We start from the raw sequence: 57,671 nt of genomic DNA on the forward strand, positions 1-57,671 counted from the left end.
AGGTCTGCATGAAGATCGGACCGAGGGTGTGAGCGTTGGCGTCGATGAGCGGCCGCATGTCCGTCATCTGCATTCCGGTTTCCACGCCGTGCGGGTGGATGGTGTTGACCCGAATGTTGTACTGCCCCAATTCCGAGGCCATCGTCTTGGCCAGACCGGTGATGCCGTGTTTGCTCGCGACGTAGTGGCCGAGGAAGGGGAGCCCACGCAGGCCGGCGACGGAGCTGGTGAAGATGATCGAGCCACCGGTGCCTTGCTTGATCAGGTGCGGGATCGCTGCCTTGGCGGTGTGGAAGACTCCGGTCAGGTTGACGTCGAGCGTTTCCTGCCACTGCTCGGGCGTGATTTCCCAGGACATGTTGGCAGAACAGATTCCGGCGTTCGCGACGACGACGTCGAGGCGCCCCAGTTCGTCGATGCCGGCATCGAGCGCCGCGGACAGCGCAGAGAAGTCGCGGACGTCGGTCTTGGTAGCGACAATTCGACGGTCCAGAGCCTTGACCAGTTCGACTGTCTCGGCCAGGTCGTCTTCGGTGGCGCCGGCGTAAGACGTGGATTCGAATTGAACACACGCGTCGACGGCGATGATGTCTGCGCCCTCTTCTGCCAGCCGGACAGCTTCCGCGCGCCCCTGACCGCGGGCTGCTCCGGTGATGAAGGCAACTTTTCCGGTGTATCGATTGGCAGTCATGCTCAAACCTCCGAATAGTGGTGACGATCTGCTCTTCGGAAGTTAGCGCGACGAAGTTCTTTTCGGGGGTGAATGTCCAGTCAGCGGAAACCGCTCAGCACACCCTGGTCAACAGGGCACATGGTCCGGCGGCGAAGACATCGCGCGCATCTGCGGACGTGACGGGTTGTCCGCTCAGTGCGTCGAGCCATTCGCCTTCGGGAAGGTCGATTCGTGTGTCTCGCCAGCCGTGCGACGAGAGTCCGAGCGAATGTCGCGTCGCCAGAGCAACAACCATGGGCGGATCACCTGCCGGGCCGCGCGAGAAGCCGACCAGATGACCGGATCCGGAACCTGAAGCGAAGGTGGGCCGGTACTCACCGTGATCGAACCACGAGGGGTTCTCCCGCCGCAGTGTCAGTGCCGTGCGAACGAGGTGCAACTTTGCGGTTCCTGTTGCGTCGATCGGCGCGGCGCCGGATTCGAGCAGTGATCGCCTCGTTCCGTAGTCGACAACGCGCCGGTTGTCCGGGTCGACCAGCGAGTCCTCCCACAGCTCCGTGCCCTGGTAGACGTCGGGAACTCCGGGCCCGAGGAGTTGGAGCAGCTTTTGGCCCAGAGAGTCCGCCCAGCCGTGACGCGCGATCCGGCCGACGAATTCGCTGACCGAATCAGCGACAGGACCGTCGATCACCTCGTCGATCCAGCGGTGCACTGCCGACTCGAAGCCGACGTCCGGATCGTTCCAGGAAGTCCTGGCGCCGGACTCGCGGACGGCTTTCTCCGCATAGGCGTGTAAACGCTCGCGCAGCTCTGGAACCGAGGACGCGGGGCGACCGTCCGCCGGCCACACGCCGATGATGTTCTGCCACAAGAACAATCCGGTAAGCGGATCAGGGCTGGGGCAGACGTTTTCCCAGTCGCGAATCAGCCGGGACCACAGGGTCGGCACCTGAGACACAACACCGATCCGTGCCCGCACGTCCTCGCCGCGTTTGGTGTCGTGAGTGGACAGACTCGTCATCGCCCGCGGCCACCGCTTCGCTCGGTCCGCGTTGTGGAGATGGAATTCGGCGACGGAGACGGCAAGTGATGCCGGGTTGCCGCCGACTTCCTGACGTGAGACCAGTCGCGCCGTCCGATAGAAGAGTCGATCTTCGACGGACTTCGCCATGACGGCGCCGCACACCTGCTGGAAGCGAACCGCCGCTTCACCGCCGTTCACCAGGGATTGCGCCAGCACGTTGAACGCCGCTTCATGCCCAGGCGCCAGTTCGTGCATGTCGCCGACGATACGAGCGGCCAAACCGGCGAGCGGACTGTAGTCGGATCGATAGACCGGCATCCGAGCGATCGCGACGACAACTGCGTCGTTCAGTTCGGTCTCACTGCAACGACTTCCGGTTTCGCGTCGGATTGCGCGCACGAGTCTGCGAACCTCGGGTGCAAGGTCACCGCGCCCGGTGTCGCGTTTGAACTGACGTTCGGTGTGATGCAACCACGTACTGTCCCCGTCGTCGCCGGTCAGATCTGCGGAGAGTTCGGTCAATTCGAGTTCGGCGGCGGGATCGACGAAAATGCCGCCCAGTTGATTGAGTGCGTCGTATCCGGTGGTGCCGTCGATCGGGAGCAGCGGATCGAGTGGTTCCGTATGGCCGAGGATCTTTTCGATCACGAGCCACTGATCTGGTCCAATCAGTTCCCGCAGGCGCCCCAGATACTCCGCCGGATCGGCGAGTCCGTCCGGGTGATCGATGCGAACGCCGTCGATCAGTCCTTCATCGACCCACGACTTCAATTGCCGATGGCAGAGTTCGAAGACTTTGGGGTCCTCTTGGCGCAGTGCAGCGAGTTCGTTGACGGCAAAGAACCGTCGGTAGTTGATGATTCCGGCGTTCCACGGTACGAGTCGGTACGACTGCCTGGAGTGGACCTCCTGTGGAGATCCGAATTCGGTGCCGGAGGCGACAGGGAAGCGGTGCTCGTAGAACGCGAGAAGTGTTTCCTCACCATCCTTCTCGACAGTCAGTGCGTCGAGATCGTCCTGGCTGCCCAGCACCGGGAGCGAGAGTTTGCCGTTGGCCCCGTTGTTGTCTGCCCAGTCGATGTCGAAGAAGTCCGCGTACTCCGACGACTGCCCGTGCGTGAGAACGTCCCACCACCAAGCATTTTCGCGAGGTTTGGCGACACCGACATGGTTGGGGACCAGATCGACGATCAGGCCCATCCCACGTGATCGAACCGCGCGCGATAACTCCACCAAAGCCTCGCGGCCACCAAGTCCTTCGGACACGGTCGTCGGATCGGTGACGTCGTAGCCGTGCGTCGACCCGGACGTCGCAGTGAGGATGGGGGAGAGATAAAGATGTGAGACCCCCAATGCCTCGAAGTAGTCCACCTGTGCGGCCGCATCACGAAGAGTGAATGCATCCGGTCGCAACTGCAGTCGGTAGGTGCTGGTTATCGGGGCCATGTGCACGTCTCCCTCAGGCGGTTCTGCGAAGTACCGTCAATGCTCGCGCTTTTACATCCAATGTTGTTCCGGCCTTGATCACGGTATCGCTCTCACCAGTGGGGACCGAGGTGTCGAGTACGACGGTCCACTCCGACGCGTAGTCCGCGTTGGGGGTGGAGAATTCGAGATCTTCGTAGTGAGCGTTGAAACACAGGAGGAACGAATCTCCCGTGACACGCTCGCCGCGGTAGTTCGGTTCCGGGATCGCGTCGCCGTTGAGAAAGACGGCCAACGACTTACCGAAACCGCTGTCCCAGTCGGCCGGAGTCATCTCCTCGCCCGACGGCGTGAGCCAGGCGATGTCTCGGCCCTGATCGCCACTTCGAATGGGTCGGCCCTCGAAGAATCGACGACGCCGGAAGACCGGGTTCTTGGCGCGCAAGGCAATTGCGCGCTTGGTGAACTCGACGAGGTCCGCATTGATTTCTGCGAGAGCCCAATCCATCCATGACAGTTCCGAATCCTGGCAGTAAACGTTGTTGTTACCCTGCTGAGTTCGGCCCATCTCGTCGCCGTGGGCAAGCATCGGGGTGCCCTGGCTGAGCATCAGCGTAGCCAGGATGTTTCGGCTCTGACGTCCACGCAGTTCGAGGATTTCCGGGTCGTCTGTGGGGCCTTCGACGCCGCAGTTCCAGGATCGGTTGTGCGATTCGCCGTCGTTGTTGTTCTCGCCGTTGGCTTCGTTGTGCTTCTCGTTGTACGAGACGAGGTCGTGCAGGGTGAAACCGTCGTGGGCGATGACAAAATTGATGCTCGCGCCGGGGCGACGTCCGGTCGCCTCGTAGAGATCAGAGGATCCGGTGAGGCGGGAAGCGAACTCGCCCAGCGTTGCCGGCTCACCACGCCAGTAGTCGCGGACGGTATCGCGGTACTTGCCGTTCCATTCGGTCCACAGGCCTGGGAAGTTGCCGACCTGGTAACCGCCTTCGCCGACGTCCCACGGTTCGGCGATCAGTTTCACCTGACTGACGATCGGATCCTGTTGCACCAGATCGAAGAAGGCGGAAAGGCGGTCCACGTCGTGCAGTTCACGGGCGAGTGTGGAGGCCAGGTCGAAGCGGAAACCGTCGACATGCATTTCGGTGACCCAGTACCGCAGCGAGTCCATGATCAATTGCAGGGTGTGCGGATGACGGGCATTGAGGCTGTTGCCCGTTCCGGTGTAGTCCATGTAGTGCGCTTCGTCGCCGTCGACCAGTCGGTAGTAGGCGGCGTTGTCGATTCCGCGGAAGCTGATGGTCGGCCCCATGTGGTTGCCCTCGGCGGTGTGGTTGTAGACCACGTCGAGGATCACCTCGATACCCGCCTGGTGGAAACTGCGCACCATTGCCTTGAATTCCGCCACGGCCGCATCGGGTTTGGCGGCCGAGGAGTAGTCGGTATGTGGAGCAAGAAAGCCGAAGGTGTTGTAGCCCCAGTAGTTTCGCAGTCCCTGATCGAGCAGCACCTGGTCGTGCATGAACTGATGGACCGGCATCAGTTCGATCGCCGTGACACCCAGATTGGTGAGGTGCTCGATGATCACCGGATGCGCGAGTCCGGCGTAAGTGCCGCGCAATTCCTCCGGAACTCCGGGGTGCGTCGCGGTCATACCCTTGACGTGCGCTTCGTAGATGACCGTCTCGTGGTACGGACGCTTCGGCGAGCGGTCGGACGCCCAGTCGAAGAACGGATTGATGACGACGGTCGACATCGTGTGACCGAGCGAATCATGTTGGGGGAAAGGGATGGTAGCGGGTTCGTCGACGAGTGGTTCGGGATCGAAGGGTTCGGGCTCGAGGCTCTCGTCCGATTCCTGATCGCCCGTGGGTGACTCGTCTTCGAGGCCCACCTCGCCCGATTCGGCTTCCGAACTCGTTTCGTCGGTGGCTTCTTCCGGCTCCACGGCAGGAGTTTCGTCGTCTCCAGCAGGTTCGGGGTCCGCCGCCGACTCGACGTCGTACGAGAACAGTGAACGGTCTCCGTCGAAGTCTCCGTCGAACGCTTTTCCGTACGGGTCCAGCAGGAGTTTGCTCGGATCGCATCGCAGACCTGCAGCCGGATCGTACGGCCCGTGCACGCGGTAGCCGTATCGCTGGCCGGGGGACACGGACGGAAGGTACGCATGCCAGACGTAACCGTCGACCTCGTCCATCCGAATGCGGGTTTCGGTGCCGTCCTTGGCGATCAGGCACAGTTCGACGGCTTCGGCGACCTCGGAGAAGAGCGAGAAATTGGTCCCCGCGCCGTCGTAGGTGGCACCGAGTGGGTACGCACTGCCAGGCCATACCGGGATGGGAGTGGCTGAGGGCGCGCTCGGCGGTTGATCCATGAATCAGACCCTATCGGGTGCAGCCGATCGAATCTTGTCGACTGTCTACGCCGCTGATCACCGTTTCGCCTGGCTGCGGGCGGTTGCAAGCATTCCGGCTGTGATCTGTTCCACCTCCGCGTCCGAACACAGGTACGGAGGCATCGCGTACACGAGGTTGCGGAACGGTCGAAGCCAGACCCCGGCGTCGACGGCCGCATCGGTCGCGCTCTGCATCTCGACCGGCTGCTCGAGTTCGATCACCCCGATTCCGCCTTTGACTCGAACATCCACCACCCCGGGAATTGTGACGGCTTCGGCGAGGCCGCGAGTGAGGCCACGTTCGAGGGTTGCGACGTCACGCCGCCAGTCCATTGCGAGCAGAAGTTCGGTCGACGCGACCGCGACAGCGCACGCGAGTGGATTGCCCATGAAGGTGGGGCCGTGCATCAGTCCGCCGCCCTCGCCGGCAGTGATGGTCTCCGCGATCTCCGTGGTGCACAGCGTTGCCGCCAGACTCATGTACCCGCCGGTCAGTGCCTTGCCGACGCACATGACGTCGGGACTGACGCCGGCATGATCGGCGGCGAACAGTTCACCGGTGCGTCCGAATCCGGTCGCGATCTCGTCGAAGACCAGAAGGACTTGGTATTTGTCGCAGAGGTTACGGAGGTCGATCAGGTATGCGGGGTCGTGGAAACGCATTCCGCCGGCGCCTTGGACTACCGGTTCGACGATCACCGCGGCGAGGTCCTCGTGATGCTCGGCCAGCAGCGTTTCCAACTCCTGCACGTATTCGGGGAGATAGTCCGCCGGGGGAGTCTGCGCGAAGACCTGAGGGCGAAGGACGTCGGTCCAGAGAGAGTGCATGCCGCCGTCGGGGTCGCAGACGCTCATGGGGGTGAATGTGTCGCCGTGATATCCGCCGCGCCAGGTCATCAAACGATTTTTCGACGGTTTTCCGAGGCTCCGCCAGTACTGCAGGCACATCTTGACTGCTACTTCGACGGCCACCGAACCGGAGTCGGAGAGGAACACCTTGTCGAGGTGAGGTGGTGTGATGTCGACGAGTAGTCGCCCGAGGCGAGCGGCGGGTTCGTGCGTCAGTCCGCCGAACATGACATGACTCATCTTGCCCAGCTGCCGTGCGGCTGCGGCGTCGAGCACGGGATTGCGGTAGCCGTGAATGGCGGCCCACCACGAGCTCATTCCGTCGACCAATCGGCGGCCGTCGGAGAGCGTGAGGGTAGCCCCCTGGGCAGAGTCGACGATCAGCGGACGAGTCGACGCGGGAAATGATCCGTACGGATGCCAGAGGACATCGGCATCGATGGCGGAGACGTCATGGGGATCAAGTCCGGTTGTGAGCACGGATGCACCCTAACCATTGAGTTGAACGGTGTTCAAGTATGGTCGGAAAAGTGAACACCTCGCTGAATTGGCTCACTGCCGTCGAAGCGGACCGTAGGGCCGCTGGACTGCGCCGCGAACTCCGTCCTCGCACGGTCGACTCCCCGTTGATCGACCTGGCGTCGAACGATTACCTCGGACTCGTGCGGCACCCCGACGTGATCGAGGGTGCAACGGCGGCTCTGCGTCGTTGGGGCGCGGGCGCCACGGGTTCGCGTCTGGTCACCGGCACCACCACCGAACACGAACTGCTCGAAGTCGAACTGGCCGAGTTCGTCGGGGCGGACTCCGGACTGGTCTTCTCTTCCGGCTACACAGCCAATCTCGGCGCGGTGACGGCGCTCTCGGGTCCCGGATCGTTGATCGTCTCCGATGCGGGATCGCATGCCTCACTCGTGGATGCCTGCCGCCTGTCACGTGCCCGGGTTGCGGTAGCTCCGCATTCGGACGTGAGCTTTCTCGCCGACATGTTGCGCAGCAGAGTGGAAGAGCGAGCGCTGGTCGTCACGGATTCGGTCTTCAGCGCCGACGGAGACCTCGCGCCGCTGCGGGAGATGCATCAGGTGTGCCGCGAGTACGGGGCGATCCTGCTGGTCGACGAGGCGCATGGCATCGGTGTGCGCGGTGCCGGTGGACGTGGACTCGTCCACGAGTCGGGCCTGGCGGGTGAACCTGACGTCGTCGTGACGGCAACGCTGTCCAAGTCGCTCGCCAGCCAGGGCGGAGTTGTGCTCGGCGACAACAAGATTCGCGCGCATCTCATCGACGCGGCAAGAACGTTCATCTTCGACACCGGTCTCGCTCCCGCCGCTGTCGGCGCGGCCAGAGCTGCACTCGCCGTACTCCAGCGCGAGCCGACGCGAGCGCTCGACGTCCTGGCCCGGGCATCCGAACTCGCCGACGTCACCGGTGCACCGTCGCCTGAATCTGCTGTCGTCTCGGTCGTTCTCGGCGATCCGCAACGGGCGTTCGATGCCGCGTCGGCGTGCCGGGATCAGGGGTTGCATGTCGGTTGCTTCCGCCCGCCGTCGGTTCCGGAAGGAACGTCACGGCTGCGTCTGACCGCACGAGCGACGCTGTCCGCATCCGAGATGGAGCAGATCGCTCTCGTACTGCGCGAAGTATTGGCCGGAGCCCGAGCATGAGCATTTTCCTGGTGACCGGAACGTCGACCGACGTCGGAAAAACAGTGGTGACAGCCGCATTGGCATCGGTGGCCTTGCAGTCGGGCAAGTCGGTTGCAGTGCTCAAACCGGCCCAGACCGGCGTCGACGTGGACGGTGCGGGTGATCTGGCCGAGATCGAGCGTCTGACCGGGGGCGGCGTGACGCTGGTCGAGTTGGCGCGGTATCCCGAACCTTTGGCGCCGGATACTGCTGCACGTAGAAGTGGTCTGCCGTTGTTGGAGCTCGACGACGTAGTCCGAGTCGCTCGCGACCTGGACACCACCCACGACTTGACCCTGATCGAAGGTGCCGGCGGCTTGTTGGTTCGGTTGGGGGTGGACGGGTTCACCGCGCGCGATCTCGCCGCAGCTCTGGCAGCACCGGTAGTGCTGGTGGTTGCGTCCGGCCTGGGCACGCTAAATCACACCGCTCTGACCGTGGAAGCGCTGGGTGCATCCGGTGTGGAATGCGCCGGGTTGGTGATCGGTTCGTGGCCGCAGGAACCGGACCTCGCCGAGAGATGCAATCGCGAGGATCTTGTCTCGGTCAGTGGTGTTCCCCTTCTCGGGTTGATGCCTGCGGGAAGTGGCAGCGAGAGTGTCCAAGAGTTTGCTCAGACCGCTTGGGGCGCGCTCGGTAAGTCCCCTTTGGCCAACTGACGCCGTAACATCCGATTTGTCTGCATCGATAGCCAAGGCACAGTGGGGCGAATTGTGAGTAGGTCAGCCGAATGTAGGTGGTGAGCACGGTCGAAAAGTCGTTGTCGTCATCGGCCGTACGTCGCGCACTGCTTATCGGCGTAGTCGTCTTCGCCTCGTGCCTGGTCGGAATTCTGAGCCGCCTACCGGGCACGCTTGCTGTCTTCTGGCCGGCCAATGCGCTGCTTCTCGGGATTCTCTTTCGATCGCCGCGCTCGGCCACACCGCTCACCTGGATCTGCGCTGCAGCCGGCTACGTTGGAGCCGACCTCATCACGGGCGGGGCGTGGGAGTCCACGGTGTGGCTCAACGCGGCCAACATCGTCGGTGTTGCGAGTGGCTTTTACGCCTTCCGCTGGGTGGGCGGCGACGATCGTCGACTGACCAGTATTCAGTCCGTCGGCTATCTCGTGTCGATGACTGTCGTGGCCGCGTCGATGGCGGCGCTCGTGGGCGGAATCGCGAACCGCGTGCTGTTCGGCGGGCAGTGGTGGGACGGCTGGTTGCTCTGGTTCTCGAGTGAGTTCGTCAACTACATGACCATCGTCCCGTTGGTGCTGACTTTCCCTTCGCTTCGGCGGGTGGATCGAGACCCGAAAGCTGTTGCCACACTTCTGCGTCGATCAGTTGTTCCGACAGCGCTGCTGGCCATCTGCATCATCTTGGAGTGGGTGATCGGCGGCGCCGGAGCGATCGCGTTTGCCATGCCGGCGCTGGTGACTGCCGCTTTGCTCACCAATGTCTTTGTCACGTCGGTGCTCACCGCCGCATCAACTGCCTGGACGTTGGTACTGACGGCCGACGGGCATCTCGGATTGTCCAGCGAAGGCGTCTCGCCCGTCAGTGCGTCCGTCCAGATCGGATTGTCGTTGCTGGCGGTAGCGCCGATCGCGGTGGCGTGTGTGATCCTCGAGCGCCGCCGCGCTCTCAAGGCACTCACACAGGCCGTCACCCACGACGATCTCACCGGTGCGTTGCGCCGGGACGAGTTCTTGCGGCGAGGCGGCAGCGTGACGGGTGCGCCCGATCCGCGTCGCCACTCTGGTCGTCCGGTGAGCGTCCTGATGATGGATCTGGATCACTTCAAGATGGTGAACGACAACCTCGGTCATCGCGCCGGCGATACCGCGTTGGTGAGTTTTGCCGATCAGGTGCGGCGGAACCTCGATGACAAGCATCTCTTCGCCCGGTTGGGCGGTGAGGAGTTCGTCGTACTGATGGCCGGCGTCGATCTCGAGGGTGCGACCGAAACGGCCGAGATGATTCGACGCGCACAAGCGGAGAATTCGTCGGCGGTATTGGGTGAACTCGGGCCGACGGTCAGCATCGGCGTCGCATGTTCACCCCACGGCGACGCAGACCTGACGCAATTGGTCGATTGCGCCGACGAGGCGTTGTACCGAGCGAAGAAGCTGGACCGGAATCGAACCGTGGCGCTCACGGTCGGTAGATGAGAAAACACGTGCGGACCCGCATTCTTGCGGGTCCGCACGTGTTGGTTGAATCCAGCGATTCAGAACAGATTGATCAGGGCAGGAACGCTGAACAGCGCCACGTAGTAACCCATGAACAGAACCCCGCCGTGAATCTTGAACAGGCGCCCGAGAAGGCCACCGACCAGGCCGACCGTCACGGTGATCAGAAGCCCGAGGATGCCGCCCTCCCAGATACTGATGACCACAACCAGTCCCGTGAACACCGCGATCACAGCTTCGTGACTGATGTGCTTGACCACCGCTGACGCAGCGCGGTACGCGTAGTTCATGGCAAACGGGTATGCGATGACCGTTGCCGTGACCACTGCGAGCAGTCCGTAGAGCAGGAACTCCCACTGCGTCAGGTACGTGGAGAGATTGTTGATCACTCCGGTTTCCTGATTGGTCTCGAAGACCGGCGGAGCGTTGAACAGAGGGGCCGCGGGACCTGCTGCCAGCGGGCTGAGCGGAAGGCCGAAGGCCACGAGAGGGATGAGGGTTTCCGCGATGTAGGTGGATTCCGTCGTACCGTTCTTTGCCGAGACCATGGTGGTCAGTCGGTGATAGCCGTTCTTGATCCGCGCACCTACCAGCTCACCCATCAGAACTGTCATGGCGACGGGACTGAAAACGAACGTTGCGCTCGACACCGTGGAAGCGGCTGCGGTGTAACCGATCTGCTTGCGATCGAGGACCTTCAGAGGATTGGGGAAGTATCCCTTCCATCCTTTGATGTCCGGGGCCAGTGCCACGGTCTTGGGTTCGCTGCGTTCCATGTCCTTGCGGCTCGACGGCCCCAGGGTCAGCGCGAGGTCGGCGATCAGCGGCCCGACCGCAATGGCCAGGAAGTAGCTGATGTTCAGCGACACGTCGTAATTCGACGTCAACGCGCGGGCACCGAGGATCAAGATGACAAACGGAACGAGGGCGACCACCCCGGCCCAGCGGCCTGGTGAGGCGTAGGCGATGCCGATGGCGGCGACCAGGAACAGCCACGGTGCGATCGACTGAACGGTGTCGGCGAACGGCGCGAGGATGGTCGCGAACAGAACGGCAACCGGCACGGCGACGAACGCCGAGATCACTGCTCCCGAGATCGCCTTGCGGAGTGCGATGTGCGGGATGCCGAGTGAGCGCATCATCTGCGCTTCCGGCAAGAGCGGAATCGCCATCGTGTCGCCGGGAATGCCCAGCAGCATCGTCGGCACCGCATGCGTCATGTGTTTGGCGATCGCACCGGAGAGGAAGAACGTGAAGACTGCCGCCGGGGGAGCGCCGAGCAGAATCACGAGCAGAGTCAGCGGTGCGATGGTGGCGGTCTCGTCCGTGCCGGAGATCAACCCGATGAACGTGAACGCGACAGCACCGATGATGCCGAAGAGAACGGCGATGAGAATTTCGTTGGTCAGAACCGAACTCATGCGCGCCCACCGTCCTTCGGCGGGTTCGAGGGCGATGTCTTCGAGGCCTGTGCGTGCTCGGCCTCGGCAGCGGCGAAGTGGTCGTACAGACCGAGTTCGCGAAGTTCCTGTCGACTCTGCTCCGGAATGTCGGCGAGAGTGCCCAGACCCTGACGCTGCTCACTCATCGTCGTGATGACACCGTCGATCGACTCCGCGTCGGCGGCGGCCAAGGCGACTATCCGCTTCGGCTTGATGAAGATTCCGCAGACGACGCCGGCGAGCAGGCAGGCCGCGATCCCGACCAGCAGGCTGTACGCCTGGGCCAACGAGGGTTCGCTGACGACCCGTTCGAACAGCGACTGGGCCGCAAGCAGAGCCGAGGCGCCCACGACACTGCCGACTGCGACGGAGATCGCGAGGTGTCGACCGTTGACAGTGTCGCCCCAGACTTCGAGGTATGTCTGCTGATCGGTCGGCGCGGTTGTGGTGGTCGGCGTCGTTGCCGACTGCGGTGGTGACATCAGTCTTCTCCAGTGTCATGCATGGCAGGGGGTCGTACAGGGAGGGGCTTGCGTGCGAGTGTCAGGTACGTGCTGCGCGGAGGGCGGTGACGACTCGGGACGGACTCGAGTGTCCGATCTGTTCGGCCATCCAACTACTTGTGTCGGTAAGGGAATCCAGGTCGATGCCGGTGTCGATCCCGAGGCCGTGGAGCATCCACACCAGGTCCTCGGTGGCGAGATTCCCGGTCGCGCCCTTGGCGTACGGGCACCGTCCGAGACCACCTGCGGAACTGTCGAATTCGGATACTCCAGCGGTCAATGACGCATAGACGTTCGACAGCGCCTGGCCGTAGGTGTCGTGAAAGTGCATGGCGATCTGCGATGTGGGGATGCCACGTTCTCGGAGGGCGTCGAGTAAGGCGAGCACATGGCCAGGTGTGCCGACGCCGATGGTGTCGCCGAGTGAGAGTGACGTGACACCGCTGTCGACCAGGGTCTTCGCGATGTCGGCGACACGTTCGACGGGCACAGTGCCTTCCCAAGGGTCGCCGAAGCACATCGAGATGTAGCCGCGGACGGGAAGTCCCAGAGCTCTTGCGGCGGCAGTGACCTCGGTGGCCGCGGCTATAGCGCCGTCTACCGTCGAGTTGAGGTTTCGTTTAGCGAATTCCTCGGTAGCGCTGACGAATACTGCAACTTCGCGCGCTCCGGCGGCAACGGCCCGCTCGAGACCCTTGCGGTTCGGGACAAGAACGACCGTACGTACCGAGTCCGGCAGGTGCAGCCGATCCATCAATTCTTCCGCGTCCGCGAGTTGCGGGATCCATCGAGGTGAGACGAAGCTCGTCAATTCGACAGTGCGGGAACCGGCCGCGACGAGGCGTTCGATGAACTGGGCTTTCGTCTCGGTCGGGATCACCGCCGTCTCTGCTTGAAGTCCGTCGCGTGGCCCGACTTCGTAGATCCGGACCGAGGTCGGTAGTCCCGGCGCCGGCACTCGATGAGGCGCCGGCTTCCACACTGGTGATCCTGCAACTGTTTCGGTCATTGTCGTCAGTTTCCGCCGCGGATCTCGGTGAGAACCTTCTCGGCATGTTCGACGCGAATGCTCTTGTCCGCGATCAGGCGTGCGACCACGGCGTCGATCTCGCTCTTCTGCGCTCCGGCGGTGGCAGCGATGTTGCGGGCGTGCAGTCCCATGTGTCCGCGTTGGACACCTTCACTGGCCAGAACGCGGACAGCGGCCAGGTTCTGCGCCAGACCGACTGCCAGGATGATGCCGGCGAGTTCCTCGGCGCTCTCGACGCCGAGCATCTTGATTGCGGCCTGCGCTACGGGGTGCACTTTGGTGGCCCCGCCGACGAGGCCGACCGGCATGGGCAGCTCGAGGGTGCCGACGATGTTTCCGTCGGCATTCTTCTCGAAATGCGAGAGCGAGGAGTAGATTCCGTCGGCGTTGACTGCATGGGAGTGGCATCCGGCTTCGACTGCGCGCGTGTCATTTCCGGTCGCCAGCACTACGGCGCTGATGCCGTTCATGATGCCCTTGTTGTGCGTCGCGGCGCGGTAGGGATCCAGCTCCGCCAAGCGCGCGGCATGGATCAGGTTGTCCACAACCTCTGCGCCGCCGATCAATTCGGCGTCGAACACGGCGCGCACGCGCGTCAGCCGCAGATCGGCCTTGTTGGTGAGAATGCGCAGGACGACGTGTCCGCCGCCGATCTCGGCGACTCGATCCGCGATTGCCTCGGCCATCGTGTTGACGGCGTTGGCGCCCATGGCATCTCGTACGTTGACATGAAGATGGAGGACCACGTAGGTGGCCTTGTCCGAAGGAACGATGCGAACCGAAATGTCCTTCACACCACCGCCGACGCTGACCAACTTCGGGTCCTGCTCGTTGGCGAGTGCAATGATTTCCTCGCGAGCCTCGAGGAGTCGGATTCGGGCGGCCGCCGGATCCACGACGTCGACGAGTTGTATCTGGGCCTGCATGATCGGCGGGGTGCTCGAGACGTGAAAGCCGCCGAGTCCGCGTGCGATGCGGGCAGCGTTACTCGCGGCTGCGACTACCGACGGCTCCTCGGTGGCGAGAGGGATCAGGTAGTCCGTGCCGTTGATCGTGAAGTTGGTGGCGACGCCGACCGGGATGCCGATGACACCGACTACGTTCTCGACCATGCGATCGGCCTGATCGATGGTGAGACCGTCGGCAGCGTCGTAGACCGCGATGTCTGCTTCGGTCAGGTCCGTCTGGCGGACGATCTCGGCGCGCCGTGCGGCGACATCGTAGGACCGGAAATTGGCGATACGGCTATTGATAGACCGGCTGTTGATTGACACGGGGGGTGGTCCTCCTGAAGTGATTCTGTGCTCCGCTTCACAGTAGGGAGGGTGATGGCTGCCAGGCCACGTGCTCAGGGCACATCGATCGGTCGAAATTGTAGTGTCATGCACCACCGTCTTTGTCGACGGTCTCACCCCCGGCCTCTTCGGCGCCCACTTGCCGAAGCTCGTCGAGCCTCGTCGCCATGGACACCCGAAAGAAGTTCTCGTCTTCACGCCACGAGTGACCGAGGAGCGTGCGGATGCGCTCGAGACGCTGAATGACGGTGTTCGGGTGATAGTTGAGGGCGCGGGCAGCCTTGGTCGGGCTTCCTTCGTTGCGCACGAGGGCGCGCAGGGTCGCAGTGAGATCGGTGTCCTTGTCGCGATCGTAGGCGAGTACCGGGCCGATCACGTCATCGATGAACTGATGAAGTGATTCCGGATTTTCGCCGAACAGAACGGTGTACGGCAGATACGACGCCGTCGTGACCGCGCCGTCGGTCTTGCCCAACGCCGAGAGCAGGCGAGCAGTACGCAGGGCAGAGGTGAAGCGCGCCGGGAGGTCTTCGGGACGCTCCGCCGTTGCCGGCGCAATCACCACGGCGTGAGGTCCCACCGAACCGGTGATCTGGCGGTGAACGACGGTCGCCGCGGCTGCCGGGTTCCCCGAGCGCGAGACCACCGCGATCAATCCGGCGTGCTGCGACGCCAAAGCCCCGACCGGCAAACTCTGCCCGATTGCGCGGAGCGCAGCGGTGCGGAGTTCCGGAGCAACCGACACCACGAGGACGGTATCGAGTTCGCCGAGGGAGATGCCGAGGTTGCGGGTGCGACGTTCGAGATCGCGCCTGCGCTCGGGCGCAGTGCTCAACAGGTCGGCGACCAGTTCGTCACGTGCGCGACGATCCGCTGCTGCTGCCGCCGTGTGTTGCAACACGAGGATCGCAGTAACCTGAGCTGCCCGTTCCACGGTCCTGAGTTCGACAGGTCCGATCGGCGCGTCCGAACGATTCAGCAAGATGGCCCCGAGGAACGATTCTCCGGCGGTGATGGCGCTGACGAGTTGGATCACGGTTTCACCGTCATCGGCGACAAACGTGCATCGGCCGCTGCGGCGACTCTGGTCGATGGCCTCGGACACGGCGCGAGGTAGAGACAACGGCACCGTCGTGATCTGCTCGCCCGAGGATTTGACCAGAGGGCGTAGCTCACTGTCGACCACGACGGTGCCGCGCTCGAGAGAGTTGCTGAGGGTTCGTGCAACCTGGGCATAGCCACCGCCGCGGAGAACGGCGTGGATCAGATCCTGGTGGACGATGTTCGATTTGTCGCGCGCGGACACGTGCTCCCGCAGTTCGTCGAGTGCTCGCCCGGTCTCGGCGGCGGATTCCTCGGCGCGATCGAGCGCCCGCGCGGTTTGCAGGACCACCGAGGCATGATCCGCCAGCGCCGAGAGCAGGGCTATCTGATCGGCAGTAAATCGTCGTTCCCGGCGGTCGGCGGCAAACAGGACTCCGAGGATCTGGCCGTCCGAGAGCATCGGCACGCCGAGAATCGCCACCAGACCTTCGGCGACAATCGCGGCATCCACCACTTCGTCATGGCGCGACTGCGTGTAGTCGCGGTAGTTCTGAACCCATTGGGCTGCTCGAGATTCGGCAATCGCACTGACCAGTCCCGCGCCGGCAGGAACCTGCAAATGCTGTAGCTCCGGCGAGACGGCGCCTGCTGTCTTTCGAACATTCAGATCTCTGGTGACCACATCGAACTCGGAGAGGTACGTGACGTCGGTGCCCATGATGTCGTGTGCTCGGTTGACGAGTCGCTGGAGCAGAGTGTCCACGTCGCGAACTTGCGCGAGTTCACGCGCACTCGAGTAGAGGACCGCCAATTCGTTCTCGCGACGGCGCAGTCGGCGGAATTCCGACCGACTGGCCCGGATGCGGGCCGCGGTCTGCGTGATCTCCGTTGCGCCGAGGCCGAATTCGGAAAGTGCCTGCTCGACATGTTCGTCACCGACGGAGTCGGACGTCACGTCGAACAGCGCGGCAATCTCGTTGGGTTCCGAGTCGGAGTCTGAATCAGGGGCGGTCACACCGAACAAACTACAGACCTGCGGACCTACCGAACTCGTCGAGCGGCGGGGATGTGTGACTGTTGTTGACTTCTAATGCATTTCGATCCGTACCCGTGCCTCCCAGTTCTTCGTGCAGTCTGTCCATGTCCTTCTCGAGCGCGCTGACCTTTGTCTCGAGGGCGAGAACTTTGCGGTTCAATGCTTGGATGCTCGCCATGCAGACGCCGTTTGCATCGACGGCCGAGATCCGACGGGTGTTGGATCCCAGGCCGAAGACTGCGGCAAAATCCTGTGCCATCGGTCCGAGATGACGGATCGACTTGTGGTCGAAACCGTAACTCCACGTGCTGATTCGGAGAGCCGTCAACCGGTCGAGCACGTCCTGGGCGCTGGTGGGAACGGCTGCGTCTGTGTCCACGCCGCGGCGACGTGTGGCGTGCGAGAGCACCCACTGCGCGGGGTGGCGCATCGCCGCATTGACCCGAGTGCTGACCCGAGTGCCCAAATATTCAGTGCGCTCGCCCTCGTCAGGCGGTGAGGTCACGTCGCGCAGTTTTGACGGTCTTGTCGCTCAGCAGAATTCCCGCTCCCGCGCCCAATAGTCCGAGGCCGATTCCGACAGCAGCGCTGCCGAGGCCCAAAGCAATTCCCAACATGATTCCTCCAAAATTTGTGCGGTGAATTGAGGGGCCAGGTGTGCCGACGAAAGTGCTGCCGACCTGCTCCGCGCTCATCTTTCACATTGCTCCGCCGTGCGGGCGATGACAACCCGTCTGGACCGAATTTCTCGTGGAAAACACAGGCGTGCAACACTGGGTCAAGAACTGCTGGGTCATCGGCGCCTTGTCGGCGCCGTACGGGCGGCAGTAATCAAGTAGCCATCGACCGATCTCTAACGCAGGTTTATCTGCGCGCGGCAACGATGACCAGGCAAAAGGGTGGCATGTGAACGAATCGAGCAATGGCTTGTTTTCCGACCTCAGCGCGTCGGAGCCCGTTGTCGACGCAAAAAGCGCCGAGCAACTGGCGGCCGAGCGTGAAACTGCGGCAGCAGAACGCTCCAACACCGACACCGCTGAACAGCGGCAGTCACAGCTGTTCAGCGGTTAAGCGCGTCAGGACTCCTTGATTACCGACAGAACATTGCCGGCTGGATCGGTGAACCACGCGATGTCGGGGCCGTTGCCGCGCATGATGCCTCGCGCATCCTGGGGGAATCCGTCGTATTTCAGAAACTCCACGCCACGTGCGGTCAGTTGATCGACGGTTGTATCGATGTCGTCGACGACGAAGTTGAGAATCGTGTACGTCGCCGCTTCGTGATTCGGTTTGGGATAGACGAGGATTTCGGTTCCGCCGGCAAGATGTAGCCGAATCAGCCCCATGTCTTCATCGGTCACTTTCAGCCCGAGTATTTCGCCGTAGAACTTCTTTGCAGCATCGATGTCTGTCACCGAAAATCCGCTGAATGCTTTGGTGTCCGCAAGCATGACTGTCTCCGTTCCTAGCTGTTGTCGGACTAGGTGGGTTGGGAATCCGTCATTCCGGATTCCATGTCGGCCCTGGCTTCCTCGCTGAACTCGATGATCTGAACGTAGTTTCCGTCGGGGTCGATCGCGGTGGCGAACAAACTGCCCCCGCGGACTTCGAGCGGAGCGTGCCAGTTTCCGCCGAGTGCGTCGATGCGCTGTGCGATCGACCGGGCATCGTCGGTCTCGACGTTGAGGAACATGCGACCCGGCTGGGGGTTTGTCTCACCGACGTCGTCGCGTCTGTCGAGCATTACGTAGAAACCGTTGAAGTCGAGGACGTCGTAGCCAGGGTCACCGGGAGTCCGGTCGACCTTCGGGGCGAACGCCTCGGCGTACCAGTCGCGCAAGCGTTCGGGGTTGGTGCTCGAGAGCAAAATGCTGCTGATGCTGGATCCGGACATGGGTCCTCCTGCTGTCGGTCGTTACTGTCGTCGGCAATCGAGGCTCTGGCCACATCACCTCCCAGATACAGACTTCCCGCAGCGGCGAAACTCATCGCGGCTCAGATGTGTTCCGACACCATGATCGCCGTCGTCCCTGGTTCGAGCGCCCGAAAGATATGCTCCTCGTCGCCGGGATAAGCGAGATAGTCGCCCGGGCCGAGCTCGATCGGATCTGCAGTGGGCCCGACCTCCGCTCGCCCGGTGCCGATCACAACGTGTTCGGTGGTGCCGCGCGCATGCGGAGTCGAAATACGCGGCTCGCCCGGTTCGGCGACTATCCGATACAGATCACGTCGTGCGTTCGGTGGGCTCGGCGCCAAGAGCGTCGCGATGTACGACGCGTTTGCCGAAGCAATTGCGGGACCTTCTCCGGCTCGAATCAATTGAACGGTCTGTGCCTGCGAGTCGACGAGTTGTGAGAACGGCACACCCAACGCGTTGCCGAGTGCCCACAGTGTTTCGAGGCTCGGGTTCCCGAGGCCGGATTCGAGTTGGGAGAGTGTGGATTTGGCGATGTCGGCGCGCCGCGCCACCTCCGAGAGGCTCAAGCCTGCTCGGGCACGTTCGCGTTTGAGTGCGACGGCGACCAGTTTCTGAGGAGTCTCCGCTGTATCCGTTTCATCACTGGTCATCGTTCGATTCTCCGATCGGTCGTTCTACTTGACGAACGGTGTCACTTCGTTCAACATAGAATACATGCGTTCTTTATGGCGAACAGTTGATCGAGACGCGGTTCGGGTGAGCGTGCTGATCTGTCTCTCCGTGGCCATCGTCGGAGTGTCCTACGGTGTGACGGCAGGATCGGCTGGATTCTCGTTGTGGCAGCTTTCGGCATTGGCTGTACTCGTTCTGGGAGCGTCTTCGGAGTTCTTGTTCATCGGAATCATCGCAGCCGGAGGCAGTGCCACCGCTGCTGTTGTGGCGGGCTTGTTGATCAACTCACGTAACTTCGCCTACGGGATGTCCGCAGGATCATTTCTCGGCAGGGGTCGCTACAAAGATTCAGGCTGGCGCAGTATGGTCGGCGCGCACCTGGTCAACGACGAAAGCGTCGCGGTCGCCATGGCGCAGGGATCGGTGGAGCGTAAGCGTGCGGCTTTTTGGTTCTGTGGAATCGGGATCGCGGTGTCGTGGCCGATCGGAGCGCTGCTGGGCGGGTTGCTCGGCAGCGTCGTCCGAGACCCCGGCGCGTTGGGATTGGATGCCGCGTTTCCCGCTGTCATTCTGGCCCTTGTCTTGCCTGCGCTGAAGGAAAAGGTGACACTGCTTGCCGCCCTGATCGGTGCAGCAGTCGCGGTCGCCACGTCGCCGTTCCTGCCGCCCGGTACCGCGCCGCTCGTAGCGCTGCTGAGTATCGCGGTGACGATACCGTTCCGGGAGAAGGTTCGATGAATACCGCGTCGGTCTGGATCGGTATTGTCGTGTTCGCTTGCGGCTCTTACGCTTTGCGGGCAAGTGGCGTTCTGCTCCGCGCTCGGGTGAAGCTTTCGAGATTTGCCGAGAAAACCCTCGATCGTGCTGTCGTGGTGCTGCTGCTTGCAGTGGTTGCGACATCGACGATCTTCATCGGGCATGACGTTGTAGGGCCGGCGCGGATGCTCGGCGTGGTGGCCGGAGGCATCTGCGCCTGGTTCAAGGCGCCGTTGGTGCTAGTGGTGATTGTCGCGGCCGGCACTACTGCATTACTACGGCTGTCAGGAGTGTCGTAGAGCCGATTCGGTGCGCGTTGAATGTGTGGTCGAATTCAGGCGAGTGCGGATGCCGTCGATGAACAGGTCCAGGCCGAACTGGAAGCGCACTGTCGGATCGCCGTCGAGGAGGTCCTCGTCGGAACCGCCGCCGATCACCTCGGGGGAGTCGGGGGAAATGGGTGCTCGGGTAAGTGCCCCCATTTCTTCCATCTGCGCTCGGGACTGCTCGTCGACGGTGTGGCCGAGCACGTAGTACAGCAGGGCGTACGCCGCGAGTTGGGCATGCTCGCGTGATAGCCCGGATTCTTCGCCGGCATGTACGAAGTGCTCGCGCACCTTGCTGCTTGTCATCCGCGAAGCGAAGGTGGCACTGACCAACTCGGCGCCGTCGCGGTGCGCCAGCAGGGCAGACCGAAGTCTGTGTGCCAGTTCGGAATACGCCTCTTGCCATGTCTCTGCGTCTACGGGAGTGTCGAGGTCTTCGAGGATCTTGTCGACGACCGCACCGAGCAAGGTCTGCTTGTTCGGGAAGTGCCAGTACAGGGCGCCGGGTTGGACACCCAGTGACGTTGCGAGCCTACGCATCGTGAGGTCGGCAAGTCCGAACTCGTCGAGTATCGCCATGGCGCCGTCCAGCACGTCGCCGCGTCGCAACTGCACTTGTTGTTCCCCTCGTTTCGTCCCGCTGTGGACCGCTCGCGATCGGATGTCGATCGGACCCGCCTTTGACAGTATTCCACCACGTCTCTAACGTGAACACCGTTCAACTTGTACGGTGTTCAATTTTGCTGGTTTCGAAGGAGACGTCTGTGACCCCGCCCCCGATTAGCACGGCCCCTGCGACGGTCGACATCCTCGACCAGGCGCGTGAGCAAGTTCTCGAAAGAGGAGTTGGCCTGACCGAAAGCCAGGTGCTCGACGTACTCCGACTCGACGACGACAGGCTCGAAGACCTGCTGGCTCTCGCCCACGATGTGCGTATGAAATGGTGTGGACCGGAGGTCGAGGTCGAGGGCATCATCAGCCTCAAGACGGGCGGTTGCCCCGAGGACTGCCATTTCTGCTCGCAGTCCGGACTCTTCCAGTCGCCGGTTCGCGCGGCCTGGTTGGACATCCCGAGCCTGGTGGAAGCTGCCAAGCAGACTGCGAAGTCGGGCGCTACCGAGTTCTGCATCGTGGCCGCCGTCCGCGGACCTGACGCCCGGTTGCTCGCTCAGGTAGCCGCAGGTATCGAGGCGATCCGCAATGAGGTCGACATCCAGATCGCCTGCTCGCTCGGCATGCTGACCCAGGAACAGGTCGACCAACTGGCCGCCATGGGTGTGCACCGGTACAACCACAACTTGGAGACCTCGAAGTCGCATTTCCCGAACGTCGTGACCACACACTCGTGGGAAGAGCGGTGGAACACGCTTCGGATGGTTCGCGAAGCAGGCATGGAAGTGTGCTGCGGCGGAATCCTCGGTATGGGTGAATCATTGGAGCAGCGCGCAGAATTTGCCGCGAACTTGGCTGAGCTCGAGCCGGACGAGGTCCCGCTCAACTTCCTCAACCCGCGTCCCGGCACCCCCTTCGGGGATCTGGATGTGCTGCCCGCCAGCGAGGCGCTCAAGTCCGTGGCGGCATTCCGTCTCGCGCTGCCCCGCACGATCCTGCGCTTCGCGGGTGGACGCGAAATCACCCTCGGCGATCTGGGTGCCAAGCAGGGCATCCTCGGCGGAATCAACGCCGTCATCGTCGGCAACTACCTGACCACCCTCGGGCGTCCCGCCGAGAAGGATCTGGATTTGTTGGTCGATCTGCAGATGCCGATCAAAGCACTGAACGACACTCTGTGAGCACTCCGGTGACCGAGGAGCGGTACAACCCGTTCACCGGCCGTCGGATCGTCGACGGTGTCGACGATCCGACGCCGACTGCGGCGTCGATGGGGCTAGAGCCGCCTCGCTTCTGCGAGCAGTGCGGGCGCCGCATGATCGTTCAGGTCAGCCCTGACGGATGGTGGGCGAAATGTTCCCGACACGGTGTCGTCGACTCGATCGACGCCGCCCGCAGGTAGCGTCACTCTGTGTGATCTCTCTTCGGCAGACTCGTCTGCGCACCGCGATCGTGATCGCCGCAACCACTGCGGGCGTGAGCGTGCTCGTCGGTGTGGTGTGGGCGTTCTTGGCTCCGGCCGAGCACCTGTTGGTGGTGTCCGAGGGGCGCGGAGTCGCGTTGACGGGTGAGAGCCTTCATCAGTTCGACGCGAGCGCTGTGTTCATCTGGCTGGCACTGATCGTCGGTGTGCTGTCGGCAGTAGCGGCGTGGTTGGCGCGTCTGAGTCGAGGCCCGTATGCCCTGGGCGGGTTGATAGTCGGCTCGGCGGCAGGTGCCGGACTGATGGCACTCGTGGGTTCGGGCGTGACAAAACTGCGTTTCCCCACCGCCGACAATCCGGCGGTCGGGGAGATCATCGCGCGTGCACCGAACATCGGCACCTTGCTTGTGCTTCTGTTTCAGCCGCTCGCGGCGTGCGTCGTGACTTTGGTTCTGGCAGTGCTCAATCCGTACGACGACCTCGGTGTGGGGGACCACCCGGAATCTGGGGATCCGGAATCCGGGGATCCGGCCACCGAGGCCGAACAGGCCGACGACGAGGTCCAGCCGAAACTCCCGTAGCCGTTGCTTCTATACAGCCGTTGCTTCTATACAGCCGTTGCTTCTATACAGCCGACGCTTCTCTATACCGCCGACGTCGACGGGCGGTTCGCTGCGGACTTCATTCGCACGTCACCCAACAGTCGACCCGAAATCAACGCTCCCAACCGGCGGGTTGCGAAGCGAGTGCTGATCGAGGACACCCAATTCGGCAAACCTGATACGACTGTCGGCGGTGCGTTGCGTCGATCCAGTGCCCGGAAAGCCGTATCCACCACCTGAGTTGCCGTCTGCATGCGCCCGACCGCAGCATCTTCGGAGCCGACGACGTCGAAGAACTCGGTTCGTGTCGGGCCGGGGCACACCGCCAATACGGTCAATCCGCTGCCGCGAGCTTCTGCCCAGAGTGCTTCGGTGAAGTTGAGTACAAAAGCCTTGGACGCGCCGTAGACGGCCATGCCAGGGGTCGGCTGGAACGACGCCGTGCTCGCGATGTTGACGAGCGCTCCACGTCCGCCCAGGAGATCGGGCAGGAAGGTGTGCGTCAGTTCGACCAGTGTGGCGATGTTGAGCTGAATTTCGGACGTGACGCGCTCGAGATCTTCGTCCACGAATGCTCCGTGTGTTCCGAAACCGGCGTTGTTGATCAGCGAGGTGACGGTGATGCCACGGTTTGTCAGCTCCTGGTGCAGTGTTGCGCCGACGCCGGGTGCCGCCAGGTCGGCAGGCAGAACTGTGACTGTGATGCCGTGGGCGACGCGGAGTTCGGTAGCGAGGGCTTCGAGGCGATCTGCCCGCCTGGCGACGAGAACCAGATTTGCACCGCGAGCGGCGAAGCGGTGAGCGAATTCCACTCCGAGCCCAGCGCTGGCTCCGGTGATGAGGACGGTGGTTCCGGCTACGTCGATGGCCATGGTGGCTCCTTCGGTTCGGGTGATCCCAAATGTAGGCACTGACACCATAGTTGTCAATGACAACATTTTGATATGGTGCCACCATGCCCGCCCACGAACAGCCGTACCACCACGGCAGCCTGCGACAGGAACTCCTGGCGTCGGCTGAAGCGACCCTCGAGCGAGATGGCGTCGACAAGTTGTCGCTGCGGCAGCTTGCGCGCGAGGCGGGCGTCAGTCACGCGGCCCCTGGCAAGCATTTTCGCGACCGTCAGGCTTTGCTCGATGCCTTGGCTGAAAGCGGATTCCATCGGATGACCGGTGCACTCGAGCGAGCAGTTTCGGAGGCGCCGCCGACCGCGAGAGCCCGGTTCTCCTCGCTCGCCAACGCCTATGTGGATTTTGCGTTGGAGCATCCGGGTCTGTTGTCTCTGATGTACAGCAACAAGCATGCACCCGGTGCGGCCGAGACTGTCGTGAACGCGGGGCACGCGACGATGGACCTGACCGTTCGGCTCGTATCGGAAGCGCAGGCTGCGGGTGACATTGCCGCCGGTAATCCGGAAAGTATTGCGCTGGTTGCCTTTGCGACGTTCCATGGCGTCGCGACGCTGGCCGCGGGCGGAATGTTGGGCGACGTGCCGATCGGTGATGTGGTGAACGCGGCCTCGACGGTCTTCTGGGCGGGGCTGTCTCGATCTGCCTGATGTGTGGGGCGCGGAATCCCCAGAGTTCTCACAGAACCAACACAAGGGAGCCACAAGATTGCGGACTTACATGGGAGTCAAGAAGTTTGATTCCGAGTGGAGGTTTCGCAATGAGCGTTTCGGAGATCGCCCCGAACAGGGGAGTTGTACTTGTCACGGACATCGGATTCGAGCACGGTGCGCGTATCGCCACCGAGTTTCTCGACGCCGGTTGGAGCGTGGCGGTCACTGCGCGGACGGTGACAGAATTGGTGCGCGTCATGGCGGGAAAACCGACCCATCGCTTCTTTGCGATAGTCGCTGATCCGACGGATCGTTGGCAGGCCGATCGGATTCTCGATCGGGTGACGACGCGGTTCGGCGCAATCAATCGGGTCATCGATCCGGCCGGCGCGGTGACCTCGGCGTGGCTGCAACGCGGAAGTTTCGAAGCCGTTGCCTGAGAACCTGATCGACGTCAGCTCGGGGGACGCAGTGCAGCGAACTCGTCGGTGACTCGCAAGGTGGAGTCGGTGAAGCGGTACAGGGCCGGTGGGCGTCCGCCCGACTTGCCGGACGGTGCGGTGTTGCCGGTGGGAGTCAGTACGCCTCGGCGACCCAGTACGCGTTGCAAGTTGGTTGCGTCGACTTGGTAACCGAGTGCAGCGCAGTAGATTTCACGCAGCGTCGACATCGCGAACTCTTCGGGAGCCAGCCCGAATGCGATGTTGGTGTAGGAGAGTTTTGCAGCCAGTCGATTACGCGCGTGCCGTACGACGGTTCCGTGGTCGAACGACATCTCCGGCAACTTCGAAACGGGGTGCCAGGCCGTGTCGGGCGGAAGTTGTGGGTCGGCGCTGAGGGGAACGAGTCCGAGGAAGGTCGACGCGATGCGGCGCGGGCCCGGCACTCGTTGTGGATCACTGAAGACGGAGAGTTGCTCGAGGTGGGCGACCTTTCGTAGGTCGACCTTCTCGGCGAGGAGTCGTCGAGCGGAGGTCGTCAGGTCCTCGTCGTCGCGCAAAGTGCCCCCGGGCAGTGACCATGTGCCTTTCTGCGGGTTGAGTGCGCGCTGCCACAGCAGCACGGCCAACTCTTCACGCCCTTGTGGGCAGTGATCGCCGTCACCTGCGGCGATGCTTGCGGGGAAGGTGCGAACTTGGAACACCGCTGCAAGCACTTCGTGGGTGGTGTTACTATTGGGCACGTTTTCGATCCTAAGTCGAAAACCTCGAATACGGAAATCCGGGCCAGCCCGTCCGGATTTGAACTGGGTGACGAGCCCGGGTTCACGGTGAAGGAGAACGCCATGACGACCACGACGTTATGGGAGGGATCGGCCTCGCAGATTCACGACGGCCCCGGCGGATACAACGGAGTCGAAGCGACCCCCGAGTGGGCCGCTGAGATCAAACGTCTGGCTCGCGAACGCGGCGCGACGATTCTTGCGCACAACTACCAGCTGCCTGCGATTCAGGACGTCGCCGATCATGTCGGCGACTCCCTGGCGCTTTCGCGAATCGCTGCCGAGGCGCCCGAGGACACGATTGTCTTCTGCGGTGTGCACTTCATGGCCGAGACCGCGAAGATCCTGTCGCCGTCCAAGACCGTGCTGATCCCGGACGAGCGTGCCGGCTGCTCTCTGGCCGACTCGATCAATGCCGAGCAGCTTCGTGAGTGGAAGGCCGACAACCCGAACGCGCTGGTGGTGTCGTACGTGAACACGACGGCAGAGGTGAAAGGTCTCACCGACATCTGCTGCACGTCGTCCAATGCCGTCGACGTGGTCAACTCGATTGATCCCGACCGGGAAGTTCTCTTCCTCCCGGACCAGTTCCTCGGAGCTCACGTCAAACGCGTCACAGGCCGCACCAACATGCAGATCTGGGCCGGTGAATGCCACGTCCACGCGGGTATCAACGGTGACGAGTTGACGGCGAAGTCCAAGGCTCACCCCGATGCCGAGCTTTTTGTGCACCCTGAATGCGGTTGCGCTACTTCGGCTCTGTACCTCGCCGGTGAAGGCGCGGTCCCCGCGGACAAGGTCAAGATCCTCTCCACCGGCGGAATGCTCGACGCTGCCCGCGTCACCAAGAGCAAGCAGGTTCTGGTCGCCACCGAGATCGGGATGCTGCACCAGTTGCGCAAGGCAGCGCCCGACGTCGATTTCCAGGCCGTCAACGACCGCGCGTCGTGCCCGTACATGAAGATGATCACGCCTGCCGCGTTGCTTCGCTGCCTTCTCGAGGGCAAGGACGAGGTCCACGTCGATCTCGAGATGGCCAAGCGTGCGCAGAAATCGGTGCAGCGCATGATCGAGATCGGTAATCCGGGCGGCGGCGAGTGACCAGCCCTGCCGGGCGTTTCGCCTGGGAGGCTCATGCCGACCTGGTCGTCGTGGGAGGCGGTGTCGCGGGCCTCACCGCTGCGCGCACCGCTTCTCTGCGGGGGCTGAAAGTACTCACGGTCAGCAAGGGTGGTCCGACGGACACCTCGACTCAGTACGCGCAGGGCGGCATCGCAGTCGTCGACGATCTGAATACGGATTCCGTCGAGTCGCACGTTGCGGATACGTGTGAGGCCGGCGTCGGCTTGTGCGACGAGGAAGCCGTCTATTCCATCGTCGAAGCTGGTCACGACGCAGTTGCGGCGCTGGCCGCGTTGGGCGCGGTCTTCGATCGCGGGCGAGACGGCGAGGTGTCGCGCACCCGCGAGGGTGGGCACAGCACGCGTCGGATCATCCATGCGGGCGGCGACGCCACGGGCGCGGAAGTGCAGCGGGCTCTCAACGCTGCCGGCCTCCCCGTTCTGTTCGGTGCAGCGGCAGTCCAGGTGGTGACCAACCGGCGCGGGGTGTGTGGACTCATCGTCTCCTCGCCGGAAGGGCTCGGAGTGATCCATGCGCCCGCGGTACTGCTCGCTACCGGTGGACTCGGTCAGCTGTATGCCTGCAGTACAAATCCGCCCGGCGCAACTGCCGACGGAATCGCGTTGGCGCTCGAAGCAGGTGCGGCAATTGCGGATCTGGAATTCGTTCAGTTCCATCCGACGGTCCTCTTCACTCCGGGTGGAGTAGGTCGCCGGCCCTTGATCAGTGAGGCGGTCCGCGGCGAAGGTGCGATTCTTGTCGACACCAACGGCGATTCGGTCACCGCAGGTGTTCATCCGCTGGGTGATCTCGCCCCGCGTGACGTGGTCTCGCGCGCAATCGCAGCACGCCTACGAGATCTCGGCACCGATCACGTCTACCTCGACGCCCGCAAGCTCGACGGCTTCGATTCGCGGTTCCCGACGATCACCGCATCCTGTCTCGAAGCGGGCATCGATCCACGCACCCAACTCATTCCGGTCGCTCCGGCCGCGCACTACTCGTGCGGTGGAGTCGCCACCGACGTCCATGGACGAACGGGAGTGCCTGGACTCTACGCAGCCGGCGAAGTGGCTCGCACGGGATTGCACGGCGCGAATCGTCTTGCGTCCAACAGCCTTCTCGAGGGTTTGGTGGTCGGGGAGCGTGCCGGAATCGCAGCTGCCGAGCGTCGCGAGGTTCATGCCGAAGTGGTCAACGTGGTGCGCAAGCCGATGCCGATCCTCCCACGAGAGACTGTGCAGTCCGTCATGACAGCACACGCGTCGGTGGTTCGCGACGGAGGCGGTCTCCTGACTGCGCGAGCCGCGCTTGCCGACGCCGATCAGACAGTGGCGGTGGCTGCTGGGGACCTCGAAGACGCGGCGCTCACACTGACCGCGACAGCGTTGGTCGATGTAGCCGTGGCACGAACCGAGAGCCGAGGCTGTCACACCCGCACCGACTATCCTGAAACAGATCCGAATCAGCGTCGCAGCACTCGGATCAAGATGAGTGCCGATGGAGCGCTCGAAATACCAGACATGTTGTTGACAGGAGTTCATTGATGACCGAGCAGAAGATCCTGCCCGCGCCGCTCGACCGTGACGAACTGCTCACGTTGGTCAGGCTCGCTCTGGACGAGGATCTGCGCTATGGCCCTGATATCACTTCTACCGCAACGGTTCCCGCCGATGCGGTCGCGAAGGCTTCGGTCGTCTCACGCTCCTCGGGTACTGTCGCCGGCATCGACGTCGGACTGCTTGTTCTCGACGAGGTGATCGGCGCGGGTAACTACGAGGTCGTTGATCGGGTGGCCGATGGAACTCGGGTTGCGCCAGGTCAATCGGTGCTCACCGTCGTCGCGCCCACCCGCGGCCTTCTCACGGCAGAGCGGACGATGCTCAACCTCGTCTGCCATCTCTCGGGAATCGCCACGGCGACGTCGCAGTGGGTCGACGCCATCGCCGGCACTCATGCCAAAGTGCGGGACAGCCGAAAGACACTGCCCGGACTGCGTTCTCTGCAGAAATATGCAGTCCACGTGGGCGGAGGCGTCAACCACCGCATGGGATTGGGTGACGCGGCGTTGATCAAGGACAACCACGTTGCCGCTGCCGGTTCGGTGGTCGCAGCACTTCGTGCGGTCCGTGAGCTCGCCCCGGACATCGAGTGCGAAGTCGAGGTCGACAACCTCACTCAGCTCGACCAGGTGCTGGCGGAGAACGTGGAACTTGTTCTGCTGGACAACTTCCCGCTGTGGCAGACGCAGATCGCGGTCCAACGCCGAGACGCTGTTGCCCCCGAAACCAAGCTCGAGTCATCCGGTGGTCTCACCATCGACGTTGCCGCAGAGTACGCCCGAACCGGCGTCGACTACCTCGCTGTAGGTGCCTTGACGCACTCGGTGACAGTGCTCGACCTCGGGCTCGACATGTAGGTGCCGCTATCGCTCGGCGTCCAGCAGTTGCGGGACGGCCGAGCGAAGCGCGCTTGTCACGGTTGCGACCGCCGGGTGAGCGTCGGAGCCGGCTCGGTGTGCGATCTTGGTCCTTCGTCGAATGGGCATCGGCGTCAGGCGCACTCCGAGTGGCGGATGGATGGCTCCGAGTTCCGGGACCAGTGAAACGCCCTGCCCTGCAGCGACGAGGGCGAGAACGGTGGCGAACTCGTCGATGTGGTGTCGCACTTTCGGGGTGAACCCGGCCGCTTGGCACGCGCGAATGGTCATTGCATGACAAGCAGTTCCGGGGATCGCAGTAATCCAGTGCTGCTCCACGCAGTGGGTCAGCGCGGTAATGGTGCTGTCGGGATCTGTAGCGGTGTCGTTCGACGCCAGATAGACCGATTCGCTGCACAGAGGCAACGCTGTCAGGCCCGGTTCGCTGGGACGAGGGACGAAGTCGTAGTCGTGAATCAACGCCAAGTCCAGATTCCCAGCTCGTAGGGCGTCGGCGACGTCCGCTGGGTCGATCTCCGAAACCATCGGTTCCAACCCGGGATGCTCGCGAGAGAGGGCGATCAATGCCGGCGGGAGGATCGCCCGTGCGGCGGTCGGGAACGTTCCGATGCGCAGCGGCCCCGCCAGTCCACGACGCGCGTCGACCAATTCACCCGACGCCTGCTCCAGGCGTTGCAGGATGACTTCGGCATGACGTGCGAGGTTCTCACCGGCCGGCGTGAGGCGGACGCGACGGCCTGTTCGTTCCAGCAGCGGCACGCCGGCTTCACGTTCGAGGACGGCCAATTGCTGCGACACCGCGGAGGGACTGAACGACAGCGCCTCGGCAACGGCAACGATGGTTCCGCGCAGCGCTAGTTCGCGCAATAGCTTCAGTCGACGAACATCGAGCATCAGCTCAGCTTACGCTCGACGATGGAAATGCGAACTAGACCTACAAGGTCTGTTCGGTGAGGCTGAGTTCTATGACTACGACTCGAGTTGACCTGGCCGGAATCCATGTACCACTGATCACGCCCTTCGAGAGCGACGGTCGTGTTGCAACCGACGCACTCGAACAGCTTGCGCACCAGGTCCTCTCCGACGGTGCGGTCGGACTCGTTGCACTGGGGACTACAGCGGAAACCGCAACCCTCACCGAGCAAGAGAGAGTGACCGTTCTGGATATCTGTGCGAGCGTGTGCCGTGCGAGAGGTGCGACGTTGATCGTGGGCGCGGGTAGCAACGACACGGCGGGCAGTGCGCAGGCGCTCGGGAGGCTGACTCGGTGGCCTGACGTCTCGGCGGCCTTGGTGCCGGTTCCCTCCTTCACGAGGCCGTCGAAAGCCGGTGTGGTGGCGCATTTCGCGCATCTGCAGTCGTCGAGCCGCGTGCCGCTGATCGTCTATCACGTGCCGTACCGAACTGCGTGCGATCTGGACAGCGGCACTTTGCGGGAGCTGGGTGATTTGCCCGGGGTTGTTGGTGTGAAGTATGCCGCGGGCGGTATCGACGCAGCTGCCGTCGAACTCTTCGCGGATCTTCCGGACGACTTCGCCGTGCTGGCGGGGGATGATCTGTTTCTCGCGCCGCTTCTGGCCTTGGGTGCGTCAGGCGGAATCTTGGCGTCCGCTCATGTGTCGACCGCCGAGTTCGTGCGCCTGGTGAAGGCTTGGGACAGTGGAGATGTGGACAGTGTTCGCGATCTTGGGCGACGGTTGTCGACGCTGTCAGGAGCTCTCTTTTCCGAATCGAACCCGACTGTCATCAAGGGCGTGTTGCATGCATTGGGGCAGATTCCGACTCCCCATGTGCGACTGCCGTTGCTACCTGCGAGTGACGAATCGGTAGCGCGGGCGCTCGAGGTCTACCACTCTTGACTCGAACGGGTGTTCGAGTATTGTTGGGGGTGGGGATCGGGGGATTCAATGAGTGTCTATCTGTCGGATGTGGTGTCTGGTTCTGCGGTGGGGTTGCGCGGACGACTGTGGCGGTTGTCTGCTTCTGAGTTACGTACCGCTGCTATCGAGGCGAGTGCGGAGATTCTTCGTCTCGAGGCCGTTCGTGTGGCGGTGGTGGACGAGTTGTCGTTGCGGCCGGATGATCAGGTGATTGCCAGCCGCGGGGTGGGTGCTGGTTGGCGGCGAACACGATGCTGCAGGTTCGGGACGGGAAGAAGATCGCCGCCCTGGGTGCAGCGCTACGGCCGTTTCCGGCAGTGGCGGCCCGGTTCGATGACGGGGACTGCTCCTTCGATCATGCCGTGTTGATCGTGGCGTTCTGCGAATCACCACCGAAGGGCATGCCGGAGGAAGCGCTCCCTCGCTGTATCGACTTGTTGCTGGCTGCCGCTTCCGGAGTGGAGGCCACGACCACGAAGGTACGGAACGTGATCGCGACCTTGGAGCGAGTGTTCGAATCCGACGAGATTCCGCCCGCCGAAGATATCGACCGCAACGAGCTCCGGATCGCGTCGACACTGAACGGCCGGGTGGTGGTGCGCGGAGATTTCGACGCCCTCACCGGTGAAATGCTGCTCTCCGCCCTGTCGAATCTGACGATGCCCACCCCGGCACCGGATGGAACCCCGGATTCTCGGTCTGCGGCGAAACGCACGGCGGATGGGTTCACCGAACTGATTCGGCGTTATCTGGACTGCGCGAAGACCGGTTTCGATGGTGGGCAGCGTCCGCACGTGAACGTGCACATCAACGCGCGTGATCTGGCTGAGCATCGGGACTGCGCCGCAACACCCGCCGCTCCCGCTTCTGTTGGTGGAGTGGCTGTGTCGGATCTCGATGTCGGGCACATGCCGTGGCTCGGACCACTCTCGGTCTCGCAGACCAGACTCCTTGGGTGCGATTGTTTCCTGTCGACTGTTCTGCTCGATGATCACGGGGCGCCCTTGGATGCGAAACCCGGAAAGAGGTTGGTCACCGCCGAACAGCGAGTGGCGTTGATCGCCCGGGACAAGGGCTGCGCGTTCCCGGGCTGCACATGTGTGCCCGCGTGGACCGATGCGCACCACATCCGGCACTGGGCTAACGGTGGCCCGACGGTGATGAACAACCTTGTCCTGCTGTGCCGTTCACATCACCGGCTGATGCACCGGAAATCCGGGTTCGTCGGGAAGTGGGTGATCCGGATCGGGGTCGACAACAAACCGTGGTTCATCCCGCCGCCCTCGATCGACCCGCAGCAGCACCCGCGATCGGCGAACACCACATTCAAAACCTGACTGAGTGGTGAGACCCGTTCAGATACACAACTTCACGTCGATAGGCTTCAACTCGGAGATACATCCGGGTTGGGGCCTGGAGGCCGTGTTGTTGTGAACGGCTGCAGATATGGGGGAGGTCATATGGTTGTGGACGTTGTGCAAGCGGTCGAGAGCGATGGGCCGGAGATTCTGGCGCTGCGGCACGCGGCAGAAGACTGGTTGGCAGAACGCGGAATCATCCAGTGGCGCCCACGCGAAGTGTCTGTCGAGCAGGTCGGGGAGCAGATTTCGAGAGGGGAGTTCTTTGTTGCGCGAGACCGGGCGCAGTTAAGGATTGTCGGCGCCCTGCGGTTGATCTGGTCAGACCCCGTGGTCTGGCCCGATTCGAACGAGCCTGCCGGCTACGTGCACGGATTGGTTATCGATCGAGAATTTTCGGGCACTTCGTTGGGCGAACGCTTACTCGTCTGGGCCCATCGACGGTCCGCGGAGGAGGGCGCGCAGTACTTGCGGCTCGATTGTGTCGAAACGAACGTGCGGTTGCGCCGCTACTACCGAGACGCGGGTTTCGCCGAGGTAGGGCGTCGTGACTTCGGAGATGTTGTCTACAACGGTTGGTTCAGCGTCGTGCTGTTCGAGCGTTCCCTGACCTGATTCATTCACAGCAACTTTCCAGCCGGCTCCCAGTGCCGCCGGGGTTGAAAGCGCGATCGTTGGCAGGACAGTAACTCGTGAAGGGACTTCCTGATGACCGCCGTTCTGCATCCGGCCCCGCCTCAGCGGCCGGCACCAACTGCCCATCGAGCCGAGCCCTCGCCGTCGTGGTTCCGCACTCGCCGTACAGGATTGGCGCTGACGATCCTGTTGGCAGCAACGGCGGTCTTGTATTTGTGGAATTTGACCGCGAGTGGCTACGCCAACACCTTCTACGCTGCGGCGGCGCAGGCCGGCTCCCAGAATTGGAAAGCGTGGTTCTTCGGCTCCCTCGATACCTCGAATTTCATCACTCTCGACAAACCGCCCGCTTCATTGTGGGTCATGGGTCTGTCCGGACGAATCTTCGGATTTTCGAGTGCCAGCCTTCTTGTTCCGCAGGCGTTGATGGGCGTCGGATCGGTTGCGCTCGTGTATGCGGCCGTCAAACGAGTGGCGACCCCGGCTGCGGGTCTTGTGGCGGGAGCTGTGTGGGCAGCTACGCCCGCTGCCGCCCTGATGTTCAAGTTCGACAATCCCGATGCATTGCTTGTTCTGCTCATGACTCTCGCCGGCTACTTCGTGATTCGCGCCATGTGCACGGTGGTGGGTCGACGAGCCGCAGTGTGGGTGGCGCTCGCAGGAGTCGCGCTGGGCTTCGCTTTTCTCACCAAGATGTTGCAAGGGCTGATGGTGTTGCCTGCATTTGGTGCCGCGTATTTGATTGCCGGACAGGTGCGCTTGCGGACTCGCCTGTTCCACCTGGTGATCGGTGCTGCGTCCGTTGTCATATCGGCTGGGTGGTGGGTGTTGGCAGTGTGGCTGTGGCCCGCTGATTCTCGCCCGTACATCGGCGGATCGACCAACAACAGCGTCATGGACTTGGTACTGGGATACAACGGATTGGGTCGACTTTTCGGGAACACCGGTGGCGGAATGTCCGGTGGTAGTAGTGGAATGGCCGGTGGTAGTAGTGGAATGGCCGGTGGCAGTGCAGGTTCCAGCTTTGGGGGAAGTGCCGGACTCGATCGGCTGTTCGGCAGCGAGATGGGTATCCAGATTTCCTGGCTGATTCCTGCGGCACTGATCGCGTCGGTGTTCGGACTCCTCGCCCGTGGGCGTGCACCGCGCACAGATCTTCTCCGTGCGTCGTTGATCCTGTGGGGTGGTTGGTTTCTCGTTACCGGCCTGATCTTCAGCTACATGTCCGGAACGATCCACCCCTATTACACAGTTGCGCTGGCGCCTGCTGTTGCGGGGATGATCGGCGTCGGTGGATACGCCCTGTGGTTGGTGCGTGCCCGCTGGATCGGACGCTGCGGCTTGGCAGCGATGATGCTGGCCGCAGGAATTTGGAGCTGGGTGTTGTTGCACCGCAATGCCGAATGGCTGCCGATGCTGAAGTGGATTCTGTTGGCGGGCACCGTCGTCGGCGCGATCCTGGTTCTGGTGGGAGCCAAGGGTCGATTTCGCAAGCTCGCTGTCGCTGGATTGATCATCGGTTCGTTGGCAGGGATAACCGGTTCGGCGTCTTACGCGATTGCCACTGCCGCAACAGCGCATGGTGGGTCCATCCCGACGGCAGGACCAACCGACGCCGTGTCCGACTCCGGAATGGGCGGGGGAGGAGGCATGGGTGGGGACCAAGGGCAGGGAGACGGTGAGGCTCTGCCGAACTCTGATGACGCCAGCAGAAATCCGATGGCGAGTGGGCCAGGAACAACGAGTGGGCCAGGAACAAGCAGTGGTAGCGAAAGTACTTCCGAGTTGACGGCAATGTTGGTCAATGCGGGCACCACGTGGTCGGCCGCGACCAACGGCTCGCAAAGCGCAGCAACCTACGAGTTGGCCAGCGATACTGCGGTGATGGCGATCGGCGGTCGGAGTTCTGATCCCGCACCGACGCTGGACCAGTTCATCGAGTACGTGGCAGACGGCGAGGTCCACTACTACATCGCCAGTGGCCAGGGCGGAAGCCCGAAAGATGGCCAAGGCGGGGACAGTACGTCGAATGCTATTCAGGAATGGGTCGAAGCGAATTTCACGTCGACAACGGTGGGAAATTCTACGATCTACGACCTCAGCGGGTATGTCGGATAGCGACGTAGTTGTTGTCATAGGCAATGATCGAGAAATGTCTGGGCGCACCGCACACGAGTCGAACCGTCGCCGCGAGCAATGGACCTGGCGCGACGGGCTGGTGATCGTCTCAATCGTCGCATTGGGAACTGTTGTCGCGGCGGTGACGAACGAAGACACGGGCACGTCGATTCCTGGCTGCGATTCGGTGGCATCGCCGGGTCCGCCGGTGCGTATCAACTACGGTTTTACCGGTGAGCCCGGTTATGACGACCCGGACTATCCATGGTTCTCGGGACCGAAGGCCACCGCCATGAGCGACGCACTACTCGAATCGTTGCCTTCCGATGTCGACGTTGCATTTGCGAGTCCATCGAAATCGCTCGAGTTTGCGCCGATCCAGAATTACCGGGGCGTTTCGTTTCCCGACGGGGTCGACCCGATCGAGTTCAGCGGTTCGACGTCGGCGAAGGGAACCTTAACTCGCGTCGGGCGGACTGCGGATATCTCGGTTCAGGTTCGTGCATGGGATCAGTCGGTGCCACCGTGCCTGGAGGGGCTGGTGGATCGGCGGGAGTATCTCGCGAACGGAACAGTGCTCGATATCTCAGATTTCGAGGACAGAGCAGATTTCGAAGACAAAGACGGTTCGGAAGTCGGGGGCGAGCGCGGTGTAGTCGCTTATCTCGGTGACGGATCCAGAGTTGTTGCGAGCATCGACACATCGACCGGGACTTCGACGGATACTGGTCCGCTTTTGACGATGGACGAACTGATCGCGGTCGCGACAGCGCCCGGGCTCGCTGTGACTGAGCCGGTCCCAGACTCGACGCCGCCACCGATGGCATCCTGCTACACCGATTCCATGAATGCCGGTCCACCTGCGACGCGCATGGATATCGACCGACTGAATCAGTTGCTCGATGCACGTTGGAAGGATCTCGGCGCAGAAGAGGTCACTTTGGAACGCTCGCTCGGTTCGCTGGTTCCGGATGACTACGGACGGGGAGGGGCGTGCGAACGAATCGTCGTCTCGACATCGGACGGCCGCGGTGATGTCGAGATATCGATTGGTACGGCCGTCCCGGAACCAGGCGCGATCCTGACGTTGCCCAACGCCACCACGGTGACTCGCCTGGTCGATCCCGATGGCTCGGGCGATGACACGGTCCGGGTTGTTCACCCCTCCGGCGAAACAGTAGTGGTGACCCAGTTCGTGACATCGGCTGGCTCCACATCGGCGTCGCCTTTGACGATCGAACAGCTCGAGTTCATCGCAACTACACCAGGATTGTTGATTTCGCGGTAGTAGTGGACGCGTCTCGGTTACCGTGTCGCGAATGGCAGGGGAAATTGGTCGGTGGCGTCTGTTGATTTGCGTAGTAGGCATGGCTTCCTCGATCGGACTCGTGGGATGCACAGTCGATCTGGAGCAATCGTCACCCTCGCGGGCGACACCATCCGGTGGTCTTTCTGCAGGTTCAGAGTGCCCAGGAGACCCCATTGTGGAGGCGGCATTGGCTGACGCACTGCGCTCACGAGCATCCGAGTTACCTACTGGATTGACAGTCGGCGGCGGATCGTTTGATAGTGAATCGCGAAATGTCCGCCTCGATCTGTGCGTCGTGGATACCGACCCGCGCGACTCGGCTTCGTTGACCGCCCGGGCCATTCAGGCTTCGCCTCTTGGTGATTCGGTGAGCTCGATGGTCGTCCAAGTCCGCGAGCCGAATGGGTCGGCGACGACGGTGACGTGTGCCGACTTCACAGCGCACGACTTCTCGGGCGACCCTGCGGCGACGCGGAATGCGTGGGTGTAGGCATCAGCTGGCAGAATCGGAAGTCAATGTTCTTGTTGTCGAGTGACGTCGGAGGCTCAACGAATGGGCGATGCCAGCCCTGCTCGCGGTGACGACTTCTCCACGTGGTTCATTGACCAGTTCTCCGTGTACTGGCAGTCCGGTGGTGGAGCTCGCATCGAGGGACGCATTGCGGGCTATTTGTTGATCAGCGAGTCGCCAGGGGTCAGTGCCGAAGAGTTGGCGCAGGCACTGGGAGCCAGTCGCGGATCGGTGTCGACTTACATTCGCCGGTTGATCGACCGGGGGTTCGTCAAGCTCACGCGCAAGCCTCGGGATCGGACTCACTACTACGTCATGGATTCCGACGTGTGGGGCGGATTCCTCGAAACAGAGCATGTGTATCTCGAGAATCAACGCAAACTCGCGACTGAAGCACTGCAGTACGCAAATCCCAACGGCCCCGCCTACATTCGTGTCCTCAACATGCGCGATTACATGGGGTGGATCATCGACAATCGAATGTTGAGTAGCGAGTGGATGCGATTCAAAGCCCAACGCGACGGCAAGAAGCCCGCATCCGAATAGGACGCGGGCTTCTCGATCGCACGATGCTGATCTACATCATTCGTTCAGCTTCGCGATTGCCTCGTCGATCATCGGCACGTAGCGCTCGAGCGACCAGGGCACGGTCAGAGGGTTGATCATCGAGGAACCGGTGACGAAGGGCTGCTCGGTCGGAGCGATGACAGTTCCCCGAGTCACAGCGGGGATGGCCTGGTAGGCGGGCTGCGCTTCGATCTCGGCCCGATTGACCGGGTCCGAGTAGAAGGTGAAGAGCAGGTCGGACTTGTCGAGGAGGTTTGCGTTCTCGAGGCCGATGACGGCGGAGTCTGTTCCTTCAGATTCCGTCAAGGTGTAGACGACGGGATCCACCTGCAAGCCGAGTGCGCGGACCATGGCCACGCGCTGCTCTTCGGCGAAGAAGACGCCGAGGGTTCCTGGGCCCGTGTTGTAGATGAAGGAGAAGCTGACGTCGGCGTAGTTCGGATGTGCTGCAGTCGATTCCGCGAACTGCGACTTGATCTTGTCGATTTCGGCTGTCGCCTTCTCGGATTCGCCCATGGCTTTGCCGATGACGTTGATCTGGTCTTTCCCACGTGATGGTCCACGGACTCTCGGCGTAGGCGACGGTCGGCGCGAACGCGTTCAGTGAGTCGAACTGCTGCTGGGTGATGCCGGACCAGGGGGCGAGGATCAGGTCGGGCTCGAGAGCGATGATCGCTTCGATGTTGAGATCGGTTCCGCCGGTGAACTGCTCTGGCAGTTCGCCACCTTGCTTAGTGACCGCTTCGTGGACCCACGGCAGATATCCGGTGTCGTCGCTGCCCCATGCGTAATTTTCGACGCCGACGGGGATCGTGCCGAGCGCGATCACGGTCTCCGCCGACCCCATGCCGAGGGTCACGATCCGCTCAGGCTTTTCGGTGATGACGGCTTTTCCGAGCGCACTTTCGATAGTGACGGTTTCGAAGTCGCTGCTGCTTGATTCGGTTGCGGTGTCGTTGTTACTGCATCCGCCGATTACCAGGGCGGCAATGACCAATCCACTCAGCGCCACAGTTCGGCGAAGTGAGCGCACACGGGCGTATCGCATGGGGAACCTTCCGTTGTCGATGCGCCGAGGAGTGAGACTCCGACGGATCGCAGCCGACGGCCGGTTCCAGGCGCGTCAGGAAGCCTAGGCTAGCCTTCGTCAAAGTTTCAAATCTGTTGAAAGTTCACTAGCCCGGCAAACGACGACATGCCAGGGGCCTCGTCGACGTTTGCCGGTCAGGCTCAGCAGCTAGGAACGTCGACGGTAATCTTCGGGTCGTCGACAAGCGGCTGGACCGGTACGCGAGCTTCGCCCTCGGCTGTGGGCTCGGTCAGATCGAACTTCAACTCAACGGTCTTCCCTCGCGGAATGACGGCCCTTGTCATGAATGCCGGGTGACCCTGTTCGGTTCCGTTGACGGCAAACGAAATCTGTCCGCCCACGGAGACGGCGTCGAGTTTGGCGCCGGCTGTCGCCAGTAGGGTGACTGCAGCCACATTGGTGCCATTGGGCAGTCGTCCGGGGTTGTCGACGATCCCGCTGACATATTCGGTCAGTTCGGTGTCAGGTGCGTCGTTGGTCAGTCGAACAGTGACGGTTGTCTTTCGGGTGTCGCCCGTGCAGGGTTTGGCCGTGTAGTCGATTTCTCGTGTGAGGTAGTAATCGAGCTTGTTGCCGGCTTGGTTGTTGATCACCACACCGGCATACGGCGCAGCATCATCGGGAATCGTATGCCCGAGGACGGTGTCGGCAAGAACCGATTGTTCGTCGGGGTGAGAGCTCCACACTGCGATTCTGCCCTCGCTGACGCCTCTGCCCAGAGCCTCCAGTAATGCGCTCGGCGACTTGATGTTCCCGGTCATCTTCGCCACGACACGGGCCGCGATTGTCTGCAGATACTGCTTTCGTGCCTTGTTGTCGGAGGGAAAGCGTGCGTACGCGGTCGACTCGGTCAACTCAACGACGTTGTCGGCCGTCACCGACTCTCCGTCCGGCATCTCTACTGGTCCCACCGCCTCGAGGAGGTAACTCAGTGCTATCGGATCGGTCGCTATTGCACCGTCGACCATCTCACCCCCGGACTCCTGTGACCACAGGGACTGCCAGATCTGCGCTGCGTAGGGAAAGTGTGAGCTGAGGTTGCTGTTGCGAAAATCGGTGGTCGGTCGACTGTTTCCGTACAGCTGATTGAAGTCAGGACCAAGGTCTATCGGTTGATTGTCCAGTGTTAGTTCGGAGTTGGGGGAGAGCGTGTCCACCCGAGCGGCGCCGTTGTCGACTCGGACGATGCCGTATCCACCCAATAGACCGCCGGTTCCTCGGGCTTCGGCATTGGTCTGGAAACCGATGAAGTAATTGCGCGGTCCGTCGGTGCCGAGCATCGCCGGTGCGATGCGCGCCGCGGTGGCGGTGTTCGTCAGGAGGGTAGCCAGTTCGCTTGTCTGCGACTGCAATTCTGCTCTTGCATCGTTAACTCGGCCCAGGTACTTCGATTCGCGAACTTCCTGTGCCTGCGACGACAGCAATTCCGCGGCGATAGCTGTTTCGTCCAATTTCGGTTCCGCTTCGCGTAACGGTGCGAGTGCCAAGCGTCCACCAGGCTGCACCAATTCCGTTGGTGCGAGTGAAGTTCCGACAGTGACAGCGGGACCGAGAACGTCACGCGTGAGTCCCTGAACGACCTCGGTCATCTGACGCGTCGTGTCGAAGGGCGACCCGATGACCGGAATTGCGGCGGCGATGTTCCAGGGGAGTGAATGGGTGTTGTCGTACGCTGCCGATGCATTTCGATCGGCTTCCGCCGCGGCGGACTCTGCGACCCCGGTATCCCCGGCCAGAAGTGCACTCTTCGCCGATTGTGCATGGTCGCGAGCTGCTTCAAGGTTGTCTTTCGCCTCGTACGCCGTGTACCCGAGCCAGGCCACGAAACCGCCCACGACCAGTGCCGATCCCGTGATTGCGAGTACAGTTCGACGGCCTCCCGGCAGTGTGACCGTCCTCTTTGGTTCGCGCTCCGGGCCCCTCGGTGGGATGGTGTTGGAGCCGCTCGGTTCAGCCCCGGAATCGTCGTCGGACTTTGGTCCCACCGTGTCGTTGTTCATCCGCTGAAGCTCCTGACGTTTGAGTGCGTGAAAGCTGCGTCGACATGTCTAGCAGTGTTGGCCCAGTGGTGAAAACTTAGACGAGACAGTAGGGTTCGGTTCGGCCGTTCGTGGTGTTCGCTCCCATGGATTCACGTGATCAGCCATCGAATGTTCGTGAAAAACAAGGCTGGTGAAATGTGAGGTGACGGGTTGAGTGCTTTTCCGTTGTCTCGGGCTCAGCTCGCGCTGTGGTTTGCGCAGCAACTGAGTCCGTCAACTCCGTTCGTGGTGGCTCAGTACGTGGAGCTACGAGGACCGGTTGACGTCGACGCTCTGATCGCCGCAACGAACACGGCATGTCATGAATTGGAGTCGCCGTTCGTTCGCCTCGTCGCCACTGATGCCGAGCCGGCGCAGATTGTCGATCACTCGATCGTCGACGATCTCGCATACCTCGACTTACGCAGCGACGACGACCCGGTTCAGCGCGCGAGCGAGTGGATGACAGCGGAATACTCACGGCCACTTGACGTGATGTCTGACCGCCTGATCTCGGCGACTTTGCTTCATCTGGCAGACGATCACTATTTCTGGTACTCGCACGCCCATCATCTTGTGCTCGACGGACATGCGGCGATGACACTCACCGCGCGGGTGGCCGAGCGCTATTCGCATCTGGTTCATGGCAAGACGCTGACTCCGTTCGGTGGTGTCGGGGTCCGTGCACTGCATGACCTCGACGTCGACTACCGATCCTCGTCGCGGTATCGATCGGACAAGCAGTACTGGACGGAGATGTCCGAAGGCCTGCCTCGCCCGGTTCGCCTCGCCGACGGCGCCGGCCTGACGTCCATGCCGCAGCGCATGATGGTGCGGACACTGAATCCAATTCTTGCAAAACAGCTTTCGGATGTCGCGACCGAGTGGACTACGTCCGAGGTGGCGGTCCTCGTCGGTGCATTCGCGTCCTATCTCGGTCGCATGACTGATTCCGATGACGTAGTCCTCAGCTTGCCGGTGTCCGGCCGCACCACGGCGACGTCGAAACGTTCAGGTGGGATGCTGTCCAACATCGTGCCTGTTCGTGCGCAACTCGAACGGGATCTGTCGCCACAAGAACTGGTGCGTCAGATCTCGGTTCAGATGACCGGTGCACTACGCCACCAGCGATTCCGCTACGAGGACATGGGCTTCCAGGAGGGTCAGGGCGGATCCCGTGAGGCGGCGGGCCCGGCCGTGAACGTCATGATGTTTCACGAAGCGATTCGGCTTGGCGACGTCGTCGGCGAATTTCACGTCCTCACATCCGGACCCACCGAAGATCTGTTCTTCAGCATTTATCCGTCGATCGCGGGGGAGAACGTTCGCCTGTCCTTCGAAGCCAATCCACGCCTGTACAGCGAACGTGACCTTGCGATGCATCATCGTCAGTTCGTTCGGTTACTCGAGGGATTCCTCGACTCGGCTACCCGTGCGCTCGGTGACCTCCGCATCCTCTCGACGGACGAAGTGAAGGATCTGGTCCCCGCGCTAGGTCCGCGGACGGACGGATTCGCGACGCTCGATTCGGTCGTCAGAGGCGGGGCAGGGCAGGGGAGCGCCGTCGCGATCCGCGAGCAAGGTGTGGACGTCACTTACGACCAGCTCGGCGCTCGCGCGGATGCACTGTGCGCCTTGCTCGTGGAGAACGGCGTCGAACGAGGTGACGTCGTCGGGATCCTCACCGAGCGCTCGACCGATTCCGTAGTTGCATTTCATGCAGTAGCGCGGGCTGGTGCTGCCCTTCTTTTCGTGGATCCTCAAACACCCTCCGAGCGTGTCGCTTTCATTCTCGACGACGCCGACGTGTCCGTTGTGATCGGTGGCGAACTCGTGAACGTGCCGGCTTGGGTCTGCGTCGTCGACCCCAGGGAAGACGAGACCGTCGAAGGGCCGGTGAATCGACGTGTGGGGGCGGGTTCATCTATCGCCGACCTGTCTCTGGACGACACCGCCTACGTGGTCTACACGTCGGGGTCGACCGGACGACCGAAGGGCGTCGCGGTCACGCATCGAGGCATTGCGCCGTTGCTGCGTTCTCACGCACGGCGACTGAACATCGATAGTTCCTCCCGCGTCGCGCTCCTGGCAGCTACCTCGTTCGACGTGGCGATCCTCGAGATTCTGGTTGCTCACGGCTGCGGCGCGACCGCCGTGATCGTTCCTCCCGGATTGATCGGCGGAGTGGACCTTGAAGACTATCTGCGGCTCGAGGGTGTCACGCACCTGATCTCGACACCATCGGTTCCGCTGACGATGGATCCTCGGAAACTGCCGGATCTTCGGGTGTTGAACGTCGGCGGCGAGCGACCGCCGGTGGCGCTCGTGGATGTGTGGTCGAGTCATGTCGAAATCGTGAATTCGTACGGACCCAGTGAAGCGACCGTCGCGGCATTCATGAGCGAGCCACTCGAGCCTGGCGGTGATACTCCGATCGGGCGTCCGATCGACGGCGTTGCCGCTGTGGTGTTGGATTCGTGGTTGCGTCCGACTCCGGTCGGCGCCGTGGGTGAGCTGTACGTGATGGGACCAGGACTGGCGCGCGGGTACCTTTCCCCGACGCTGACCTCGGAGCGTTTCGTAGCGGCGCCCTTTGGTGCCACTGGTGGCGGCGAGCGCATGTACCGCACCGGGGACGTCGTGCGATGGAACGATGCCGGTCAGCTCGAGTTCTTGGGCCGCTCTGATCAACAAGTCAAGATCCGTGGAGTACGCGTCGAACTGGGCGAGATCGAGGCTGTGCTCCTGTCGACTCCCGGTGTTGCGCAAGCAGCGGTGGTCGAGCGATCCGGGTCGCTTGCGGCGTACGTGACTGCGGCCGAAGGTGGGGACGGCACTGCTCATCTATTGAGTCAGAAGGCGGTCCACGAACATCTGGCTTCACTACTTCCACGTTCCATGCTTCCGGGTTCGGTGACGATTCTGGCAGCGTTGCCCGTCACGAGCCATGGAAAGACGGACCGTTCAGCGCTTCCTGAACCGACATGGTCCGCGGTCGCCGAGCAGCACTCGACCGTGCACCGTCCGATCGAGTACGATGAGGAATTGATTGCCTCGGTGATGGCCGAGGTCCTGGGCGTCGGAGTTCTCGGACCGCACTCCGACTTGTTCGCCTGGGGCGGTAGTTCCCTCGACGCCGTGTATGTTGCCGCGCGCGTGAGTTCTGCACTCGGTAGACGAGTTGGTGTCAGGGACGTGTTCGGCGCCCCGACTCCGGCGCGTCTGGCCCAGAAGATTCGTGAGGACCGGGCGGAATGGGTGGTGGAGCCCGAGCGCATTTCGGACGAGGTCACCGTCGAAATCGCTCCGGCGCAACAACGTCTATGGCTACTCAACCGTCGCGATCCCCAGTCGTCGGCGTACAACATTGCGTTCGAGGTCGCGTTCAGTGGTGCACTGGATACAGAGGCGATGAGGGCGGCGGTAGCCGACCTGGCCGATCGCCATCTCGTCTTGCGTACCGTGTTCTCGTTCGAACAGAATCACGACACGTGGCCGATCCAGGTTGCGACCGCGACTCCGGTGACTCTGATCGAGGTTCCGTCCGAGGATTACGGGGCTGCGTCAGCGGATTTGGTTGCGGCAGGTTTCGATCTGGGGACCGATGCGCCGCTTCGTTTGATCCTCACCTCCGGCAGCGATGCCGACCACCGCTTGACCGTAGTTGCGCATCACATAGCCTTGGACGGCCTTTCGTTCGCCACGATCGTTTCTGACCTGATCTCCGCGTACGACGCTCGCGCCGACGGACGGTCGCCGATCTGGCCTTCGCCCGCGCTCGACTACCGCGACTATTCCGCTTGGCACAGAACCATTCTCGGTGATCCTGCAGATCCACAGAGCTTGGCAGGTCGCCAGCTGGAATTCTGGTCCGACGCACTCGCCGGCGTTGATCCGACTCTTGCGCTTCCCGTGGACAGATCCCGCCGGCCGGACCAACCGTCGTCGGCTCGGGACGTGACTTTCGAATTGCCCTCGACCGTCCATGCAGCGCTCAACGAGATCGCTCGAGCGCATCACTGCACAACCTTCATGGTGTTGCACGCCTGCCTTGCGATTGCGCTGAGCAAGATCACCGGTGCGTCCGATGTGGTCATCGGAACCCCGACGTCCGGCCGAACACACCCTTCGTTCGACGGCGCCGTCGGTATGTTCGTCGGGACCGTGGCGCTGCGAACGCTCCTTCGCGGCGGAGACACCTTCGGTGAGTTCTTGAGTCGGGTACGCGAGGCCGACGTGGCAGCTTTGTCCAATGCCGACGTCCCGTTCGACTGGGTGGTCGACCGCGCGGTCGGTGGGGCCGCAGGCGACAAGAATTCCTTCCTCAGAGTGGTTCTCGCTGTCGATCCGGTAGCACCGGATTCCGAGATCGCGGTGGGAACTTTGACGGCCCACGGCACTCCGCTACCTCCCGTGCACCCTCGCTTCGACCTCGAAGTGACTGTGCGCGAAGATCGTACGATTGACGGCGACGCAAGCGGTATTCGCGGCACTTTCCGATATGCCGCCGATCTGTTCGATGCGGGCACCGTGCAGAGCTGGGTCGAGCGACTGCGTCGAGTATGTGAATCGATTACCGAGAACTCGTCAATCATGCTGCGCGACATCGATGTTCTCAGCGTTGCGGAGCGCGAAGAATTGCTGGCTTGGGTGCCGGGTCCTTCGATTGTCGCGCAGTCGCTGCCCGACCTCTTCGGGGCCGTCGCAGCCCGGCATCCGAATGCAATCGCGGTGTCGAGTGGCGATACTCGCGTCACCTATGAAGAGGTGCGAGTTCGTTCGGAGTGCCTTGCCGCCGTATTGATCGATCGAGGAATTGGAGTCGGGGATCGCGTGGCGGTCGCCCTGCCTCGATCGGTCGACCTCGTCGTAGCCATCATCGCCGTCGTTCGCGCGGGCGCTGCGTACGTCCCGATCGACTTGCAGTATCCCGACGCTCGCATCCACTACGTACTTGCCGATGCAGGCCCGAAAGCGATTGTGTCGACGGACGAATCAGCTGGGCGGTTCGTTGGGTACGAGCAAGCTGTCATCCTCGTGAACGAGACGGCTGACGCGACGGGCGTTTGGCCTGTTCCGCAGTCGGAGGCCGCCGCCTACGTGATCTACACGTCCGGATCGACCGGAGCGCCCAAAGGTGTGGTGGTGACTCACGACAACGTGTTGGCTCTGCTGGCCTCGACTCGCGAGATCTTCGACTTCGGCGACGAAGACGTGTGGTCGATGTTTCATTCGCACGCATTCGACTTCTCGGTCTGGGAGATGTGGGGTGCGTTGACCACGGGCGGATCCCTGGTGATCGTAGACGGTGACGTCGCGCGCTCTCCCGAAAGATTCGCGGATCTGATTGTGCGGGAGAAAGTCACCGTTCTGAATCAGACCCCGGCCGCCTTCTATGCGTTGGCGGAAGTTGCGCCGGAAATGCTGCTTCCGCTCCGGACGATTGTTTTCGGCGGCGATCGCCTCGACGTCGGGCGCGTGCAGGGTTGGTTCGATCGGCACCCGGACGTGCGGGGTGTCAATATGTTCGGAATCACCGAAACCACGGTCCATGTAACCAATTTCGATCTCATCTCCGGTAACGAGACTGTCTCGCCGATCGGGTCCCCACTACCAGGGTTTCGCAGCTACGTGCTCGACGCGTCGTTGAAGCCCGTCCCGCCGGGATCTGTCGGCGAACTGTACGTTGCCGGTCCGCAGGTGGCCGAAGGCTACTTGGGTCAACCAGGGATGACGTCTTCCCGATTTGTGTCTGAACCCGGATTCGAAGGATCGCGGATGTACCGCAGCGGCGATCTGGTCCGTTGGCGAGCCGGTCGACTCGAATATGTTCGCCGCGCCGACGGCCAGATGGCCCTGCGCGGTTACCGCGTCGAACCGGGCGAGGTCGAATCCGCGCTGTTGGCTCACACGTCGGTGGAGCAGGCCACGGTGGTGGTGAGAGAACTCGACAGTGGGCCGACTTTGGTCGGTTACATCACCCCTGAGAACGGACACGACCTCGACGGTGTGTTGCGGACTGCTCGTTCGTTGTTGCCCGCACATATGGTTCCGTCGGCTTTGATGCCGCTTGCGTCATTGCCGGTCACGATCAACGGCAAGATCGACCGAGCATCACTGCCGGACCCGACGTCGCAAGTGCAGCCGTCTCGGCAGTCGCGAGACTTCTTCGCTCAGACAGTTGCAGCCATTCTGAGCGATTTGATGGAAGTTCCGCATATAGATCCGGTCCGGAACCTCTTCGATCAAGGGGCCAATTCCTTGATCGCCACCCGTCTTTCGTCGCGCCTGAACTCCGCTTTGGGCTGCAACCTCGACGTCCGCGATGTGTTCGAGCACCCATTCGTCGATCAGCTCGCCGGCATCGCTGCCGCCCGAATCGGCACGGGGCAAGCGTCTCCGTTATCTTTGGTACCTCGTCTGTCTTTGGTACCTCGCCCAGGCACTGCGGAGGTGCAACTGTCGGCTCCCCAACACCGAATGTGGATTCTGAATCAGTTGGATACAGAGTCCTCCGGCTACAACATCCCGATCGTGTTACGCCTGACGGGTGAATTGGACGTAGCTGCAGCCGAACTGGTAATTCGCGACCTGATCGATCGCCATCGCACTCTGCGGACCGTATACCCGGTTGTCGGCGAGCGTCCGGTTCAGACGGTGCTCGACGCCGAGGATGCGCTTCCGCTGTTTCAGCTCGAGGCACTCGCCGGCGACGACGCCGAGAATCGTGTTGCAGAACTGGTGGGTTCGGGCTTCGATGTCACCGTGGATCCGCCCGTACGTGCGGCACTTCTCCAGCTTTCGCCTGACGAGTACATCCTGGCTGTTGTTATCCATCACATTGCCGCCGATGCTCGATCGCTCGAATTGTTGGTACGTGACTTCACGGCGGCGTACATCGCTCGCTCGGCGCAGCAAGCTCCGAAATGGTCGCCGCTCGCGCTCGAATACTCCGATTACAGCGCATGGCAAAGGGAATCGGGGATTCCCGAGACGGTATCCAGCTACTGGAAGCAGGCTCTCGAAGGCCTTCCCGAGCAGGTGACGCTACCCCTGGACCGTCCGCGTTCGACGTCCGCCCGCGCGTCGAGTTGCCGGGTAGAGATCTGGGGTTCGGTACGGACGGGCCTTCAAGCACTCGCACGATCGAACAACGGAACCATGTTCATGGTTGTCCACGCTGCACTCGCGGCGCTGCTGGCGAGGTACAACGGCAGCAATGACGTAGCTGTCGGCACTGTTGTGTCCGGACGCGTCACACCTGAACTCGACGAGCTGGTCGGCATGTTTGCCGGCACGATTGTTCTTCGGACCGAAGTCGATCTGTCGAAGTCGTTCGGCCGGTTGGTCGAGCAGGTTCGTCAGCGCGACGTAGCGGCGTTCGCGCACGCAGAGATGCCCTTCGAATCGCTGGTTGACCTGATCGACCCACCGCGATCGCGTTCGCGACATCCGTTGTTCCAGGTGGCGCTCTCGTTCCAGACAACCCATTCCGCCGCGTGGTCCATACCCGGTTTGGTCGTCACTTCGATCTCGCCCGATGTCACGCAAGCAAATTTCGATCTGCAGGTCAACGTCACAGACGAGGGGATCGGGGGCGGTCTCGGTCTCGAATTCGTTTACAACGCTGATTTATTCGATGATCTGACGGTATCGAGCTTTGCGGGTCGGTTCGAGCACCTCCTGAATCAAGTGTCTGTCGACCCCAATGTCGCGGTAGGGCGAATCGACCTGTTGACGAGTGCGGAGCGAGCTCTTCTCGTCCCCGCACACGGCGCGGTCGACCGGCCCGATGCATCTCGGCGTTCCGGTACGACGCTTGCCTCGATGCTGCGATACGGCGTCGAATTCGCTCCGGATGCCGTGGCGGTCGAAGCTGAGGGCAACACACTCACCTACCGAGACCTCGATGCGCAGTCGGACGTCGCAGCCGACGAGTTGCGTTCCGGGGGAGTCGGAGTGGACCACGTCGTTGCCTGGACTGCCGATCGGACCATAGCGTCGATCGTGCGATTGTGGGCGATCGCGAAGGTCGGTGCAGCTCCGGCATTGGTGGACCCGGAACAGCCGCAGGCGCGAGTACGCGATGTCCTCGAAGCACTGGGCGACGGCGCGGTCTGCGGCCTCGACGCCGGTGGTGAGCAGGACGCAGACTGGGTGCGACGTCATTCCGAGAACCTCGCGGCCTACGTAGTTTTCACGTCAGGAACGACTGGAACCCCGAAGGCCGTGGTGGTGACCAACGGCGGGCTCGGTGTGATCGCCCAGGACCTGCCCGGCCGATTCTCGGCTGGTCCAGGTTCGCGCGTATTCCATCGCGGAGCGCCAGGGTTCGACATGACGTTGCTCGAGGTGCTCATCGCGAGTGCGTCCGGGGCGACGCTCGTTCTGGCGAAGGACGACCAACTGTTCGGCTCGGGACTTGCATCAGCACTGAGGCGCGAGCGAATTACTCATCTGTGCGCCACACCTACTGTCGTCGCCTCGATCGGCGATCCGTCGCTGCCGGACCTTGCAACGGTGATGTTCGGGGGCGAGCGACTCGGCGGTGCGTTGGCGAAGCGCTGGCAAGCCGGACGCAGAGTGATCAACGGATACGGACCTGCCGAGTCCGCGATGTATTCGCTTGCTACCGAACCACTGTCGATCGAACAACTGTCAGCTGACACTCACGACGGATCCGTCGGGTATCCACTGGCCGGGGTCGACGCCGTCGTGCTCGATGATCGACTCGAACCGGTGCCGCCGGGAGTCGCCGGTGAACTGTATCTCTCCGGTCGAATGCTCGCGCGCGGTTACGCCGGCCAACCGGCCCGAACCGCGGAACGATTCGTGGCAACGAGTTCAGGAGCCCGGATGTACCGGACCGGCGATCTGGTGATATGGAAGCCGGAAAGCCCCAAATCTGAAGGCAATATGTACAGCCTGCATTATCTCGGGCGAACCGACGTGCAGGTGAAGGTCAACGGTGTCCGGATCGAACCGGGTGAGATCGAGGCAGTCATTCAGTCTGTCGCGAACGTCGATTTCTGCGTCGCCGGGGTTCGGTCGGCCCAGGGTGGAAGTCCTCTGTTGGTCGCCTACGTGCGAAGCTCGGATGCCGAAAGAGTTGACACGGGTCAACTTCGCGCCGCTGTCGCAGAAGTCCTTCCGACGTACATGGTTCCGCATGTCATCGTCGAAATCGAGGGTGAGCTTCCGATGCGGAACGGCAAGGTCGACTTCGCCCGTCTCCCGGCGCCGACACTGGATGCTTCCCGTGCACAGGGGCCGGCCACCGCCACAGAACGCCTTGTTGCCGAAGCTTTCACTTCGGTGCTCGGCGGGAATGAGGACGACCGCGACGCAGACTTCTTCTCGCTCGGCGGCAACTCGCTGTCGGCCGCGGAGGTTACCTCGCTCTTGAGTAGTTCCCTTGGGCTGGTTGTTCCGCTCCGGACCGTATTCGAGCATCCAACAGTTGCGGCGTTGGCGGCCCGGATCGATTCGCTCGAGCAGAGTGGCCCGGCGACCGATGTTGTCAGACTGGAACCGCGCCGCGACCCCACGCCCGCACCTCTGTCACGGAACCAGCGTGCGATGTGGGTACTGAACCAGCGGAACACGTCGAGCGGTGCGTACAACCTGCCGATCTGCATCGAGATCGACGGTGAACTCGACGTGCCCGCGCTGCGTCACGCAGCGACGGATCTTGTCGGCCGTCATGACGTCCTCAGAACCCGGTATCCGGGCACTCCACCGGTTCAGGTCGTGGATCCTCCGACCCCCCTGACAATGGAAACGCGGCTGGTCGCCGACATCGAGGTCGAGGTGCTGCTGCGAGAGTTCGGCTCGCGCGGTTTCGATGTAGCGGCAGACCTGCCGGTGCGCTGGATGCTGCTCCAGGTGTCACCGGTCAGGCACGTTCTGGCAGTGAGCTTTCATCACATCGCAGTCGACGGGGTGTCGATGCGAACGGTGGTCGGCGACCTGCTGACCGCTTACGGCAAGCGACGAGCTGGACTGGATCCGCAATGGTCTCCGCTGCCGATCCAGTACGGGGATTTTGCCGCGTGGGAGGCAGCACGTGACGTTTCCCCTGTCGTCGAGGAGTTCTGGCGCCGAACGCTCGACGGTGTGACATCTGTGTCGCCGCTGACGGTGGATCATTCTGATGGCGGGCCGGATTCCGTAGCGCAGCGAGTGAACTTCGTGATTCCAGCCGTCATCACCTTGTCACTGCAGGCGCGAGCCGATCGATTGAAGGTCTCGCTGTTTGCGGTGGTTCATGCGGCGTTGTCCGTGGTGCTTGCCAAGCTGAGTGGAAATCCCGATGTCGTGATCGAGACAGCTGTCGACGGACGGCGTACGCCTGAGCTCGACGGCGTGGTCGGCATGTTCGTGGATACGGTGCCTCTTCGCCTTCGGATCGACGGGGACGTGCCGATCGACCTTCTGTTGGGTGCAGCTTTCGATGCTGATGTGGCAGCATTCGAAAATAGCTCTGTTCCTGCCGAATTGGTTGGTGAGCTGCTCGGCGGACGAACTCCCCAGATTGCGCTGGGTCTGCAGAACTTCGCGATCCCTGCCGTGGAGGTGGCCGGTCTCACGATTGAGGCTCGCGAAATCGAGACCGCGACAACGAAGTTCCCCATGCACGTCTCGCTCGCACCCGCTGTCGACGGATCATTGACCGGAGCGCTCATCTATGCCGCGAGCGCGTTCGATCCTTCGAGCGCCGACGCGGTTGCTCGACAACTGTCGAGAGTGCTCACCTCGATGGCCGAGGATGTGCCAGTACTCGTTTCGGATCTCGCGGTGGGCGCGGCGCCCAGTTGGACTGCTGTCGAGGTCGATTCGTCCCGGACGCTGACCCAGATTTTCGCCGCCACAGCGGCGCGATTCCCTGACAACATTGCTCTCGACGACGGGCAGCGCACGGTGACGTATGCCGAACTCGACTCTGCCTCGGATGCCCAAGCCTGGGAACTGGTGGCTCGGGGCGCAGGACCGGGTGCCGTGTACGAGATTCCGGCGGTACGGACTATCGCGTACCTGGTCCGAATGTTGGCGATCTCGAAAACGGGCGCGGCATTCGTGCCGATCGACCCCGACCTGCCGCCGGCACGGCTGAAGCAACTGCGCACAGTGCTCTCCGACCGCAGCCCCGTTCCCGGTCGGCAGTATCCGGATTCAGTCGCGTACGTCGTTCACACGTCCGGGTCGACTGGTGAACCGAAAGGCGTTGCAGTCACCCACCGAGGTCTGGGCCTTCTTACCGACGACGCAATCCGGAAGTACGGCGTGACTTCGGACTCGGTTGTGCTGCACGGTTACAAACCGACGTTCGATGCGGCGATTCTCGAGATGATGTTGGCGATCGGCGCCGGGGCTACCTTGGCGGTCGCTCCTCGGGAGGCTTTCGGCGGAAGGGCACTCGAAGAATTCGTCGCAGAACGCGGCGTCACTCACATGTTGTCCACTCCGGCCGTACTCGACACCATGGCTCCGGAGCGGTTCGACTCATTGGAGGTGGTGGCAGTCGGTGGCGATGTGCTCTCACCTTCCACCGCGCGTGCATGGAGTCGCCGCGCGCGAATGCTCAACGCATACGGACCGACGGAATGCACGGTGGTCACGACCGTCGCCGAGGTGGATCATCGGGTCACCATCGGAGTTCCGCTCGCCGGAATCGGTGCAGAGGTACTGGATACGCGACTGCGTCCGGTGCCGTGGGCCGGGATCGGTGAGTTGTACGTCAGCGGGCCCGGGCTTGCGATGGGCTATGCCGGAGATCCCGCCGGCACCGCCAGCTCGTTCGTCGCAGCACCAGGTGGACGCCGCCGTTATCGGACCGGTGATCTGGTTCACCGCCGCACCGATGACACGCTCGGATTCGTCGGACGCTCCGACCGTCAGATGAGCGTGCGAGGAATCCGCGTCGAGCCTGCCGAAATCGAATCAGCTCTGCGGCGGTGCACGGGCGTCGAGGCTGCGGCGGTTGTCCTCGTCGACGAGATCGCCGTTGCGTGCGCGGTTGGCGATGGTGTGGAGGCGGATCAGCTGACAATCGAGTTGGCCGCGATGTTGCCTGCGTATCTGATGCCCGGCCGCGTGATCGTATTGGAGTCGATCCCGCTCACGACGAATGGAAAACTGGACGCAGATGCGTTGCGGCGCCATGTGTTCGAGAGCCAGGCGCCCGATGCAGCAGTGACGGTTTCGGAGGAACTCGTCACCGCTGTCATGTCGGAACACGTGTCCGGAAGTTTCGGCGCTCTGCACGACCTGTTCGAATCAGGTGGTGATTCGTTGGCCGCGGCAGCGGTGGCAGGTCGACTCGCCTCGATCTTCGCGCGGGACGTGCCTGTTCGCGCCGTCTTCGACAATCCTTCGCCGCGAGCGATGTCTCAGTGGCTGTCGGCGAGCGCGTCCGATGGCAAACGCCGCGAACTGACTCGACGTGATCCCGGCATGCCGGCCCCGCTGGCGCCCTCGCAACAACGACTCTGGCTGATCAATCAGCTTCAGCCGGAATCGACTGCGTACAACCTGACGTTTGCAGCGGTCCTGGCAGACGACATCGATCGTTCGGTCTTGAGCAGCGCCCTCGGTGACGTCGTCGATCACCATGCCGTGTTGCGAACTGTGTTTGTTCCGGGTGAGTTCGGTCCACAACAGGTTGAAATAGACTCTGTTGCATTTGATCTCACTGCGGTGTGGGTCGACGATATCCGTGCGAGCGCTTCGGCCTTCGCGACTGTGCCGTTCGATCTCGAACGAGATGTTCCGTTCCGTGTGCGTGTGTTCAGCGAAAAAGCTGGAGCCGATTCTGCAGGATTGACTGTCCTGGTACTGGTTGTTCACCACATCGCAATCGACGGTGCATCGATGGGCCCGATCCTTGCCGATTTCGCGGCAGCCTTCGAGGCGAGGGCGCTCGGAAGGGAATGGGATTGCTCCGCTGAGGGGATCAGCTACGGCGACTACAGTCTCTGGGCGAGAGAGAGCTTGGGCGATCCGGAGGATCTTCTGAGCGTGGCGCATCGGCAACTCGACTACTGGTCGAACGCACTTGGTGGCGTCGAGGATGTGTTGGCTCTACCCGTCGACAACCCCCGGAGTCCGGTGTCTTCACGATCCGACGAGATGGTGACGGAAGTCCTCGACGGTGCCACCTATGACGCGTTGTCGGCGTTGGCTCGTTCGCATGGCGTCACGGTATTCATGGTTGTCCACAGCGTGATTGCCGTGCTGCTCGCTCGCGAGTGCGTCACGGACGACGTCGTGGTGGGAGCAGCTGTGAGTCTGCGGAACGATCCGGCGCTGCTGAGCGTGGCCGGCATGATGGTGGGTACTGTCGCATTGCGCACGAGGATTAACTCCTCCGACCGCTTCGCTGCTGTCCTGGACGAGGTTCGTCGTGTCGATCTGGAAGCTATGGCGAACGCGGACGTCTCGTTCGACGATGTAGTTGCGAAGGTCGATCCGCCGCGCAGGATGAACGAGCATCCCCTGTTCACGGTCATGCTGGCATATCGGCGAGCGCTCGACGTGCCGCAGATCGACGGCATCACCGTCTTCGACATCGACAAGGCAGGGTCGTCGACCGGTTACGACTTGACGTGGGACCTGGTCGACACCGGTGCCAGTCTGACGATTCGATTGCTCTATGCCACAGACAGATTCCGCGCGTCGACGGCGGAACTGTTCATGCAGCGCGTGACACGTATCGCCGAAGCAGTGACAGCGGAACCCGAGATCGTGGTCGGGGAGATCGAATTGCTGTCCGGTCTCGAACGCTCGGCGCTGACGGCTGCGAATCCTCGACACGTCGAACCGCTGACGATTGCGGACATTTTCGAACGCGCGCTGCGGCAGGCACCCGACGGCATCGCGCTGGAAGAGAACGGCAGGCGCTGGACCTATCGCGACCTGCACGAGGAGTCGTCGCACTGGACTCGCGAGTTGGTGGTCCGAGGAATCGGACCCGATGACGTGGTGGCCGTTGCGCTCGGTCGCGGGCATCTGTGGATCGTTGCGCTGTGGGCGGTAGCGCGGGCAGGCGCAGCGTGGCTGTCGCTCGATCCGGCTCTGCCGACAGCGCGCCGGCAGACGATGGTCGAGGAGTGCCGTTCGGTTGTCGGTTTGACAGCGCGAGGTGCATCCGAGAGTTTGCCTGACTCCGTCGAGTGGGTGGCGATGGATGAATCCCGCACTGCTGGTGGGGCTGTCGAGGTATCGGCAACGCCGGCTCATCCCGACAACCTCGCCTACGTCATCTACACGTCGGGTTCCACGGGAAGACCCAAGGGTGTCGAGGTTTCACACCGCGGAATCATGAACGTCTACACCGCGCACGTCGAGATCGCCGAGTTCGATCGTGGCCCCCGAGTCCTGCAATTGGCGTCGTCGACCTTCGACGCGTCGGTGATCGAGATTCTTCTGGCGGCGGCAGGGTGTGGAACGTTGATTCTGGCTCCTGACTTCGTCTACGGAGGAGAGGAACTCACGAATCTGCTGGTCGCTGCCGACGTCACACATCTGATCGTGACGCCAACGGTCCTGGCCACAGTCGATCCGGATGCAGTGCAACCGTTGATCGTCGAATCTATGGGGGAGCCGCTCTCTGCCCGCCTTGCGTCGGCGTGGTCACCCCGCCATCGCATCGTCAACGGATACGGACCGACCGAATCAACGATCGCGGCATCGATTTCCGCGCGGATCACTGACGGGGACGTCACTGTCGGCACCCCGGTACCTGGCACGACGGCGTTTGTTCTCGATCAGAGGCTCCGACCGGTTCCGGATGGCGTTGCGGGAGAACTATTCCTCGCCGGCGAGAATGTGGCACGGGGGTACGTCACCTCCCCGGGTCTGACTGCCGAGCGTTTTGTTGCCAATCCTTATGCGGTGGGAACTCGGATGTATCGCACGGGTGACCTCGTGCGTCGTAGGCGTCACGACCGAGCGCTCGAGTACCTGGGGCGCAACGACGCACAGGTGAAGGTGCGGGGTGTCCGCGTGGAACCGGCGGAGGTCGACGTGGCTCTGTCAAGCCATGGAGCAGTGATCTTCTCGGTTACCGTCGTCTCTGACGACGGGCACGGATCCGCTGAACTCCGGTCGTACGTAACGCTGGCGGAAAACGGTTCGGTGACGGAATCGGAGCTTCGCGGGTTTGTCTCCGGCCTGCTGCCGAAGCACCTGCTGCCTTCTTCGGTGACGGTGATGGGAGTGGTCCCGTTGCTCGCTTCGGGGAAGATAGACGTAGCGGCACTTCCTGCTCCTTCGCCGCAGGTAGGGTCGAGTGTGGATCGACCCGTCTCGGATACCGAACGTCAAGTGGCACAGGCATTCGAGGGCGTGACCGGCGCGAAATCGGTGGGCCGCTACGACGACTTCTTCGAGCTCGGCGGGACATCCATGGGTGCAGTTCGAGTGGCTTCGCGCTTGCGTGAGACCCTGAACAGGGATTTCCCGGTTCAATGGATTTTCACCGATCGAACTGTGGCGGAGCTTGCCTCTCGGATGGATCTCGTTCATGCCGACGTCGTGGAGGGTGATTCGTTCCATTCGGATCCGCTGGACACGATCGTCATGTTGGGCGGCAATCCTGATGACCTAAGGCCGCCGTTGTTCTGTGTGCATCCGGTCAGCGGAATTGCCTGGTGCTACGTCGGACTCGTCGGTCAGCTCGAAGGTCGACGGGTATACGGCATCCAGGCAACGGGTGCAGGTGAGCTACCCGGCACGGTGGCGGAGTTGGCGTCGGGGTATGTCGATGCCGTACGGAATGTGCAGCCGTCGGGTGAATACCATCTACTGGGTTGGTCTGCCGGTGGAACGATCGCGCTCGAGATGGCGAGCCAACTCGAAGAGACGGGCGATCTGGTCGGTTCGGTTGTCATGCTCGACGCGCTGTTGCCGGAGATGATGCCATCGGTACAAGCGGCTCCGAAACCTTCCGAACTGTTTGCACAGATCGGACTAGCTGAGGTTGAAACTGAAACTGCAGCATTGACTTTCGTAGACGTTGCGGCAGAGATCCGAAGGCAGACCGGTATGGATTTCCTTTCCGATACGGTTCTCGAATCCGTAGTGGGGCGGGTTGAAAAACTGTCGCGAATCGTTCGGGACCACACGCCGCGGCGCTATTTCGGCTCAGTGGAATTGTTTGTGGCGCAGCATGATCTGCCTGAACATCGTCACCTGGTCGAAAAATGGTCCCAACTGGTGGGGCCACTGCGGCCGTACCTGGTCGACTGCTCTCACGCGGAAATGTCGAGCATGGAGGCTTTGGCGAGTGTTGCGAAAGTCCTCGTCGACAATCCTGAAGGCGTCGAATCCGAAGCGGGGGAGAGTAATCATGCTGGGGTGCAGTAGATCTGCGGTGCCGGGACTTTGGTCCGGAGTTGTCACACTCGGGGTCCCCATGCTTCCGTTCCACAAGTAGAACCCGTAGCATTTTCCTTGTGGCAGTAAGCCATTCAGAAACTATCTCCGGAGGATCGTATGTTGGGTTCCCTTTTTTCCATCAGCTCTGAAATCGGTGTCCCGTCCGTTGATGCGCTCTTCGAGGCTGCTCGGACCATCATCGGCGCGATCTTCGGCCTGAGCTGACACGTCGCAGCGACCTTCCCCCGCGGTGAAGAAAGTCCCTGTTCTCCGACAAGGAGAACAGGGACTTTCGTGCAGCGTGCCGGTGAGTGGTTGCGTGGCGGCGAGTTAGTGTCCTACCGGCCGTTCTGTAGATACGCGATGGCTATCAGCGATCCGACTTCGTCGTTCACGTCCTCGGTGCTGGTGAGCCCGATCTTGTGAGTCGACTGCCCGGGAGCTTTGGCCGGCACCAGAAGTTCGGAACCGGGGGCCTCGACAAAACGTAGCCCGAGGTCGACTCGGGCTTTGGTGGCCGCTGCGATGGCAGCAAATTGGCGAGCGCGAACAAAGGGCGTGTATGTTCCGCGGCCT

At 62.3% G+C, this 57,671-nt stretch carries 41 protein-coding genes and 2 pseudogenes (2 of these 43 cut by a window edge); 22 read left to right on the forward strand and 21 right to left on the reverse strand.

Annotation, left to right across the window (positions count from 1 at the left end; all coding sequences use genetic code 11):
- From QMA15_RS06295 to QMA15_RS06310, 4 genes are all read right to left on the reverse strand, one after another.
- Positions 1 to 691 carry the 5' portion of a mycofactocin-coupled SDR family oxidoreductase gene (locus QMA15_RS06295; RefSeq protein WP_019748832.1) on the reverse strand. The gene continues 122 nt to the left of window position 1, outside the view, so only the first 691 of its 813 coding nucleotides appear in the window; its start codon is at positions 689 to 691; the stop codon falls past the left edge of the window.
- A 94-nt stretch (positions 692 to 785) separates the two neighbouring features.
- Positions 786 to 3,143 carry a malto-oligosyltrehalose synthase gene (treY, locus tag QMA15_RS06300; protein WP_290283770.1) on the reverse strand — a complete coding sequence of 786 codons (2,358 nt, stop codon included), beginning with the start codon at positions 3,141 to 3,143 and terminating at the stop codon, positions 786 to 788.
- Positions 3,144 to 3,156: 13 nt separating this feature from the next.
- Positions 3,157 to 5,496 (reverse strand): glycogen debranching protein GlgX, encoded by a 2,340-nt coding sequence (glgX, locus tag QMA15_RS06305; RefSeq protein WP_290283771.1) that lies wholly within the window; start codon positions 5,494 to 5,496, stop codon positions 3,157 to 3,159.
- Between the two features lie 57 nt (positions 5,497 to 5,553).
- The gene (locus tag QMA15_RS06310; RefSeq protein WP_290283772.1) at positions 5,554 to 6,846 is read right to left on the reverse strand and encodes an adenosylmethionine--8-amino-7-oxononanoate transaminase; all 1,293 of its coding nucleotides are present in this window, start codon (positions 6,844 to 6,846) and stop codon (positions 5,554 to 5,556) included.
- A gap of 38 nt (positions 6,847 to 6,884) precedes the next feature.
- Here QMA15_RS06310 and QMA15_RS06315 point away from each other — a divergent pair, with 38 nt between their 5' ends.
- From QMA15_RS06315 to QMA15_RS06325, 3 genes are all read left to right on the forward strand, one after another.
- Positions 6,885 to 8,030: an 8-amino-7-oxononanoate synthase gene (locus QMA15_RS06315; RefSeq protein ID WP_290283773.1), complete on the forward strand. Its 1,146-nt coding sequence runs from the start codon at positions 6,885 to 6,887 to the stop codon at positions 8,028 to 8,030.
- The gene (gene bioD, locus QMA15_RS06320; RefSeq protein WP_021333698.1) at positions 8,027 to 8,710 is read left to right on the forward strand and encodes a dethiobiotin synthase; all 684 of its coding nucleotides are present in this window, start codon (positions 8,027 to 8,029) and stop codon (positions 8,708 to 8,710) included. The genes QMA15_RS06315 and bioD overlap by 4 nt, the downstream gene beginning before the upstream one ends.
- Positions 8,711 to 8,790: 80 nt before the next feature.
- A complete protein-coding gene (locus tag QMA15_RS06325) occupies positions 8,791 to 10,203 on the forward strand; it encodes a sensor domain-containing diguanylate cyclase (RefSeq protein ID WP_290283774.1) in 1,413 nt (470 codons plus the stop codon).
- Positions 10,204 to 10,262: 59 nt separating this feature from the next.
- On the opposite strand, the gene QMA15_RS06330 is transcribed toward QMA15_RS06325, so the two are convergent.
- From QMA15_RS06330 to QMA15_RS06360, 7 genes are all read right to left on the reverse strand, one after another.
- Positions 10,263 to 11,645: a tripartite tricarboxylate transporter permease gene (locus tag QMA15_RS06330; protein WP_003941745.1), complete on the reverse strand. Its 1,383-nt coding sequence runs from the start codon at positions 11,643 to 11,645 to the stop codon at positions 10,263 to 10,265.
- On the reverse strand, positions 11,642 to 12,148 hold the full coding sequence (locus QMA15_RS06335) for a hypothetical protein (protein WP_019748825.1): 507 nt from the start codon (positions 12,146 to 12,148) through the stop codon (positions 11,642 to 11,644). The genes QMA15_RS06330 and QMA15_RS06335 overlap by 4 nt, the downstream gene beginning before the upstream one ends.
- A gap of 61 nt (positions 12,149 to 12,209) precedes the next feature.
- A complete protein-coding gene (locus QMA15_RS06340) occupies positions 12,210 to 13,178 on the reverse strand; it encodes a hydroxymethylglutaryl-CoA lyase (protein WP_080910802.1) in 969 nt (322 codons plus the stop codon).
- A 5-nt stretch (positions 13,179 to 13,183) separates the two neighbouring features.
- Positions 13,184 to 14,473, reverse strand: coding sequence for a hydroxymethylglutaryl-CoA reductase, degradative (locus QMA15_RS06345; protein ID WP_195849596.1), 1,290 nt, complete (start codon positions 14,471 to 14,473; stop codon positions 13,184 to 13,186).
- A 106-nt stretch (positions 14,474 to 14,579) separates the two neighbouring features.
- Complete coding sequence (locus tag QMA15_RS06350) at positions 14,580 to 16,553, reverse strand: GAF domain-containing protein (protein WP_290283775.1); 1,974 nt, start codon at positions 16,551 to 16,553, stop codon at positions 14,580 to 14,582.
- A gap of 10 nt (positions 16,554 to 16,563) precedes the next feature.
- Positions 16,564 to 17,079, reverse strand: a complete 516-nt coding sequence (locus QMA15_RS06355) for a tail fiber domain-containing protein (protein WP_019748821.1) — start codon at positions 17,077 to 17,079, stop codon at positions 16,564 to 16,566.
- On the reverse strand, positions 17,063 to 17,191 hold the full coding sequence (locus tag QMA15_RS06360) for a hypothetical protein (protein WP_021333694.1): 129 nt from the start codon (positions 17,189 to 17,191) through the stop codon (positions 17,063 to 17,065). The genes QMA15_RS06355 and QMA15_RS06360 overlap by 17 nt, the downstream gene beginning before the upstream one ends.
- 289 nt (positions 17,192 to 17,480) lie before the next feature.
- Here QMA15_RS06360 and QMA15_RS06365 point away from each other — a divergent pair, with 289 nt between their 5' ends.
- Positions 17,481 to 17,645 (forward strand): hypothetical protein, encoded by a 165-nt coding sequence (locus QMA15_RS06365; protein ID WP_019748819.1) that lies wholly within the window; start codon positions 17,481 to 17,483, stop codon positions 17,643 to 17,645.
- A gap of 5 nt (positions 17,646 to 17,650) precedes the next feature.
- On the opposite strand, the gene QMA15_RS06370 is transcribed toward QMA15_RS06365, so the two are convergent.
- The 3 genes from QMA15_RS06370 to QMA15_RS06380 form a co-directional block, all read right to left on the reverse strand.
- Positions 17,651 to 18,025 (reverse strand): VOC family protein, encoded by a 375-nt coding sequence (locus tag QMA15_RS06370; protein WP_019748818.1) that lies wholly within the window; start codon positions 18,023 to 18,025, stop codon positions 17,651 to 17,653.
- Positions 18,026 to 18,054: 29 nt separating this feature from the next.
- Positions 18,055 to 18,468 carry a VOC family protein gene (locus tag QMA15_RS06375; RefSeq protein WP_019748817.1) on the reverse strand — a complete coding sequence of 138 codons (414 nt, stop codon included), beginning with the start codon at positions 18,466 to 18,468 and terminating at the stop codon, positions 18,055 to 18,057.
- A gap of 101 nt (positions 18,469 to 18,569) precedes the next feature.
- Positions 18,570 to 19,142, reverse strand: coding sequence for an XRE family transcriptional regulator (locus QMA15_RS06380; RefSeq protein WP_205906274.1), 573 nt, complete (start codon positions 19,140 to 19,142; stop codon positions 18,570 to 18,572).
- A gap of 64 nt (positions 19,143 to 19,206) precedes the next feature.
- Between QMA15_RS06380 and QMA15_RS06385 the strand changes: the two genes are divergently transcribed.
- The gene (locus QMA15_RS06385) at positions 19,207 to 19,902 is read left to right on the forward strand and encodes an AzlC family ABC transporter permease (RefSeq protein ID WP_290283776.1); all 696 of its coding nucleotides are present in this window, start codon (positions 19,207 to 19,209) and stop codon (positions 19,900 to 19,902) included.
- Positions 19,899 to 20,219 (forward strand): AzlD domain-containing protein, encoded by a 321-nt coding sequence (locus QMA15_RS06390; protein ID WP_290283777.1) that lies wholly within the window; start codon positions 19,899 to 19,901, stop codon positions 20,217 to 20,219. The genes QMA15_RS06385 and QMA15_RS06390 overlap by 4 nt, the downstream gene beginning before the upstream one ends.
- Here QMA15_RS06390 and QMA15_RS06395 read toward each other — a convergent pair.
- Positions 20,205 to 20,861, reverse strand: coding sequence for a TetR/AcrR family transcriptional regulator C-terminal domain-containing protein (locus QMA15_RS06395; protein WP_290283778.1), 657 nt, complete (start codon positions 20,859 to 20,861; stop codon positions 20,205 to 20,207). The two genes, QMA15_RS06390 and QMA15_RS06395, sit on opposite strands and share 15 nt — an antisense overlap.
- Before the next feature lie 164 nt (positions 20,862 to 21,025).
- Between QMA15_RS06395 and bioB the strand changes: the two genes are divergently transcribed.
- Genes bioB through QMA15_RS06410 form a run of 3 tightly spaced genes read left to right on the forward strand, consistent with a single transcriptional unit; the run spans position 21,026 to position 22,862 of the window.
- Positions 21,026 to 22,039: a biotin synthase BioB gene (gene bioB / locus QMA15_RS06400; protein ID WP_024487821.1), complete on the forward strand. Its 1,014-nt coding sequence runs from the start codon at positions 21,026 to 21,028 to the stop codon at positions 22,037 to 22,039.
- Positions 22,036 to 22,260, forward strand: a complete 225-nt coding sequence (locus QMA15_RS06405; RefSeq protein ID WP_019748812.1) for a hypothetical protein — start codon at positions 22,036 to 22,038, stop codon at positions 22,258 to 22,260. Before bioB ends, QMA15_RS06405 begins: the two co-directional genes overlap by 4 nt.
- Before the next feature lie 11 nt (positions 22,261 to 22,271).
- Positions 22,272 to 22,862, forward strand: a complete 591-nt coding sequence (locus QMA15_RS06410; RefSeq protein ID WP_092763480.1) for a DUF2567 domain-containing protein — start codon at positions 22,272 to 22,274, stop codon at positions 22,860 to 22,862.
- Positions 22,863 to 22,924: 62 nt separating this feature from the next.
- Here QMA15_RS06410 and QMA15_RS06415 read toward each other — a convergent pair whose 3' ends face one another.
- The gene (locus tag QMA15_RS06415; protein ID WP_020908030.1) at positions 22,925 to 23,755 is read right to left on the reverse strand and encodes an SDR family oxidoreductase; all 831 of its coding nucleotides are present in this window, start codon (positions 23,753 to 23,755) and stop codon (positions 22,925 to 22,927) included.
- 83 nt (positions 23,756 to 23,838) lie between these two features.
- On the opposite strand from QMA15_RS06415, the gene QMA15_RS06420 reads away from it, so the two are divergent.
- Together QMA15_RS06420 and QMA15_RS06425 are read left to right on the forward strand one after the other, a co-directional pair.
- Positions 23,839 to 24,441, forward strand: coding sequence for a TetR/AcrR family transcriptional regulator (locus QMA15_RS06420; protein WP_290283779.1), 603 nt, complete (start codon positions 23,839 to 23,841; stop codon positions 24,439 to 24,441).
- 110 nt (positions 24,442 to 24,551) lie between these two features.
- The gene (locus QMA15_RS06425) at positions 24,552 to 24,884 is read left to right on the forward strand and encodes an SDR family NAD(P)-dependent oxidoreductase (RefSeq protein ID WP_290283780.1); all 333 of its coding nucleotides are present in this window, start codon (positions 24,552 to 24,554) and stop codon (positions 24,882 to 24,884) included.
- Positions 24,885 to 24,898: 14 nt separating this feature from the next.
- Here the strand turns inward: QMA15_RS06425 and QMA15_RS06430 are convergent, their stop codons facing one another.
- A complete protein-coding gene (locus QMA15_RS06430; RefSeq protein WP_007733069.1) occupies positions 24,899 to 25,627 on the reverse strand; it encodes an NUDIX domain-containing protein in 729 nt (242 codons plus the stop codon).
- Positions 25,628 to 25,729: 102 nt separating this feature from the next.
- Between QMA15_RS06430 and nadA the strand changes: the two genes are divergently transcribed.
- Genes nadA through nadC form a run of 3 tightly spaced genes read left to right on the forward strand, consistent with a single transcriptional unit; the run spans position 25,730 to position 29,207 of the window.
- A complete protein-coding gene (gene nadA / locus QMA15_RS06435; protein WP_020908027.1) occupies positions 25,730 to 26,767 on the forward strand; it encodes a quinolinate synthase NadA in 1,038 nt (345 codons plus the stop codon).
- Positions 26,764 to 28,335, forward strand: coding sequence for an L-aspartate oxidase (locus QMA15_RS06440; protein WP_290283781.1), 1,572 nt, complete (start codon positions 26,764 to 26,766; stop codon positions 28,333 to 28,335). The genes nadA and QMA15_RS06440 overlap by 4 nt, the downstream gene beginning before the upstream one ends.
- Positions 28,335 to 29,207, forward strand: a complete 873-nt coding sequence (gene nadC / locus QMA15_RS06445) for a carboxylating nicotinate-nucleotide diphosphorylase (RefSeq protein ID WP_003941805.1) — start codon at positions 28,335 to 28,337, stop codon at positions 29,205 to 29,207. Before QMA15_RS06440 ends, nadC begins: the two co-directional genes overlap by 1 nt.
- Before the next feature lie 6 nt (positions 29,208 to 29,213).
- Here the strand turns inward: nadC and QMA15_RS06450 are convergent, their stop codons facing one another.
- A complete protein-coding gene (locus tag QMA15_RS06450; RefSeq protein WP_042952068.1) occupies positions 29,214 to 30,122 on the reverse strand; it encodes a LysR family transcriptional regulator in 909 nt (302 codons plus the stop codon).
- A 71-nt stretch (positions 30,123 to 30,193) separates the two neighbouring features.
- Here QMA15_RS06450 and dapA point away from each other — a divergent pair, with 71 nt between their 5' ends.
- The 6 genes and pseudogenes from dapA to QMA15_RS06480 all read left to right on the forward strand — a co-directional run bounded on the left by dapA (position 30,194) and on the right by QMA15_RS06480 (position 37,586).
- The gene (gene dapA / locus QMA15_RS06455) at positions 30,194 to 31,087 is read left to right on the forward strand and encodes a 4-hydroxy-tetrahydrodipicolinate synthase (RefSeq protein ID WP_290283782.1); all 894 of its coding nucleotides are present in this window, start codon (positions 30,194 to 30,196) and stop codon (positions 31,085 to 31,087) included.
- 48 nt (positions 31,088 to 31,135) lie between these two features.
- Positions 31,136 to 32,445 (forward strand): annotated as a pseudogene (locus tag QMA15_RS06460) (DUF222 domain-containing protein).
- Between the two features lie 123 nt (positions 32,446 to 32,568).
- Positions 32,569 to 33,081: a GNAT family N-acetyltransferase gene (locus tag QMA15_RS06465; protein ID WP_019748801.1), complete on the forward strand. Its 513-nt coding sequence runs from the start codon at positions 32,569 to 32,571 to the stop codon at positions 33,079 to 33,081.
- 93 nt (positions 33,082 to 33,174) lie between these two features.
- On the forward strand, positions 33,175 to 35,220 hold the full coding sequence (locus QMA15_RS06470; RefSeq protein WP_290283783.1) for a glycosyltransferase family 39 protein: 2,046 nt from the start codon (positions 33,175 to 33,177) through the stop codon (positions 35,218 to 35,220).
- Positions 35,221 to 35,254: 34 nt separating this feature from the next.
- Positions 35,255 to 36,508, forward strand: a complete 1,254-nt coding sequence (locus QMA15_RS06475; RefSeq protein WP_019748799.1) for a hypothetical protein — start codon at positions 35,255 to 35,257, stop codon at positions 36,506 to 36,508.
- Between the two features lie 574 nt (positions 36,509 to 37,082).
- Positions 37,083 to 37,586 carry a MarR family transcriptional regulator gene (locus QMA15_RS06480; protein ID WP_020908019.1) on the forward strand — a complete coding sequence of 168 codons (504 nt, stop codon included), beginning with the start codon at positions 37,083 to 37,085 and terminating at the stop codon, positions 37,584 to 37,586.
- A 36-nt stretch (positions 37,587 to 37,622) separates the two neighbouring features.
- Here the strand turns inward: QMA15_RS06480 and QMA15_RS06485 are convergent.
- Positions 37,623 to 38,604 (reverse strand): annotated as a pseudogene (locus tag QMA15_RS06485) (iron-siderophore ABC transporter substrate-binding protein).
- Here QMA15_RS06485 and QMA15_RS06490 point away from each other — a divergent pair.
- Complete coding sequence (locus QMA15_RS06490) at positions 38,489 to 38,743, forward strand: hypothetical protein (RefSeq protein WP_290283793.1); 255 nt, start codon at positions 38,489 to 38,491, stop codon at positions 38,741 to 38,743. The pseudogene QMA15_RS06485 and the gene QMA15_RS06490 sit on opposite strands and share 116 nt — an antisense overlap.
- Positions 38,744 to 38,837: 94 nt before the next feature.
- On the opposite strand, the gene QMA15_RS06495 is transcribed toward QMA15_RS06490, so the two are convergent.
- Positions 38,838 to 40,697: a DUF4012 domain-containing protein gene (locus QMA15_RS06495; RefSeq protein ID WP_019748795.1), complete on the reverse strand. Its 1,860-nt coding sequence runs from the start codon at positions 40,695 to 40,697 to the stop codon at positions 38,838 to 38,840.
- Between the two features lie 192 nt (positions 40,698 to 40,889).
- Between QMA15_RS06495 and QMA15_RS06500 the strand changes: the two genes are divergently transcribed.
- Positions 40,890 to 57,083, forward strand: a complete 16,194-nt coding sequence (locus QMA15_RS06500; RefSeq protein ID WP_290283784.1) for a non-ribosomal peptide synthetase — start codon at positions 40,890 to 40,892, stop codon at positions 57,081 to 57,083.
- 350 nt (positions 57,084 to 57,433) lie between these two features.
- On the opposite strand, the gene QMA15_RS06505 is transcribed toward QMA15_RS06500, so the two are convergent.
- On the reverse strand, positions 57,434 to 57,671 hold the final stretch of the coding sequence (locus QMA15_RS06505) for a DUF5655 domain-containing protein (protein ID WP_019748792.1). Its footprint extends 332 nt past the window's final position; 238 of the gene's 570 nt are visible here — the last part of the coding sequence; its start codon lies off the right edge, out of view; it ends in the stop codon at positions 57,434 to 57,436.

The sequence above is a fragment of the Rhodococcus sp. APC 3903 genome (genome assembly GCF_030407755.1).
Taxonomy (GTDB): Bacteria; Actinomycetota; Actinomycetes; order Mycobacteriales; family Mycobacteriaceae; genus Rhodococcus_F; species Rhodococcus_F erythropolis.

Coding starts and splice junctions, on each gene's coding strand:
- QMA15_RS06360 (WP_021333694.1), bottom strand. CDS start 17,191: ATGTTGGGAATTGCTTTGGGCCTCGGCAGCGCTGCTGTCGGAATCGGC.
- QMA15_RS06475 (WP_019748799.1), top strand. CDS start 35,255: ATGTCTGGGCGCACCGCACACGAGTCGAACCGTCGCCGCGAGCAATGG.
- QMA15_RS06380 (WP_205906274.1), bottom strand. CDS start 19,142: ATGACCAGTGATGAAACGGATACAGCGGAGACTCCTCAGAAACTGGTC.
- treY (WP_290283770.1), bottom strand. CDS start 3,143: ATGGCCCCGATAACCAGCACCTACCGACTGCAGTTGCGACCGGATGCA.
- QMA15_RS06335 (WP_019748825.1), bottom strand. CDS start 12,148: ATGTCACCACCGCAGTCGGCAACGACGCCGACCACCACAACCGCGCCG.
- bioD (WP_021333698.1), top strand. CDS start 8,027: ATGAGCATTTTCCTGGTGACCGGAACGTCGACCGACGTCGGAAAAACA.
- QMA15_RS06385 (WP_290283776.1), top strand. CDS start 19,207: ATGCGTTCTTTATGGCGAACAGTTGATCGAGACGCGGTTCGGGTGAGC.
- QMA15_RS06425 (WP_290283780.1), top strand. CDS start 24,552: ATGAGCGTTTCGGAGATCGCCCCGAACAGGGGAGTTGTACTTGTCACG.
- QMA15_RS06330 (WP_003941745.1), bottom strand. CDS start 11,645: ATGAGTTCGGTTCTGACCAACGAAATTCTCATCGCCGTTCTCTTCGGC.
- nadC (WP_003941805.1), top strand. CDS start 28,335: ATGACCGAGCAGAAGATCCTGCCCGCGCCGCTCGACCGTGACGAACTG.
- QMA15_RS06420 (WP_290283779.1), top strand. CDS start 23,839: ATGCCCGCCCACGAACAGCCGTACCACCACGGCAGCCTGCGACAGGAA.
- glgX (WP_290283771.1), bottom strand. CDS start 5,496: ATGGATCAACCGCCGAGCGCGCCCTCAGCCACTCCCATCCCGGTATGG.
- dapA (WP_290283782.1), top strand. CDS start 30,194: ATGACTACGACTCGAGTTGACCTGGCCGGAATCCATGTACCACTGATC.
- QMA15_RS06480 (WP_020908019.1), top strand. CDS start 37,083: ATGGGCGATGCCAGCCCTGCTCGCGGTGACGACTTCTCCACGTGGTTC.
- QMA15_RS06370 (WP_019748818.1), bottom strand. CDS start 18,025: ATGCTTGCGGACACCAAAGCATTCAGCGGATTTTCGGTGACAGACATC.
- QMA15_RS06390 (WP_290283777.1), top strand. CDS start 19,899: ATGAATACCGCGTCGGTCTGGATCGGTATTGTCGTGTTCGCTTGCGGC.
- QMA15_RS06470 (WP_290283783.1), top strand. CDS start 33,175: ATGACCGCCGTTCTGCATCCGGCCCCGCCTCAGCGGCCGGCACCAACT.
- QMA15_RS06375 (WP_019748817.1), bottom strand. CDS start 18,468: ATGTCCGGATCCAGCATCAGCAGCATTTTGCTCTCGAGCACCAACCCC.
- QMA15_RS06340 (WP_080910802.1), bottom strand. CDS start 13,178: ATGACCGAAACAGTTGCAGGATCACCAGTGTGGAAGCCGGCGCCTCAT.
- QMA15_RS06415 (WP_020908030.1), bottom strand. CDS start 23,755: ATGGCCATCGACGTAGCCGGAACCACCGTCCTCATCACCGGAGCCAGC.
- QMA15_RS06490 (WP_290283793.1), top strand. CDS start 38,489: ATGACGGCTTTTCCGAGCGCACTTTCGATAGTGACGGTTTCGAAGTCG.
- QMA15_RS06465 (WP_019748801.1), top strand. CDS start 32,569: ATGGTTGTGGACGTTGTGCAAGCGGTCGAGAGCGATGGGCCGGAGATT.
- nadA (WP_020908027.1), top strand. CDS start 25,730: ATGACGACCACGACGTTATGGGAGGGATCGGCCTCGCAGATTCACGAC.
- QMA15_RS06315 (WP_290283773.1), top strand. CDS start 6,885: ATGGTCGGAAAAGTGAACACCTCGCTGAATTGGCTCACTGCCGTCGAA.
- QMA15_RS06450 (WP_042952068.1), bottom strand. CDS start 30,122: ATGCTCGATGTTCGTCGACTGAAGCTATTGCGCGAACTAGCGCTGCGC.
- QMA15_RS06495 (WP_019748795.1), bottom strand. CDS start 40,697: ATGAACAACGACACGGTGGGACCAAAGTCCGACGACGATTCCGGGGCT.